The sequence below is a fragment of the Paenarthrobacter sp. GQ52 genome (assembly GCF_059759005.1).
In genome coordinates this window covers 1-57,671 of the sequence record NZ_JCAXEJ010000018.1, presented here as the reverse complement: position 1 = coordinate 57,671, position 57,671 = coordinate 1, and the positions used below count along the sequence as shown (strand labels likewise).

At 58.8% G+C, this 57,671-nt stretch carries 52 protein-coding genes and 1 pseudogene (1 of these 53 running past the window's edge); 40 read left to right on the top strand and 13 right to left on the bottom strand.

Annotated elements, in window-relative coordinates:
• From AC6CH8_RS18655 to AC6CH8_RS18620, 8 genes are all read left to right on the top strand, one after another.
• A protein-coding gene (locus AC6CH8_RS18655; RefSeq protein ID WP_498191838.1) for an ABC transporter permease crosses the window boundary here: on the top strand, nucleotides 1-619 show its 3' portion. 71 nt of this gene lie to the left of the window's left edge; only the last 619 of its 690 coding nucleotides appear in the window; the start codon falls outside the window, past its left edge; it ends in the stop codon at nucleotides 617-619.
• A gap of 59 nt (nucleotides 620-678) precedes the next feature.
• On the top strand, nucleotides 679-1,587 hold the full coding sequence (locus tag AC6CH8_RS18650; RefSeq protein WP_498191836.1) for an ABC transporter substrate-binding protein: 909 nt from the start codon (nucleotides 679-681) through the stop codon (nucleotides 1,585-1,587).
• Between the two features lie 27 nt (nucleotides 1,588-1,614).
• Nucleotides 1,615-3,357 carry a urocanate hydratase gene (hutU, locus tag AC6CH8_RS18645; RefSeq protein WP_498191835.1) on the top strand — a complete coding sequence of 581 codons (1,743 nt, stop codon included), beginning with the start codon at nucleotides 1,615-1,617 and terminating at the stop codon, nucleotides 3,355-3,357.
• Entirely contained in the window at nucleotides 3,357-4,898 is a 1,542-nt protein-coding gene (locus tag AC6CH8_RS18640) for an HAL/PAL/TAL family ammonia-lyase (RefSeq protein WP_498191834.1), read from the top strand. The genes hutU and AC6CH8_RS18640 overlap by 1 nt, the downstream gene beginning before the upstream one ends.
• Nucleotides 4,899-4,912: 14 nt before the next feature.
• A complete protein-coding gene (locus AC6CH8_RS18635; protein WP_498191833.1) occupies nucleotides 4,913-6,118 on the top strand; it encodes a CaiB/BaiF CoA transferase family protein in 1,206 nt (401 codons plus the stop codon).
• 2 nt (nucleotides 6,119-6,120) lie between these two features.
• Entirely contained in the window at nucleotides 6,121-7,017 is an 897-nt protein-coding gene (locus tag AC6CH8_RS18630; protein ID WP_498191832.1) for a 3-hydroxyacyl-CoA dehydrogenase family protein, read from the top strand.
• Complete coding sequence (locus AC6CH8_RS18625) at nucleotides 7,014-7,787, top strand: enoyl-CoA hydratase-related protein (protein WP_498191831.1); 774 nt, start codon at nucleotides 7,014-7,016, stop codon at nucleotides 7,785-7,787. The genes AC6CH8_RS18630 and AC6CH8_RS18625 overlap by 4 nt, the downstream gene beginning before the upstream one ends.
• A 272-nt stretch (nucleotides 7,788-8,059) precedes the next feature.
• Nucleotides 8,060-9,688, top strand: coding sequence for a thiamine pyrophosphate-dependent enzyme (locus AC6CH8_RS18620; RefSeq protein WP_498191830.1), 1,629 nt, complete (start codon nucleotides 8,060-8,062; stop codon nucleotides 9,686-9,688).
• 1,479 nt (nucleotides 9,689-11,167) lie between these two features.
• Here the strand turns inward: AC6CH8_RS18620 and AC6CH8_RS18615 are convergent.
• Entirely contained in the window at nucleotides 11,168-11,404 is a 237-nt protein-coding gene (locus AC6CH8_RS18615) for a helix-turn-helix domain-containing protein (protein WP_498191829.1), read from the bottom strand.
• A gap of 278 nt (nucleotides 11,405-11,682) precedes the next feature.
• Here AC6CH8_RS18615 and AC6CH8_RS18610 point away from each other — a divergent pair, with 278 nt between their 5' ends.
• The 5 genes from AC6CH8_RS18610 (at nucleotide 11,683) to AC6CH8_RS18590 (ending at nucleotide 15,235) form a co-directional block, all read left to right on the top strand.
• Entirely contained in the window at nucleotides 11,683-12,855 is a 1,173-nt protein-coding gene (locus AC6CH8_RS18610) for a hypothetical protein (protein ID WP_498191828.1), read from the top strand.
• 141 nt (nucleotides 12,856-12,996) lie between these two features.
• A complete protein-coding gene (locus AC6CH8_RS18605; protein WP_498191827.1) occupies nucleotides 12,997-13,254 on the top strand; it encodes a hypothetical protein in 258 nt (85 codons plus the stop codon).
• Between the two features lie 414 nt (nucleotides 13,255-13,668).
• The gene (locus AC6CH8_RS18600; RefSeq protein ID WP_498191825.1) at nucleotides 13,669-14,136 is read left to right on the top strand and encodes a nuclear transport factor 2 family protein; all 468 of its coding nucleotides are present in this window, start codon (nucleotides 13,669-13,671) and stop codon (nucleotides 14,134-14,136) included.
• 7 nt (nucleotides 14,137-14,143) lie between these two features.
• Nucleotides 14,144-14,740, top strand: a complete 597-nt coding sequence (locus AC6CH8_RS18595; RefSeq protein ID WP_498191824.1) for a TetR/AcrR family transcriptional regulator — start codon at nucleotides 14,144-14,146, stop codon at nucleotides 14,738-14,740.
• A gap of 189 nt (nucleotides 14,741-14,929) precedes the next feature.
• A complete protein-coding gene (locus tag AC6CH8_RS18590; protein ID WP_498191823.1) occupies nucleotides 14,930-15,235 on the top strand; it encodes a hypothetical protein in 306 nt (101 codons plus the stop codon).
• 299 nt (nucleotides 15,236-15,534) lie between these two features.
• Here AC6CH8_RS18590 and AC6CH8_RS18585 read toward each other — a convergent pair whose 3' ends face one another.
• Nucleotides 15,535-16,521 (bottom strand): AraC-like ligand-binding domain-containing protein, encoded by a 987-nt coding sequence (locus AC6CH8_RS18585; RefSeq protein WP_498191822.1) that lies wholly within the window; start codon nucleotides 16,519-16,521, stop codon nucleotides 15,535-15,537.
• A gap of 183 nt (nucleotides 16,522-16,704) precedes the next feature.
• On the opposite strand from AC6CH8_RS18585, the gene AC6CH8_RS18580 reads away from it, so the two are divergent.
• Together AC6CH8_RS18580 and AC6CH8_RS18575 are read left to right on the top strand one after the other, a co-directional pair.
• The gene (locus AC6CH8_RS18580; protein WP_498191821.1) at nucleotides 16,705-17,739 is read left to right on the top strand and encodes a carbon-nitrogen hydrolase family protein; all 1,035 of its coding nucleotides are present in this window, start codon (nucleotides 16,705-16,707) and stop codon (nucleotides 17,737-17,739) included.
• Between the two features lie 33 nt (nucleotides 17,740-17,772).
• Nucleotides 17,773-18,828 carry a phenylacetaldoxime dehydratase family protein gene (locus AC6CH8_RS18575; protein WP_498191820.1) on the top strand — a complete coding sequence of 352 codons (1,056 nt, stop codon included), beginning with the start codon at nucleotides 17,773-17,775 and terminating at the stop codon, nucleotides 18,826-18,828.
• Between the two features lie 543 nt (nucleotides 18,829-19,371).
• Here the strand turns inward: AC6CH8_RS18575 and AC6CH8_RS18570 are convergent.
• The 3 genes from AC6CH8_RS18570 to AC6CH8_RS18560 form a co-directional block, all read right to left on the bottom strand.
• Nucleotides 19,372-20,094 (bottom strand): FadR/GntR family transcriptional regulator, encoded by a 723-nt coding sequence (locus AC6CH8_RS18570; RefSeq protein ID WP_498191819.1) that lies wholly within the window; start codon nucleotides 20,092-20,094, stop codon nucleotides 19,372-19,374.
• A 146-nt stretch (nucleotides 20,095-20,240) separates the two neighbouring features.
• Nucleotides 20,241-21,611 (bottom strand): FAD-binding oxidoreductase, encoded by a 1,371-nt coding sequence (locus AC6CH8_RS18565; RefSeq protein ID WP_498191818.1) that lies wholly within the window; start codon nucleotides 21,609-21,611, stop codon nucleotides 20,241-20,243.
• Nucleotides 21,612-21,747: 136 nt separating this feature from the next.
• Complete coding sequence (locus AC6CH8_RS18560) at nucleotides 21,748-23,481, bottom strand: L-lactate permease (RefSeq protein WP_498191817.1); 1,734 nt, start codon at nucleotides 23,479-23,481, stop codon at nucleotides 21,748-21,750.
• Nucleotides 23,482-23,793: 312 nt separating this feature from the next.
• On the opposite strand from AC6CH8_RS18560, the gene aceB reads away from it, so the two are divergent.
• Nucleotides 23,794-25,410, top strand: a complete 1,617-nt coding sequence (gene aceB / locus AC6CH8_RS18555) for a malate synthase A (protein ID WP_498191816.1) — start codon at nucleotides 23,794-23,796, stop codon at nucleotides 25,408-25,410.
• Between the two features lie 637 nt (nucleotides 25,411-26,047).
• On the opposite strand, the gene AC6CH8_RS18550 is transcribed toward aceB, so the two are convergent.
• Nucleotides 26,048-26,800 carry a FadR/GntR family transcriptional regulator gene (locus AC6CH8_RS18550; RefSeq protein ID WP_498191815.1) on the bottom strand — a complete coding sequence of 251 codons (753 nt, stop codon included), beginning with the start codon at nucleotides 26,798-26,800 and terminating at the stop codon, nucleotides 26,048-26,050.
• Between the two features lie 93 nt (nucleotides 26,801-26,893).
• Between AC6CH8_RS18550 and AC6CH8_RS18545 the strand changes: the two genes are divergently transcribed.
• The 4 genes from AC6CH8_RS18545 to AC6CH8_RS18530 all read left to right on the top strand — a co-directional run bounded on the left by AC6CH8_RS18545 (nucleotide 26,894) and on the right by AC6CH8_RS18530 (nucleotide 30,823).
• Nucleotides 26,894-27,772, top strand: a complete 879-nt coding sequence (locus AC6CH8_RS18545) for a carbon-nitrogen hydrolase family protein (protein WP_498191814.1) — start codon at nucleotides 26,894-26,896, stop codon at nucleotides 27,770-27,772.
• An 11-nt stretch (nucleotides 27,773-27,783) separates the two neighbouring features.
• On the top strand, nucleotides 27,784-29,139 hold the full coding sequence (locus AC6CH8_RS18540) for an APC family permease (protein WP_498191813.1): 1,356 nt from the start codon (nucleotides 27,784-27,786) through the stop codon (nucleotides 29,137-29,139).
• Nucleotides 29,140-29,167: 28 nt separating this feature from the next.
• Nucleotides 29,168-29,947, top strand: a complete 780-nt coding sequence (locus AC6CH8_RS18535) for a carbon-nitrogen hydrolase family protein (protein WP_498191812.1) — start codon at nucleotides 29,168-29,170, stop codon at nucleotides 29,945-29,947.
• A 381-nt stretch (nucleotides 29,948-30,328) separates the two neighbouring features.
• Nucleotides 30,329-30,823 carry a hypothetical protein gene (locus tag AC6CH8_RS18530; protein WP_498191811.1) on the top strand — a complete coding sequence of 165 codons (495 nt, stop codon included), beginning with the start codon at nucleotides 30,329-30,331 and terminating at the stop codon, nucleotides 30,821-30,823.
• Between the two features lie 14 nt (nucleotides 30,824-30,837).
• Here AC6CH8_RS18530 and AC6CH8_RS18525 read toward each other — a convergent pair whose 3' ends face one another.
• Together AC6CH8_RS18525 and AC6CH8_RS18520 are read right to left on the bottom strand one after the other, a co-directional pair.
• Nucleotides 30,838-31,404 carry a hypothetical protein gene (locus AC6CH8_RS18525; protein ID WP_498191810.1) on the bottom strand — a complete coding sequence of 189 codons (567 nt, stop codon included), beginning with the start codon at nucleotides 31,402-31,404 and terminating at the stop codon, nucleotides 30,838-30,840.
• A gap of 744 nt (nucleotides 31,405-32,148) precedes the next feature.
• Nucleotides 32,149-32,337 carry a hypothetical protein gene (locus AC6CH8_RS18520; RefSeq protein WP_498191809.1) on the bottom strand — a complete coding sequence of 63 codons (189 nt, stop codon included), beginning with the start codon at nucleotides 32,335-32,337 and terminating at the stop codon, nucleotides 32,149-32,151.
• A gap of 305 nt (nucleotides 32,338-32,642) precedes the next feature.
• Between AC6CH8_RS18520 and AC6CH8_RS18515 the strand changes: the two are divergent.
• The 4 genes and pseudogenes from AC6CH8_RS18515 to AC6CH8_RS18500 form a co-directional block, all read left to right on the top strand.
• Nucleotides 32,643-32,858, top strand: a pseudogene (locus AC6CH8_RS18515) (ABC transporter permease subunit); the annotation flags it as partial.
• 182 nt (nucleotides 32,859-33,040) lie between these two features.
• On the top strand, nucleotides 33,041-33,331 hold the full coding sequence (locus AC6CH8_RS18510; protein WP_498191808.1) for a hypothetical protein: 291 nt from the start codon (nucleotides 33,041-33,043) through the stop codon (nucleotides 33,329-33,331).
• A 51-nt stretch (nucleotides 33,332-33,382) separates the two neighbouring features.
• The gene (locus AC6CH8_RS18505; RefSeq protein WP_498191807.1) at nucleotides 33,383-33,589 is read left to right on the top strand and encodes a hypothetical protein; all 207 of its coding nucleotides are present in this window, start codon (nucleotides 33,383-33,385) and stop codon (nucleotides 33,587-33,589) included.
• An 18-nt stretch (nucleotides 33,590-33,607) separates the two neighbouring features.
• Nucleotides 33,608-34,114 (top strand): hypothetical protein, encoded by a 507-nt coding sequence (locus tag AC6CH8_RS18500; RefSeq protein ID WP_498191806.1) that lies wholly within the window; start codon nucleotides 33,608-33,610, stop codon nucleotides 34,112-34,114.
• A gap of 87 nt (nucleotides 34,115-34,201) precedes the next feature.
• On the opposite strand, the gene AC6CH8_RS18495 is transcribed toward AC6CH8_RS18500, so the two are convergent.
• The gene (locus AC6CH8_RS18495; protein ID WP_498191804.1) at nucleotides 34,202-35,080 is read right to left on the bottom strand and encodes a LysR substrate-binding domain-containing protein; all 879 of its coding nucleotides are present in this window, start codon (nucleotides 35,078-35,080) and stop codon (nucleotides 34,202-34,204) included.
• A 94-nt stretch (nucleotides 35,081-35,174) separates the two neighbouring features.
• On the opposite strand from AC6CH8_RS18495, the gene AC6CH8_RS18490 reads away from it, so the two are divergent.
• The 10 genes from AC6CH8_RS18490 to AC6CH8_RS18445 all read left to right on the top strand — a co-directional run bounded on the left by AC6CH8_RS18490 (nucleotide 35,175) and on the right by AC6CH8_RS18445 (nucleotide 45,397).
• Nucleotides 35,175-35,546, top strand: coding sequence for a cupin domain-containing protein (locus AC6CH8_RS18490; protein WP_498191802.1), 372 nt, complete (start codon nucleotides 35,175-35,177; stop codon nucleotides 35,544-35,546).
• On the top strand, nucleotides 35,543-36,721 hold the full coding sequence (locus AC6CH8_RS18485) for a four-carbon acid sugar kinase family protein (protein WP_498191801.1): 1,179 nt from the start codon (nucleotides 35,543-35,545) through the stop codon (nucleotides 36,719-36,721). The genes AC6CH8_RS18490 and AC6CH8_RS18485 overlap by 4 nt, the downstream gene beginning before the upstream one ends.
• Nucleotides 36,718-37,692: a 4-hydroxythreonine-4-phosphate dehydrogenase PdxA gene (gene pdxA / locus AC6CH8_RS18480; protein WP_498191800.1), complete on the top strand. Its 975-nt coding sequence runs from the start codon at nucleotides 36,718-36,720 to the stop codon at nucleotides 37,690-37,692. Before AC6CH8_RS18485 ends, pdxA begins: the two co-directional genes overlap by 4 nt.
• On the top strand, nucleotides 37,689-38,441 hold the full coding sequence (locus AC6CH8_RS18475; RefSeq protein ID WP_498191799.1) for a cyclase family protein: 753 nt from the start codon (nucleotides 37,689-37,691) through the stop codon (nucleotides 38,439-38,441). The genes pdxA and AC6CH8_RS18475 overlap by 4 nt, the downstream gene beginning before the upstream one ends.
• Nucleotides 38,442-38,446: 5 nt before the next feature.
• A complete protein-coding gene (locus AC6CH8_RS18470) occupies nucleotides 38,447-39,139 on the top strand; it encodes a hypothetical protein (protein WP_498191798.1) in 693 nt (230 codons plus the stop codon).
• 169 nt (nucleotides 39,140-39,308) lie between these two features.
• Nucleotides 39,309-40,565, top strand: coding sequence for an acetylornithine deacetylase (argE, locus tag AC6CH8_RS18465; RefSeq protein WP_498191797.1), 1,257 nt, complete (start codon nucleotides 39,309-39,311; stop codon nucleotides 40,563-40,565).
• A 172-nt stretch (nucleotides 40,566-40,737) separates the two neighbouring features.
• On the top strand, nucleotides 40,738-42,102 hold the full coding sequence (locus AC6CH8_RS18460; protein WP_498191796.1) for a DUF3100 domain-containing protein: 1,365 nt from the start codon (nucleotides 40,738-40,740) through the stop codon (nucleotides 42,100-42,102).
• A gap of 98 nt (nucleotides 42,103-42,200) precedes the next feature.
• Nucleotides 42,201-43,040 carry an HAD-IIB family hydrolase gene (locus AC6CH8_RS18455; RefSeq protein ID WP_498191795.1) on the top strand — a complete coding sequence of 280 codons (840 nt, stop codon included), beginning with the start codon at nucleotides 42,201-42,203 and terminating at the stop codon, nucleotides 43,038-43,040.
• Nucleotides 43,041-43,119: 79 nt separating this feature from the next.
• Nucleotides 43,120-44,583, top strand: coding sequence for an amino acid permease (locus AC6CH8_RS18450; RefSeq protein WP_498191794.1), 1,464 nt, complete (start codon nucleotides 43,120-43,122; stop codon nucleotides 44,581-44,583).
• A 130-nt stretch (nucleotides 44,584-44,713) separates the two neighbouring features.
• Entirely contained in the window at nucleotides 44,714-45,397 is a 684-nt protein-coding gene (locus AC6CH8_RS18445) for a hypothetical protein (protein ID WP_498191793.1), read from the top strand.
• A gap of 716 nt (nucleotides 45,398-46,113) precedes the next feature.
• On the opposite strand, the gene AC6CH8_RS18440 is transcribed toward AC6CH8_RS18445, so the two are convergent.
• On the bottom strand, nucleotides 46,114-46,914 hold the full coding sequence (locus AC6CH8_RS18440; protein WP_498191792.1) for a hypothetical protein: 801 nt from the start codon (nucleotides 46,912-46,914) through the stop codon (nucleotides 46,114-46,116).
• 206 nt (nucleotides 46,915-47,120) lie between these two features.
• Nucleotides 47,121-47,423, bottom strand: a complete 303-nt coding sequence (locus tag AC6CH8_RS18435) for a hypothetical protein (RefSeq protein WP_498191791.1) — start codon at nucleotides 47,421-47,423, stop codon at nucleotides 47,121-47,123.
• Here AC6CH8_RS18435 and AC6CH8_RS18430 point away from each other — a divergent pair.
• The 6 genes from AC6CH8_RS18430 (at nucleotide 47,422) to lepB (ending at nucleotide 54,980) form a co-directional block, all read left to right on the top strand.
• Nucleotides 47,422-47,973, top strand: a complete 552-nt coding sequence (locus tag AC6CH8_RS18430) for a hypothetical protein (protein WP_498191790.1) — start codon at nucleotides 47,422-47,424, stop codon at nucleotides 47,971-47,973. The two genes, AC6CH8_RS18435 and AC6CH8_RS18430, sit on opposite strands and share 2 nt — an antisense overlap.
• Nucleotides 47,974-48,330: 357 nt before the next feature.
• Nucleotides 48,331-49,404 carry an Lrp/AsnC ligand binding domain-containing protein gene (locus AC6CH8_RS18425; RefSeq protein ID WP_498191789.1) on the top strand — a complete coding sequence of 358 codons (1,074 nt, stop codon included), beginning with the start codon at nucleotides 48,331-48,333 and terminating at the stop codon, nucleotides 49,402-49,404.
• Nucleotides 49,405-50,065: 661 nt separating this feature from the next.
• On the top strand, nucleotides 50,066-51,634 hold the full coding sequence (locus AC6CH8_RS18420; RefSeq protein WP_498191788.1) for an AbgT family transporter: 1,569 nt from the start codon (nucleotides 50,066-50,068) through the stop codon (nucleotides 51,632-51,634).
• Nucleotides 51,635-51,656: 22 nt separating this feature from the next.
• Nucleotides 51,657-52,973, top strand: coding sequence for an amidohydrolase (locus tag AC6CH8_RS18415; RefSeq protein ID WP_498191787.1), 1,317 nt, complete (start codon nucleotides 51,657-51,659; stop codon nucleotides 52,971-52,973).
• Between the two features lie 109 nt (nucleotides 52,974-53,082).
• Nucleotides 53,083-54,498: an aspartate ammonia-lyase gene (locus tag AC6CH8_RS18410; protein ID WP_498191786.1), complete on the top strand. Its 1,416-nt coding sequence runs from the start codon at nucleotides 53,083-53,085 to the stop codon at nucleotides 54,496-54,498.
• Between the two features lie 2 nt (nucleotides 54,499-54,500).
• Nucleotides 54,501-54,980 (top strand): signal peptidase I, encoded by a 480-nt coding sequence (gene lepB / locus AC6CH8_RS18405; protein WP_498191785.1) that lies wholly within the window; start codon nucleotides 54,501-54,503, stop codon nucleotides 54,978-54,980.
• A gap of 739 nt (nucleotides 54,981-55,719) precedes the next feature.
• Here lepB and AC6CH8_RS18400 read toward each other — a convergent pair.
• Nucleotides 55,720-56,577: a hypothetical protein gene (locus tag AC6CH8_RS18400; RefSeq protein ID WP_498191784.1), complete on the bottom strand. Its 858-nt coding sequence runs from the start codon at nucleotides 56,575-56,577 to the stop codon at nucleotides 55,720-55,722.
• Nucleotides 56,577-56,855 carry a hypothetical protein gene (locus AC6CH8_RS18395; RefSeq protein ID WP_498191783.1) on the bottom strand — a complete coding sequence of 93 codons (279 nt, stop codon included), beginning with the start codon at nucleotides 56,853-56,855 and terminating at the stop codon, nucleotides 56,577-56,579. The genes AC6CH8_RS18400 and AC6CH8_RS18395 overlap by 1 nt, the downstream gene beginning before the upstream one ends.
• Nucleotides 56,856-57,671 lie beyond the last annotated feature (816 nt).

The following is a 57,671-nucleotide window of genomic DNA, read 5'->3' as shown; positions in this document are numbered from 1 at the left end:
CCTGTTGTACACCGCAATCGCTCTTCTGATAGCTGCGGCAATTGGCATTCCCATTGGCATGTATGTGGGTCATACGGGCAAAGGCACATTCCTCATCGCAGGAGTGGCAAATGCACTGCGGGCACTACCAACCCTCGGGCTGCTGATCATGCTCGTCATCGTAATTGCGCCGTTGTACGCGTCCGATTTGGCGTTCTTGGTACCTAGTCTCATTGTCCTTGTCCTTCTGGCCGTGCCGCCGATCATGACCAACACTTATGCAGGAATCCGGGCCGTTGATCCGGCAGCAGTCGACGCAGCTGTTGGAATGGGACTTCGCCCCTTATCGGTCCTTTTCTCGGTTCAAGTTCCCTGCGCGCTGCCCTTGATTCTCTCCGGATTGAGAGGAGCCACTCTCCAAGTCATCTCCACCGCCACGATCGCAGCCTATGTCTCGCTAGGAGGCTTGGGCCGACTGATCATCGATGGAAGAGCACAAAATGACTACGAGCAGATGCTCGTAGGTGCAGTGCTCGTAGCCTTGCTGGCCCTTGTCGTTGATGTCACAATCGGCGTCATCGCGCGGTTATCAGTCTCCCGCGGTATCACCCGTCGGGTTACGCGAGTCGTTACAGTCTAAAGCCGCCAGCTCCCACCCACCGCCACCCAGCGTTTAAATCCCTATCTCAAAGGACCAAAATGAAAAAGCCGCTTCTTGCTGCCCTGGCACTGATCGCCACCAGCACCCTATCCCTCACGGCCTGCGGCGGCGGGGATCCGCTTAAAGCGGATTCATCCGCCCAAGCGAGCGATAGCATCACTGTCGGTTCCGCTGACTTCCCCGAAAGCCAGTTACTGGCCACCATCTATGCGCAGGCCCTTAATTCCGCCGGAGTCAAGACCAACACAAAACTGAACATTGGAAGCCGCGAGGTCTACGTGCCCGCCCTCCGAGACGGATCCATCAGCCTCCTGCCCGAATACGCTGGCGCCACCCTCAGCTATCTAAAGAAAGACGCTCAAGCACACACACCTGAGGAAGTCGCCGCCGAACTGAAAAATGCGTTGCCTCAGGGCATCTCGATGCTGACGCCCTCCGACGCCCAAGATTCAGACACCCTGGCCGTGACACGTGCAACGGCGGACAAATACAACCTCAAGACGGTCGAGGACTTGGTTCCAGTCGCTGGCGACTTGGTTCTGGGCGGGCCCCCAGAGTGGAAGACCCGCCACGAAGGTGTCGCAGGGCTCAAAGAGGTCTATGGACTCGCCTTCAAGGAATTCAAAACTCTGGACGTGGCTGGTCCTCTCACCCTGACTGCCCTCCTCAACGGCCAGATTCAAGTAGCGGACCTCACTTCCACCGACCCTGCCATCGAAGGCAACGACCTGGTGGCGCTAGAGGACAACAAGAACTTGTTCCCCGCACAGAACATCGTTCCAATCATTGCCAGTGAGAAGGTCAACGAAAAGGTCACTGAAGTTCTTGATTCGATCTCGGCCGCACTGACCACAGAAGATCTGATTCACATGAACGGTCGGCTCGCCAAGCAAGAGAGCATCGACGTTGTCGCCACAGACTGGCTCAAGTCTAAGAACCTTGCGTAATCCGAAAGACCCTAAGGAAAGACAACTATGACTGCCGATTTCACTTCTGGTGCCCGTCCGGTTAAGGCCAAGCGGGGTACTGAGCTTACTGCCAAGTCGTGGCAGACCGAGGCGCCGTTGCGCATGTTGATGAATAACCTGGATCCTGAGGTTGCGGAGCGCCCGGACGACCTGGTGGTCTACGGCGGAACCGGCCGCGCAGCGCGTTCCTGGGCTGCGTTTGATGCGATTACCCGGACCCTGGAAACCATGGAGAAGGACGAAACCCTCCTGGTGCAGTCGGGCAAGCCGGTGGGCGTGTTCCGCACCCACGAGTGGGCTCCCCGCGTTCTCCTCGCGAACTCGAACCTCGTCGGGGATTGGGCGACGTGGCCTGAGTTCCGCCGCCTCGAGGCTGAGGGTTTGATGATGTACGGGCAGATGACTGCCGGGTCCTGGATTTACATCGGTACCCAGGGCATCCTGCAGGGCACTTACGAAACCTTCGCTGCGGTGGGGAACAAGCTGGCCGCGGAGGGCCGCCACCCGGCACCTGCCGTGGCGGGTTCCACCGAGGGGCCGCTGGCCGGGACCCTGACGTTGACGGGTGGTTGTGGTGGCATGGGCGGCGCCCAGCCACTGGCGGTGACCCTGAACGACGGTGCGTGCTTGATTGTTGATGTGGACGAGTCCCGCCTGCGTCGTCGTGCGGGGAAGCGGTACTTGGACGAGGTCGAAACCGATCTGGACACCGCGATCGCGAAGGTCCAGGCCGCGAAGGACGAGCGCCGCGGCTGGTCCGTCGGTTACGTGGGCAACGCCGCAGAGGTGTTCCCGGAACTGCTCCGCCGGCACCAGGCCGGGGAGATCACCTTTGATGTGGTCACGGACCAGACCTCCGCGCACGACCCGTTGTCGTATTTGCCGGAGGGCATCACGGTGGCCGAGTGGCACACCGAGGCCGAAGCCGATCCGGAAGGGTTCACGAAGAAGGCCCAGGCTTCCATGGCCCGCCACGTCCAGGCGATGGTGGAGTTCCAGGACGCCGGGGCTGAGGTGTTCGATTACGGCAACTCCATCCGTGATGAGGCACGCAAGGGCGGGTACACCCGGGCGTTTGAGTTCCCCGGTTTCGTCCCGGCCTATATCCGTCCGTTGTTCTGCGAGGGCCTGGGCCCGTTCCGCTGGGTCGCGCTCTCGGGTGATCCGGAGGACATTGCTGTGACGGACAAAGCGATCAAGGAGTTGTTCCCGGAGAACACGCACCTGCACAAGTGGCTTGATGCTGCTGCAGAGCGGGTGGAGTTCGAAGGCCTGCCGGCACGTATTTGCTGGCTCGGGTACGGCGAGCGCGCCAAGGCGGGCCTGTTGTTCAACCAGCTCGTCGCCGAGGGCAAGGTCAAAGCCCCGATCGTGATCGGTCGTGACCACCTGGATTCGGGTTCGGTGGCGTCTCCGTACCGGGAGACCGAGTCCATGGCTGACGGGTCTGATGCGATTGCTGACTGGCCGCTGCTCAACGCCCTGATCAATACCTCTTCGGGTGCTACCTGGGTGTCGATCCATCACGGCGGCGGTGTCGGTATCGGCCGGTCCCTGCATGCCGGGCAGGTTTCCGTCGCTGACGGTACCGACCTGGCCGCGGAAAAACTCGAACGGCTCCTGACCAACGACCCCGGCATGGGCGTCATCCGCCACGTCGACGCCGGCTATGACCGCGCCGTCGAAGTCGCCAACGAACGCGGCGTCCGCATCCCCATGGTGGCCTATAAAAACGTAGAAGTGGTCTGATGGTGACTGCCCAGACAATCACTCTTGGCTTGGAGACCACGACCATTGATGAAATCGTGGCAGTCGCCAAGGGCTCCAACGTGGAAGTGGAGGAAAACGCCCTTCAAACGATGCATCGCACCCATGAGCTCATCGCCGGGGCCCTCGCTTCGGGGCGCCCAATGTACGGGCTCACCACAGGTGTTGGTGACCTCTATTCAGTAGAGCTAGCTCCCGGCAGCGTGTCCGATGTGCAGCTGAATATGCTTAAAAGCCATGCCAGTGGCGTCGGCGCACCACATAGTGAGGAAGTCGTGCGTGCGATCATGGCGACCATGATCAAAGCCCTGGCACAGGGTGCAAGTGGGGTCAGTCCCCGTCTTGTCTTGACTCTCGCAGAGATGCTGAATCGCGGTGTAACACCGTGGGCACCGTCGCAAGGTTCGGTTGGCTACCTCATCGGGACCGCGCACATCGGGTTATCTCTGTTTGGGCTGGGGCGTTCATGGTTCGATGGTGAACTTCTCAGCGGAGCTGAGGCAATGCGCAGGGCTGGTATCGACGTCTATGCTCCTGGACCGCGAGAAGGCCACGCCCTACTGAGCGGAACGTATGAGATCACCGGACTTGGTGCCTTGGCTGTCTCCGAAGCCAAAACTCTCGTTGCCGTTGCCGATGCCGCAGGCGCTCTCAGCCTGGAAGCCCTTCGCGGCAACAGCCGGGGCTACGACGAGCGCCTTCAGTCAATGCGGCCGCACCCAGGACAGATCGAAACCGCCGCAAGGATGCGCGCGATATTAGCAGACAGTGAAATCCTCGCCGCAAACCGCGATCACAGACTCCAAGATGCTCTTAGCCTCCGCTGTATCCCGCAAGTGCACGGCTCTGCCCGGGACGCGATCAATTACTCCGCAAGGGTCATTGAGACGGAAATCAACTCCGTTACCGACAATCCAGTCTTTGTCGTCGAGGAAGGCGAACTCGTCGCGCTGCCCGGTGGAAACGGCCACGGCGCACCCACTGCAATCGCGCTCGATCTTCTATCCATCGCTGTTGCCGAAGTGAGCACTATGTCCCAGGCACGATCCGACCGGCTCACGAACCGACACCTAAGCGAACTACCACCATTCCTCATCGAGAGTGGGAGCAGCGGAAACTCCGGATTTATGATTCCTCCATATGTAGCTGCAGCGCTGGCTGCCGAGAATCGCGCACTGGCTGCCCCGGCTTTGGTTCATACCGTTTCTACCTGTGCAGGCCAAGAAGATCACGTAAGTATGGGCGTTTCAGCGGCCGTCCAAGCACGCACCGCGGTCAGCAACGCGGTTTCAATCGTCGCGATTGAACTTCTTTGCGCTGCCCAAGGCGTCGACTTTCAATATCCCTTACGGCCAGGCCATGGCACGGGAGCCGTCTACGACGCAATTCGATCTGTCGTGAGCACTCGTAAGAGTGACCGTGAGATGTACCCCGACATCGAAGCGATACGTGCACTCATCGATGCCGGAACCCTCGATTCACTCATCTCGGACTCCGTTGCCTGCGGCGAGTCCACGAAGTAAGGGAAAGAATGGACATGACTAACACTACTCAACGACCCGCCCCTCTCGCCGGTGTCAGAGTGCTCGACCTCGCTCGAGTGCTGGCCGGGCCATTGTGCTCAGCGATGCTGGGCGATCTCGGCGCGACGGTAACGAAAGTCGAACTTCCAGGTCGCGGTGACGACTCCCGTGACTTTACGCCTCACGTCAACGGTGAGAGCACGTACTTCATGCTGCTCAACCGCGGTAAGAAAAGTGTAACGATCGATCTCAAGTCCGAACGAGGACATGCTCTGCTCGTGAAGCTCATCGAGCAAACCGACGTTCTCGTAGAAAACTTCCGGCCCGGCGTGACTACTCGTCTGGGCATCGACTTCGAGACGTTGAGGAAAATCAACCCTCGGCTTGTGTATGTAAGCATCTCAGGTTTCGGTCAAACCGGGCCGCTCGCTCCTCGGGCCGCTTACGACCACATTGTTCAGGCCATGGGCGGGATTATGAGTGTGACCGGATGGCCGGACGGTCCGCCGACCCGAATCGGTGATGCAGTTGGTGACGTTGTGGCCGGAATTTACGGGTCGTGGGGGGCCCTGGCCGCGCTCCTGCAACGAGCCCAGACCGGCGAAGGACAGCACGTTGATGTCGCCATGCTCGACTCGATCTTTTCGCTGCAGCTCGTTTCGTTGTCCCAAATGCTGGGCGGCGCAGAACTTCCCGGCCGCATCGGCAACAGCCATCCAATAAGCGCACCGATGGATGCTTACAGCGCGGCCGATGGTCACGTAGTCATCGCTGTTGCTAACGATCCCCTCTTCGTCCGGCTCAGTCATGCTATCAAGAGGCCAGAACTCGTTCACGACGAGAGGTTTTCTTCAGATCCAGGCCGTCTGAACAACCAAGTCGTGCTGCGCAAAATCATCGAAGAATGGACCTCTGAGCATACGGTTGAGGAGATCGTTGACGCCTTGGAGCAAGCAGGAGTGCCTGCAGCTCCGATTTGGAATATCGAGGAGGTCGCTTCGAGCGCTCATGCCGCCCATCGTGGCCTGGTCCAGGAAGTAGAGCACCCTACAGCAGGTACAGTGCGGGTAGTTCCCCAACCTGTTCACTTCAGCACCGCAACGGCAGGGCCCGATCTGCTAGCACCACTCCTGGGACAACATACAGATGAGATACTCGAGCACGACTTGGGCCTTACCGCTGCTGAGATTGCAGAGCTTCACGCCGCTGGGGTGGTCTGATCATGACGTACAACGAACGGGTTGCAGTGATTGGAGCGGGCACTATGGGTGCCGGCGTCGCCGGCGTATTCGCCGCTCACGGATACGAAGTCACACTGTTCTCTCGGAGCGAGGACACTCTCGCCAAAGCCCTGCATGCTATCCGTGAGAGGGTAGGGGCCGCTGCGGGACGGATCAGCACCACAACAATACTCGAAGACGCCGTCAGGGGTGCCAGTCTCGTTAGTGAGAATGTCATTGAAGACGTGGCAATCAAACGAAGTATCTTCTCCGCCATCGAGACGGTAGTTCCCGGTGACTGTCTCCTGACCACAAACACTTCCAGCGTGCCGATCACAGATATAGCGAATGGTCTCAACGTCCCCGGTCGGGTAGTTGGGCTCCACTGGTTCAATCCGCCAGCTGTCATGCCTTTAGTCGAGATCGTCCGCGGTGAGCAGACAACGACAGAAACGGTCGAAAGGGTTAAGACCATATGCTCGCGAATTGGGAAGGACGTAATCGAGGTCAAGCTCGACATCGCCGGATTCGTCGTCAACAGACTGCAGTACGCACTGTTGCGTGAAGCGATCGCGCTAGTAGAGACTGGCGTCGCATCCATCGAGGACGTTGATCGTGCCGTGGTGACCACCCTCGCTCCCCGTTGGTCCGCTTCAGGACCCCTTGAGCTTATGGACCTCGCGGGTTTGGACACGGTGGAGAAGGTTTCGAAAGTTCTCCTGCCTGAACTCAGCCGCGGCACTGAGGTGCCAAAGCTGGTGACAGAGCGCGTAGCCGAGGGTGCCCTCGGAACAAAAAGCGGTGCCGGTTTCTACCTCTGGACCGCCGAAAGAATAGTTTCAGCAACCGCACACCGCGATGAGACAGTGAGCATGCTGACCGAAAGGCGAACCCGATGACCGACCGGCTAGTTCTTCTGGAGCGTTCGAACGACATTGCCATTGCCACCCTCCACCGCCCAGAAAAGCGAAATGCCCTGAGCCGTCAGCTGCTGACTGAACTCGTCGAAACCCTTCGCGAGCTGGAGTCAGACCGCACGACCAGGGCAGTCGTCATCCAGGGCGACAGTCGAGCTTTCGCCGCGGGAGCGGACGTAGGGAGCCTCGGCAGCGCAGGACCCATCGACCTGTACACAAGCGGTTTCAGCGAACTCTGGGACGCAGTGGCAGCGATCCAAATCCCGCTGGTGGCAGCCGTATCCGGCTACGCACTTGGCGGTGGACTTGAACTTGCTCTCACTTGCGACGTCATTGTTGCAGCCGAGAACGCACAATTTGGCTTCCCCGAAACTGGCATCGGTATCATCCCGGGCGCCGGCGGAACCCAACGAATTGTCAGGGCCGTTGGTAAGTCCATGGCAATGGACCTCCTCCTCACCGGACGGAGGCTCGACGGTCACGAAGCACTCGCCTGCGGGCTTGTCAGCAGGGTGGTCAGCATTGAGTCGCTAAAGACCGAAGCAACAAAGGTGGCCGCAGACATCGCAAGGTCAGCTCCCTTGGCAAGCGCAATGGCCAAGCATGCAGTGCTGACAGCCTACGACTCAACGCTCACCAACGGGATCGCCCACGAACGAGTTCTTTCAGCGCTGATTGCGGCAAGCTCCGACAGGGCCGAGGGTTTCAGGGCCCTCAGCGAGCGCGATACTCCGCACTTTAAAGGACGCTGAGCCAGCGCTGGCGGGAGCGGACTTCTCGCGTCTCGACTGATGCACGGTTCGCTGCCAAACGGCTCGCATATCAAGGTCCGCCATGGGCCACGACGACTCACGAAAAGAACAACAAATACATGACAATGACGTCAGGACAGACAACGCCTGCGCAACTTCCGCAGCTACCTCCCCTTTCAGAAGGCCCATCCCCAGACCTAACCCCAACGCCCATTTCATTCCTGGCTCTTGAACCCGCCCCCACCGCGGTCTACAATGCAGAGCCGCACTCGATGAAGTCCGCCGGCCACGTAATCGTAGACTCCTTAGTGGCGCACGGTGTCCACCGCACGTACGTCGTACCAGGCGAGAGTTTCCTGGAAGTCTTGGATGGACTGCATTCTTCAGCAATCGAAACAATCATCTGCCGTCACGAAGGCGGTGCTGCCTACATGGCAGAAGCAGACGGCAAGATGCAACAGACGCCCGGGGTAGCCATGGTCACTCGCGGCCCGGGAGCCGCCAATGCTCATGTCGGTGTGCATACAGCGTGGCAGGATGCCACGCCGATGGTTCTCTTCGTCGGACTAATTCCCTTCGCACACCGGGACAGAGAAGCCTTCCAAGAGTTCGACATCAAGTCCTGGTTTGATACGGGCGCCAAGCGAGTCATGGTCCTAGACCATCCAGAAAGGGCCTCCGAAATCGTCGCCGAGGCAATGTTCGCCGCGAAAAGCGGCCGCCCTGGACCCGTAGTCGTCGGGTTGCCCGAAGACGTCCTGCGCCAGCTGATTCCCGCTCGGCTTCATCCTAAAATTCCTGTAGCCACGGGCGGTATGACCACCGCCGACTCCGAGGCTATTGCCGACGCACTTGCTGCATCCAAAAAACCCCTATTCGTAACAGGCGGCAACGACTGGACCCACGACGGCGCAAATCAGCTCACACAATGGCTCGAAGAGCACCATATCCCGGCTGCGGCGGAATGGCGAACGGAGGGCACCGTCCCATTCGACTCCTCCTCCTACGTTGGCCCCATCGGATATGGTCGGCCTCGGCCCACATACGACCTACTAGAAGAGACGGATCTGCTGATATTTGTCGGCACAGTCCCTGGAGATGTCATCACGGACGGGTTCGTCTGCCGCCAAGACTGGCACAAGAAAAACTTCCTGGTCACCATTGATTCATCGCTACGAGGCCGTTCAGGGCCAGTCTCCTACCAAATCGTTGCCAAACCCGACGTCTTTGTCCGGGACCTTACGAAGATTCGCCTGCCAGTGAAAGAAGAATGGAAGACTTGGACTGCACGCATGAGGGGCGAGCAGGAAACGTTCTCGGCCCTACCTCCGGCAGCACCGAGTAGCGGTCCAGCACGTATGGACACTCTTATGGCCAACCTGGTGCCTTCTTTACCACGCAATGCCATGGTGACCTTCGGAGCCGGTGAACACACAAACTGGGCACACCGCTACTTCCCAACCCGAGAATACGCATCCATGATCAGTGCAAGGAACGGATCAATGGGCTACTCGGTGCCGTCCGGTATCGCAGCATCTCTCAATCATCCTGGGCGGCGCATCGTAGTCATCGCAGGTGACGGCGAGTTCCTCATGAACGGTCAGGAACTCGCAACTGCGGCCCAATACGGGGCCACGCCGTTAGTAATCGTCATGGATAACCAGGAATACGGCACTATCCGAAGCCACCAGGAGCGGCACTACCCCAAGCGCGTATCCGGAACTCAGCTGAGGAATCCAGACTTCGCCTTAATGGCCCAAGCCTTCGGCGGATTTGGCATCAAGGTCGAACGCGATAATGATATCCCTGAAGCCATCAGCAGCGCGCTAAAAGCCATCGAGGACGAAAAGGTATTTGCACTCATACATCTCGTCGTTGAACAACGCGTTAAAGCCTACTAGTAGTCAAGTGCCGGGGGTAAGTCGAAGGCCTATCGGGATCCTGCATTGTAAAAACACTCGTGCAGAGGACATAAACCCCATTCTGCTCGTAAGCGGGAAAGACACAACTACCGTAACGTTCGACAGATCTAACGCAGGGTAACTGCCTTCCAGTCTTCGCCGCCTGGTTAAAGTGCGAAGCTCTGAAGTTCATCCCAATGAACGCCAAGAGCGCCATCTTTTCCCGGGACGGCGAAGTCGGGCGGGAAAGCGCCGCCACCGGTTTTCGTGCTGAATACTGAAAGTCGAGATCCTGCTTCCACACAGATGGTTAGATGACGATGACCCATGTATCCGAGATCAGCCGACAGTGTTCCTTAGACCATGAACCTCCAGGGATTGCCTGCGTAACCATGGTTGCCTAAGAAGGAACAGCGTGCATGCACTCATAGCCCACAGTGTCGAACGAAACATTTATGGTTCCCGGTGACAGCTTCCTGGATGCCCTCGATGGTCTCCAGGCTCAGCCATCCAGACCATCGTCAGTCGTCATGTAGGCGACGGCCAACATGGCCGAAGCAGACGGCAAAATGAACTAAGTGCCCGGCGTGGGCCATGGTGACCCTCGGACCCGGCGCCGCCAACGCTCACCTAGGGACTGCACACCGCGTGCAGGGCTCGACCCGAATGGCTCCGTTCGCGGGCCTGATCCCCTTCGATCAAGTAACAGCGCCCGGCTAAGTGGGCAAATAAGAGGACCGAGAGGCAGTACGTGTCCGCCAGCGATTCGTCCCAATACAAGCCGGTCAAAGGAACGGGAACTCTGTAGCCCTCCCTGGCCGCCTACATCAGGAGAAGAAACTACATGAGGATCGCATACCCTGCAGCCGAGCTCGACGCCAGTGACCTGGAAAAATCCCTCTTCGCTCCCCCAAGCGCAACACTCCTTTGCGGTGACGCCACCGTTCGCAGCCGCAGGGAGTTCGAATCCGAGGAAGGTCGTATGGCCTCCTGCACTCGGGGACTGACACCGGTAAGTCCAGGTGAGAGTTCAACACCAAAAGCGAAATTGTCCACGTTCTCTCAGGCAAATAGCCGTTCAGCGCGACGGCGAAGATGAAGCGCCTCTGTCTTCGGGTGACACCGCATACGTCGGGTGGACCGGGACGTGGACCGTTCACGAGCGTCTCAGGATGGTCTTTGTCGTCTACAGTGCGTGATTCCCACCGTCGGTTTCCCTAGAAATCCGATGGTTGGTTACCGCATCTAGAATGCGGTGTCAGCCAATTTAAACCACCAAGGCCTCCCTAGCGCCCAACCGGGAGGCCTTAGGACCATTGAGGGACGTCCGTCTTCAACAAACGTCCTTATTCAACTCCTCCCTCTCACCCTCTCTTTTGGGAAATTCGGCTACCAGAGGCACTGGAAGCAGAATTATGACGGTTGGGTAAGGAGGCAGCAACGCAATGGCCGTAGATGAGCTGGGATAGCCCCAAAGCCTTAGCCGGGGCCGAGTAATCGAACAACACTCACCAGATCGGTGCCAAGCGCCTCGGCGATGCGAGCTGTTTCAATGACATCCAGGCGCCGCTCGCCGCTCTCATACTTGCTAATAAACGACTGCGGCACGCCTAACTTTTCCGCCAACTCGACTTGGCGGACGCCAGCCTGCACACGAAGATGCCGCAGGAGTTCACGGAACTCCCGGTACTCCTCGCTGTAGATCGATGTGGCCACCGCATAAGTCGACCCCGCCTTCCGGAATATCCCAAGATCGGATATTCTTCCAGGAAGGACCAATCCACGTGGATTGACGTCCTTGCATTGGCGAAATGGCTAACTCGGGAGGTGAAACGAATGAGCGGCGGCGACGGTTTATGCGGGGGGTTTGTGACCCCCTGACCTGAAAGGGAGGCGGTTCTTGGGAACCAGGAACCGCCTTTCATTATTGCCAGCAATATGGATCATTCGCTCTTCACAAAACGTGCGCGTTCCTTCATAATAAGGCACAGCCTATGCGCCACGACGATCTTCAACGCATCTATCGCCTTAAAGTCACCATCGTGGCCCTTACTGCGCTTGGCTTCGGAATCGGGCTCCAGGTCTTGGCCGCACACATTCACGAGATCCCAGCCTTCAGCTGGGCGGGATTCATGCCACTCTCGGAGATCGGTGGAACGTTGTTCGCAGCCGGTCTGTTTGGCGCTGCGTGGGATTACTTCGACGGTAAGGACAAAGAATCCCGCGAAGACGAACGTATCCGACGGCTACTTGAGGAATCTGCGCCCAGTTTTCGCGATGCTGTGGTCCGCGGTTTCGCCGTCGAAAATGAAGACCTCAAGCGTGTAGCCACTCCTGAACTGCTCGACAGCATCGCCTGCAACGTACTCGCCATGAGGCTCGGCGACCAGGCCTTCGCCGAAGAAGTCTATGCCGACATTCGCGACCAGGCGATCCGCGCCCCGGAACGCTGGCAGGACGTCGACGTGGACATCCGACTATCCACCGTAGACGAGAAGACCGACGGCGCTTCCCGATTCGTCGTCACCGTGAAATGGGAGTACACCGTCATCCCAAGCCATGAAATACAACGATTCGCCTGCGTCTCCGACCGAGACGAATTCCGAGAACTCATCAGCGAGATACCCTCAACGGCCACCTGGTACATGGTCCCCCGCCCAGGATTCGACGCAACCAAGAAGGACGCCTTCGAACTCGTCCAGTACGCCATAGACGGCGCCAAACGACCAATACGCCGAACAGAACGCAAAACGGGCCAGACCTACAGCGTCAATCTCGGCCACGAATGGATCACAGCAGCAGAGCCGGTGCGGATCTCCTACACCTACAAGACCATCACGCCCAAAGCCGGCCATCTCCTCCACTTTGATATCGACCAGCCAACCAAAGGCATGAGCGTCACCCTCGACTACAGCGACACTGACATCAGCAGAGTCAGCGTTCTCGACCTCATCGCCAGCACCAAACACGCCCGCATCGAGAGAACACCAGTAGCCGTACCCGGCAAATCCGTGACGCTAAGCTTCGACGGCTGGGTCTTCCCGCGCACCGGCATCGCCTTCGTATGGACACTAGTGACCGAGGGGAGGTTAACCGGACCAAACGCTTCGGGCTCATCTCCATCGTCACGCATCGATCCGCCCGAGGGGCTCCGGGCCCCAGAATGAACGAGTTTTCACCCCATATCTGAGGACTAATACACGAGAAGGTCACCATTGTGTGTAACTGGGCTCATAACGGAGCACTTCTAATTCTCCTCTAGCCGCCGCGCGGCCTTTTCTAGCGGCCAGGCGCTACGTCACGGAGCGATGCGGAGTTACGTCTGGGCCAAGATGGCGTACGGCCGAATGATTGCCGCCAGGACGTCATTGTTTCTTGGGTCACGCACTCGTCTCTATGACTGTCGCAGTGTCCATCGCCGCATCGGAGACCTGCTCCGAGAATGTGCAGCACATTCAGCAGGCATCGGCCCGATGTTCCGGGACGCCGTCGTCTACGGGGCTGCCGTTAAGAGTGAAGACCTCAAACCCGTCACCACCCCTGAACTCCTGTACACAATCGCTTAGATAGCACGATCCAGAGGCCCATGGTGCTGGCGCCATGCGCTCCATGGTTGTGCAGGCCTTGAGTCTCGCCGGCAAAAAGGGCAACCACGTCAACGGGACCAGGTAGCTCACCATCCCTCCTCCTGTCCGGGCGCCAAGCCTCAAGTGCCCAGCTGAGAACTTTCGCAGTACATTCAGGACGTTCGTTCGCGCCGCATCACCTCGACATGAGACGACCGGTACCCATAGGTCAGCGGGGTAAAGGACGTCTGTCCCGGGCTGCTGCACGTTTCGGATGCCTTCGTAGCAGCGTGCCAGCTTAGGTCGCAGCCGGGTGGGTGGTGGCTTCCGCTGCACACGGGTCGCACCACTTGCAGATTTGTACCAATTGGTACAGAGTAATATCAGCCCGGTGCCGACCAAGGAGTTCAGCTCATGACCCGTCCCCCCCTCCCGCCATTTACTCTCGAATCCGCGATGCAAAAGGTGCGCGCCGCAGAAGACGCCTGGAACACGCGTGATCCCGAGAAGGTGTCCCTCGCTTATACCAAGGACTCCCGGTGGCGCAACCGGTCCTCTTTCTTGAGCGGCCGAAAGGAGATTGTTGATTTTCTGGAGACAAAGTGGCGGATGGAAAAGGAATACCGCCTGATCAAAGAGCTATGGACATTTGGCACTGATCGGATTGCCGTACGGTTCGCTTACGAATGGCGGGCGCCTTCTGGCCAGTGGTATCGATCTTACGGGAATGAGAACTGGCAATTCGCCGATGATGGCCTCATGGCCCAGCGTCACGCAAGCATAAACGACGTCGCCATCCAAGAGTCCGAGCGGATGTTTTTCTGGCCGCAAACTTCAGCCCGCCCTCTGGATCACGCGGGCCTAACTGAGCTGGGTCTTTAGGCCGCTTATGGTCAAGCAACGCAGCGATATCGTCACCGCTCTTGCGTCCACGTTTCGGACATACGGTTTCAACGGCGCCAGCATGGCTGTGATCTCCCAAAGCACCGGACTCGGTAAGGGCAGTCTGTACAACTTCTTCCCGGACGGCAAGGAGGAAATGGCCCTGGCAGTACTAGACGAAGTATCAAATTGGTTCAGGCTCAATGTTAACGAACCGCTCTCGGGCGAAACCGCAGCCAGCACCCGCATCGACGCAATGTTTGATGCGTGCGATTCTTACTTCCGATCAAATCAACTCGTGTGCCTCTACGCGGCCTTCGCTCTCGGGCAGGAAAGACATATCTTCGCCGAGCGGATTCGGTGCTACTTCAACGATTGGGCTGCCGCGTTGACACGCGCGCTCGAGGACGCAGGCTGGCCCGCTGCGGATGCGCCCTTCCAAGCCCAGGAGATCATCGCCGGCGTCCAAGGCGCTCTCGTCATCGCCCGAGCGTCCAACAACACCGTGACTTTTTCTCACCTCATAAAAAGGCTCCAATCCCGGTCCGCAGAGTTAACAACGCAGAGCTCACGCGTTCGAGAACGCACGGTCGAACGCGGCTAGGTATCGCCTTGTCAGTTGTTAAGACCTTCACACAAGGCTTTGGTGGGAGGTTACGCCGAACGTCCGAGAGCCGATAAACAAAGGTATTCATTGCCCCCAAATGGGCTAGTGACAGTCAGTTAGGTCCACGTTGACGCAGCGCGGAAGATCTTAGTCAACCACGTGGTCACGTTTTTACGAGCCAGGTCCGTGAGTATCGTCTTTGCACCGTTGAATCCGGCAATCGAACGACTGCTGTTGGTGAAACACAACGAGCCTGGAACAGTGCATCGCCTCCGTCGAAGCGAAACGCTCGCCGGAGGCAAAGGTGTGAACGTCGCCCATGTAATCGCTCAACTGGAGTCACCTGGTCTCCGACCCTTCATAGAGCCGGACCATGTCAAGAGTGGCAGCGTGGAAGCGCTGCTCGTCGGACCGCTCGGCAGTCCGACGAGCAGCCTGCAAGCCAGCTACAACGCATCACTTCATGAAACCCGCGCGGCCCTAAAGGAATAGCGATTCCAGTCTCGTGAACTGTTAGAACCGTACCTCCCGCAAACGCCGCCGTCGGGCTCTTAATGGCCCTCTTTCCGTACATACAGGAGTAGACGCAGTCCTCAACGACGTCCCGAGAGGGTCCGCTCGCGTCATGCTGCCAGGCCAAGGTCGAATGGGCCGCCTTGGCCAGAGCGTAGCCCATCATCAAGGTCTCAGCACTGCCTGTCGGCAACCCAAAGGGAAGGCATCCAGCGTCGCTGTCGCCTTCACCCCCGCAGATGCTGCAACGATCGGGCTCTCGGAGGTTCAGTCATAGCTCAAGGGGACGGATCGTTCTTGGGTGAAGAGCGAGCGAAAGGCACTTCGGCTATCGGCCGAAGCAATTCCGAGGGCACATGGCCGTACCGCTGGCGGAAGGCCCGGCTGAAGTGCGCAGGGTCTGAGAATCCCCAAGTCAGGAACAAGTCTGTCAGGGTGCCTGCATATTTTCCGGTCAACAAGGTCTCCCGGATCCGGGCCAGACGTTGCTGCCAGACCCAGCCCATCACCGTCTCGCCGTCGGCTGCGAACGCACGATGGACGCTACTCGGAGACAAGTGAAGCTCTCTTGCGATGGATTTGATACTGAGGGACTCGTCACCCAAGTTTCCAAGGATATGGGTTTGCACAACTTTACGCCGAGAGAGGCGGTTCGCGTCCGCGGCACCCCTGGCGACGCCGCCTAGGCCAGCAACAATCAGATGCTCCACCCCCTGGGAGACGGATAAGGCGACGTCTGCGGACAGGGCGTCAATTTCGTTCGCAAGGAACTGTACCGTACTGACCAGCAGACGCGCAGCTGCCGGGTCCGCGTTCACCGGCAGTGCGGTAAGTGTGGAAGCTTCGGGCAGGTGGCGATCCAAAGCGGTTCTCGGAATACGGATCACGAGTTGCTCGAAGTGGTCGGTCAGCAGGAGTGAATACGGTCGGGTGGTGTCATAGATTGCAAACGCGCCATCGTGGATGGCGGCCGAGCGCCCGTCCTGGGTTACCAAACATGAGCCTTCGGTTTGCACGCCCACCAAATAATAGTCGGCGGTAGACGCATCGATGGCAGCAGGTGTGCGGTGGACGGACTGAGCGGAGGCACGCACCCGGGCCAAATCAAGCGACGCCAAAGACTGGACAACTATTTCACCCTCTATGGACTCCCGGCCGTCACCTGCCCTGCAATCGAGGTCAACGAAAGTATCAGAAACGGTCTCGGTCCAGAATGAAACACTATTCCGGGGAGACACCGCCGCCGTGCTCAAAACTTTGGCCATGCCTAATCCTAGCGCCAGGCCGCCTACTCATGGGCGGGCTACGCAAGGCAGATGGGCGCGTGCAACGTGACACGCAGAGTCAACGCTTATGCGATTCACGATCAAGACGCCCTCGAAAGTGACACGTAGCGTGGAACGCAGGCCAACCAATGTGACTAACATCACGTGCTTAAGGAGATCACAATGAATCACCCCCAGTTCAAAGCCGCCGTCGTCCAGGCAGCACCAGTATTCATGGATTTGAACAAGACCATCGATAAAACGGTGACCCTGATCGAGGACGCTGCCCGTAGTGGCGCGGAGTTGATTGCATTCCCGGAGACCTGGCTTCCGGGCTACCCTTGGTACGCTTGGCTCGATGCCCCGGCCCTGTGGCTGCCGCAGTACACCCAGCGCTACTTCAATAATTCCCTCGAGTACGGCACGCCCCAGGCTGATCGGATCTCGAAGGCAGCCAATGACAATGGCATCATGGTCGGTATGGGCCTTAGCGAACGCCATGGCGGCAGCCTTTACATCGCTCAATGGTTCATCGATAAAGAAGGCCAGACTATCTCCCAACGTCGTAAGCTCAAGCCGACCCATGTTGAGCGCACCATCTTCGGCGAGGGCGACGGAAGCGACCTCGCCGTGTGGGACACCAAGCTGGGTCGTGTCGGCGGACTCTGTTGTTGGGAGCACCTGCAGCCTCTGTCCAAGTACGCCATGTACGCCCAGAATGAGCAGGTCCACGTCGGGGCGTGGCCGAGCTTTTCCATCTATGAAGGCGGTGCCTATGCCCTCGGGCCCGAGGTCAACACCTCCGCATCACGGATCTACGCTGTGGAAGGCCAGTGTTTCGTTCTGGCTCCGTGCGCCACAGTATCCCAAGAAATGGTGGACGAAATGTGCACCACCGAACTGCACAAGGCCCTCCTGAAAACTGGCGGCGGACATGCCCGCATCTTCGGACCTGACGGCCAGCAACTTCACGAATCCCTTCCTGCGGACCAAGAAGGCCTCATCTACGCTGAGATCGACCTGGGCCTTATCTCAGTGTCGAAGGCTGCTGCCGACCCCGCGGGCCATTACTCCCGCCCCGATGTCACACAGCTTGTCCTTAACAAGTCTCCTCGGCGGGCCGTCGTTGGCACCGCCCTGCCAACGGATTCCATCTCCAGAACTGAAAAGTCTCCCGAGGTAGAAGAGCCAGTCCTTCCTGCATTCGCGGAACTTTAGATGACCCCCGGACACACCAGTCAGGAACCGGCCATGGAATCCTCAATTCCGACACACCTCACCGTCAAACGAACGCGCACAAAACGCGTGGGCAATAGCTACACACCGCCTTACCCGTCCTACTCCGTGCGATTCGCGGATGGCGTCACCAATCTTGTTTGCGCCTTCTTCGGCGTCCAGAGTAGGCAGCCGCTCTCCAGCGAGGCGAAAGTAGCTTCGGCTGGCATGTGGGAACTGTGTGCACTAGAGGACGGACCTATATCGCGTGAACATGCCATCCACACGGACGAACAGGGCTTCGATAACCAGGTCATCATTGCTTACTGGAACGACATCGAGGCTTATGGGCGCTGGTTCAAGAAACACCGCGACGCACTGATCGGGGCTGGTTTGAAACCCGCAGGGCACGGTCGCTGGATTGAAGCAGTCACGCCTGAAGCACGCGCGTTTGAAACCCTGTACTCATCCAACACCTTCCCAGAAGGGGCCGCGCGGATGGCCGCAGGAGGATACAGCGGGGAAATCCAAGAACACGGGTACTGGGGCAGCATGCGCGACCGCCTGCCGATTACGCAAACCGAGGCCCTCGAGCCTTTCGGCGACCCAGTCGTCCCCGAGAAGTCTGGGATCATCCGGGTAGAACCGCACGACAACCTAGCGATCATACGCTCTGGGCAAGATTGGAGTCTTTGCGACGACGCAGAACGTGCGTCCTATTTTGGTGCCGTAGAACCCCAACTCGAGGCAGGCATGGACTTCCTGATGGCGGATGGCGCATCAGTCGGCTGCTACGCGAACAGGTACATGACGAGCATCGACGAGAATGGCACTGTCCTTGAGCAGAGCTTCGGCCTGAGCTTCTGGCATAGCTTGGAGGACATGGAGAGGTGGGCGGAATCGCATCCGACCCACGTCGCCATCTTCATGGCCGCCATGAAGTTCCTGCAGGCAAACGCGGACGCCAGGCTTCGTCTCAGCCATGAAGTCGCAGTAGTCTCACGCGACCAGCAATACTACGAGTACAACAATTGTCACGCCACAACAGGAATGCTCGGCGCCAGCAGGCCGCTGGGGGTCGACCACGCCTGACACGCCGACATGATCATTAACACGGATCGGTGGGTCAAACTGTGTGCCCGATCAGCGCCTAGACCCCAGCGGTGATCTACCTCCGCAATGCCGTTGATCGAGTGGGCCACAAGGCAAGGGACCGCTTGGTCGAACCGACCAGAGCTCCAGGCTGCATACGGTTCAGACACAGCATCACTCCTTGCTAAGAGTTCCCGCGGTCAAGCAGGAGCACTAAATGTCTGTCGTCGGTTTGTAACACGGGCGGGCCCGTCCTCTAACATCACAAAGATCAAAAACCCCTACATTCCACGGTATGGAGATGACTTGAAGATAATGGAATTCGCTGAGCACATGCAGGCAGTCGTACTCAGCACTCAGCAGTTATTTGCCGTACCTGGAAATTTCGAACTCATGCAAGACCGTGTCGCGCTGTGCGAACACGCGGCTGGGTCGGGATTCTACATGACGGCCCGTACCCCTCGACATCTTAGCATTTGCGTTCGGTTTTCTTGCCCCCGCCCAACTTCGGAAAGCCCGTCCTTGAGTTTGGCCGGTGAACGCCTAACGAGTGGTCCGGGTTTGCTCATAGAGCCACCCGATGTGGTCACGCAACAGCTCGGCGGCTAGCTCCCCGTTCCCATCTTCTACTGCGTCAAAAATCGCGTGATGATGACTTCTTAGCTTCTCCAGCACAACGGGCCAATCGTCGAGAGTCACCAACGCGTCCTTGATGTAGTTCCTGATGGAACCGCTAAGTGACTCCATGATGGTCTCAACGACAGTGTTTCCAGCACGAGCGCTCATGGCAAGGTGGAACTGCGCATCAAGCGCGTGGAACTCCTCCCGATCAATGTCTTTGTTATCCATGGCGATGAGGAGTTGCCTCGCATGTTCCAGGTTCGCGGGCTCTTCCTTACTCGCGGCGGTTCGCGCCGCCCACGTTTCCAGGAGGATTCGTGCTTCCACAACCTCCGATACGGGAAAGCGGCTGCTTGCGACGTGTAGCCTCAAAGCTGAAGATAGGCCGGCAGATGGTTCTGAAATGATGATTGCACCTGATTTTGGTCCCGATCCCGTTGTGCTCCTTAGGATCCCCATGGCGTCCAGGATGCGCATGGCCTCGCGTACTGATGCACGGGAGATCCCGTACTTTTCTGCGAGAATGCGCTCTCCAGGCAGTTGATCTCCGATTTTTATCCGACCGGACCGAAGGCCTGTCTCAATATCCTCGAGTAGCGCGTCGTAAGTCCGCTTTTGAAAGGATGAAACGTCAGAACTAGTCATTGTTCTATCCTGCCCCAACAGTCGGGAACCTTGGATTCTTTGCCCATGGGCGAACACGACTCTAGACAACAGAGGAGGACGCCGCTTTACAACAGAGGAGGACGCCGCTTTGTGGCCACGCCCTCCTCCTCGTTGCGCAGAGAATCCTAGATCGCTTTACCGGGGTTCAGTATGCCTTTGGGATCGAAGACGTTGCGGATGGAGTGTTGAAGGTCGAGCGAGACATCGCCAAGTTCGTCCTTGAGCCAGTCGCGCTTAAGCAGTCCGACTCCGTGCTCCCCTGTGAGTGTTCCTCCTAGTCGCTTGGCCAAGTGGAACATTTCGCCCAGAGCGTTCTTAGCGGGGCCTTCAGTTATGGACTCGTCGGGTTCGACGACGATCATGGGGTGGAGGTTGCCGTCCGCAGCGTGCGCGACGTTAAAGATTCGAACGCCGGTGTTCCGGGAGATGTCTTCCAGACCGGCGAAGACGTCGGCGAGCCTGTTCCGCGGCACACCGATATCGCAGATTGAAACACGTCCCAGACGCTCCAGCGAGGGGATCGCTTCGCGGCGAGTGGCGATCAGGGCGTCTGCTGTTTCGGTGTCCGCAGCTTTCTCAATGTGGCTGGCAAACGGTGCGATAGCCTGAATTAGGACATCTTGTTCAAGGAAAGCGCCGTATCCGTCGGTCTGTGCCAGAAGGAATGCTGCGCCTTTTGCCCTGTGGTTAGTTCCTTGTGCTGCGTCAACGGCTTCCATCGTAGGACCGTCCATGAGTTCCAGAACTGAGGGCTGGAGACGGGCGGCGATGATAGCTGAGGCAGCCAGTGCAGCGGCGTCAACATCGGGGAAATAGGCTGCCACAGTGGCCGTTTGAATGGGTGCCGGGCGCAGTCGCAAGGTAGCTTCTACGACCACCCCGAGAGTCCCCTCCGAACCGATCATCAATGCGTTGAGGTCGTAGCCTGTGACGCCCTTTATGGTTTCCCGTCCGGTCCTCAAAATTCGGCCGTCAGGAAGGACCACGCTAAGTGCAAGGACCGATTCCCGGGTCACGCCGTATTTCGCGCACCACATTCCACCGGCGTTAGTTGCGATGTTTCCGCCGATAGAGCAGATGGCTGTACTGGCCGGATCTGGGGCATAAAACAATCCATGGCCTGTAGCTGCGGCGTTGACCTCAGCGTTGAGAACACCGGGTTCAACGACAGCCAACTGCTCTACTGGGTCGATGTGGAGAATCCGGTTCATCCTGGACAGATCGAGCACGACTTCGCCAGCTTGGGCTGCGGCTCCGGCGGCCAATCCAGTCCCGGCGCCCCTAGGAACGACTGGAACGCTATGGGCGGAAGCCAGCTTCAAGGTGTTAACGACTTCCTCGACACTGGTCGCATACACTACCCCATCGGGAAGGCTCGGGGGCACGTAACCCGAGCGGTCCGTGCTCACCCGGACACGTTCGTCCATGTCTGTGGAAGCTTGGGTGCTTGCGTTAAGAAGGGCTGCAGACGCAGAGACACCTGTTGTCGTATTCATGGGAAACCTCTTTGTTTTCTTGTTGCGATGACGTGATTAGGCGGACGGTGGTCCGCGATCGTGTATTCACTGAATGCGGTGGGGTCAGATACCTGTTTCTTTCTGACCTGAGCGGCTAACTATTCCTCTTGCCTCCTTATGGGACCATCCAGCCAAGCACCGGAGTTGATTGGAGCAGGACAAGAAGGGTCATCACGGCCAGGAGCCCTAGGCTCCAACCCAGCAGCCTTCTGAAGAGCGTGCTCTCGGCGCCCTCCAAGCCGACGGCAGCGGACGCCACAGCAAGATTTTGAAGCGAGAGCATTTTGCCCATTACCCCTGCTGAGGAATTCGCAGCGGCCATTAGTACGGGCGGCAGGCCAGTCTGTTCAGCTGCGGCCACTTGAAGTTGGCCAAATAGCGAATTTGATGAGGTGTCTGAGCCCGTCAGAGCAACACCAAGCCAGCCAATGACTGGTGAAAGTACGGCGAAGAAGCCTCCAGCTGAGGCCAGGGCCAGACCCAATGAGGTGGTTTGACCGGAAAGATTCATGACGAACGAGAGTGCGAGTACAGCCGTCACGGTGATGATTGTCCAGCGCAGTTGCTTCACTGTTTCCCAGTAGATGCGCAGTCCTTGGGCCAAAGGGATGCGATAGAGGACCATCGTGATGACTCCGGAGATCAGAAGTAGTGTGCCTGTTGCCTTGAGGTGGTCGAACTTGAACTTCTGAGCGGCTACGTGGTTGCCATCCCCGTCGACAACATCGAGGCCGGGCCAGGAAAAACTGACGCTGCCCACCGCTGTGAGCCAGTCCTTGACGGCGGGAATCTGGGCGATTGAGAAGATGGTCATGATAATCAGATAGGGAGCAACTGCCATCCAAATGTGCCTCGGTTCGGGCCGCTGTGTTCCTCGGGGAGCATGCATGACATTCGTGGTTGCAGCCGCGGAGACCGCTTCCGTTACAGATGCAGATGCAGGTACACGGCCCGAGTGCTGGCGACTTGATTCCTCCGGGGTCATAGCCTTTTCGGGGGTTGACTCATCGGCGGACATGTCAATGATTTCCTTGGGTTGCCACACTCGGAGCATCAGAAGTACGGCCACTACGGTAGCCACCGCTGCCACGACGTCAGTAAGTTCGACTGCGAAGTAGTTCGAAGTGATGAACTGCGTCATTCCGAATACAACGCCGGCGACCAGCGCGACCGGCCACGTCTGCTTGAAGCCACGACGGCCGTCCACAATAAAGACCAGGAGAAGCGGCACGAGCACAGCAATGAACGGCGTCTGTCGCCCTGCCATCGCGGAAAGGTCATGAAGCGGAAGTCCGGTCACGCCGTGCAACGCAATGATGGGTGCGGCCATGGCACCAAACGCCACAGGCGCGGTATTGGCCAGCAAGGATACGATCGCTGACTTGAGCGGTTTCATACCAGCTGCCATGAGCATGGCCGCAGTGATGGCTACGGGAGCGCCAAAGCCAGCCAGAGACTCCAGCAATGCACCAAAACAAAAGGCAATCAGGATCGAAAGAATGCGCAGATCGTTTGAAATGGAGCGGATTGTCCTACCGAGGGCATCAAACCACGGCGTTGCCACGGTGAGCTTGTAGACCCACAGAGCGTTCACCAGGATCCAGAGGATCGGAAAGAGCCCATAAAAGGCTCCAGCGGCAGCTGCACTCAAGGTCTGGTCAAGGGGCATCTGCCAGACACCGACCGCGAGGGCGATGGATAGAAGAAGGCTGGCCAGGGCCGCTTTGGCTGCCTTCACCCGGAAGACTCCGAGCAAAACGAAGAGCAGCAGCAGCGGCAGCGCAGCACATACGGCCGATAAGGCCAAGGAACCCCACAGGGGGTCGACGACTTGCTGATGGGTGCTCACAAAAGACTCCTTTGTATTTGGAGCAATGAATGCTGGTGAAGTGGGTTTAGGCCGAACGACCTCGCGAGTTTCCGCAGTGCGGAAGAAAAATCTTGGGATGTGGAGCAACTCTACGTATCGGTCTGACCACAGTCAAGAGTGATTTGAAAGCAATTTTTGCCTCTTGTTTTTTTCGCATGGCAGAACTTAGTATTCGTATCGTGAAAACCGCTCAGCCGATCCGGTGCTGAGCTGGACTCAAAAAACCCCATGTTCCAACGCACCAGAGCTGGTGCCGTCCTGTTCATGGACCCGTCCCGAGAGGATTCAACTATGGCTTTGACCAACATCGCGAGCCCCCCGTTTGAGCGCGCCCCTGAGATTCTTTCTCCAGATGCTCTGGCATTCCTCGCCGAACTGCACCAGCGCTTCGCACCGACGCGCGACAAACGCATCGCAGCACGCGAGTTTCGGCGTTCAGAAGCAAGCCAGACCGGAAGACTGGACTTCCTCCCCGAAACGGAAGCGATCCGCAGCGCAGACTGGCGCGTCGCCCCGGCACCGGCCGCGCTGCAGGACCGCCGAGTTGAAATTACAGGGCCCGCGTCTCCTGCCAAGATGGCCATTAACGCCATGAATTCAGGGGCAAAAGTTTGGCTAGCCGACCTTGAGGACGCAAGCTGCCCCACCTGGTTTAACGTCGTTAACGGTCAGCTCTCGCTTTACGATGCTGCCCGCGGGACTCTGGCGTACACCTCTCCCGAAGGCAAGACATACGAGCTCCGTAAAGACAGTCCTACTGCGATCCCGGTTGTGCGGCCACGAGGTTGGCATATGGATGAGCGGAACATTGAGTTCGATGGCAAACCTGCAGTCGGAGCCTTGGTCGACTTCGGCCTGCACTTCTTCCACAACGCCAAACAGTTGGTGGAAAGCGGCGAAGGCCCCTACTACTACCTGCCCAAAATGGAAAGCCACCTTGAAGCCCGGCTCTGGAACGACATCTTCGTCTTTGGGCAGGACGCGTTAGGCATCCCACAGGGAACCATCAGGGCCACAGTCCTAGTGGAAACGATCCCCGCGGCCTTTGAGATGGATGAGATTCTTTACGAACTGCGTAATCATGCCTCGGGTCTTAACGCCGGACGATGGGACTACCTTTTCAGCATCATCAAGTACTTCCGCGACTCCGGTTCCAAGTTTACGCTTCCGGATCGCGCCGCGGTATCGATGACTGTTCCCTTCATGCGCGCCTATACCGAGTTGCTCGTCAAGACCTGCCATGACCGCGGGGCATTTGCTATGGGAGGCATGGCAGCGGTGATTCCGAACCGGCGACAGCCCGAAGTGACTGAAGAGGCTTTTGCAAAAGTGAGGGCGGATAAGACCCGCGAAGCTAACGACGGTTTCGATGGTTCGTGGGTAGCACACCCGGATCTGGTCCCTGTCTGCATGGAGGTCTTCGATGAAGCGCTTGGGGCAAACCCCAATCAGGTAGACCGCAAGCGCGACGACGTTCACGTCACCTCTGAGCAGCTGCTCGACATCGCATCGGCCCCTGCCCAGGCCACCGAGGCAGCTCTCCGCGGAAACCTCTACGTATCCGTTGCCTACACGGCTGTCTGGCTTTCGGGTAATGGCGCTGTAGCGATCCACAACCTGATGGAAGACGCCGCCACGGCTGAGATATCACGTTCACAGGTGTGGCAGCAGATCCGCAACAGTGTGGTGCTCTCCGACACCGGAAAGACCGTGTCAAGAGAACTCGTAAGCCGTCTGCTAGAAGAAGAAACGGCTAGGCTCCATTCTGAGGTTGGCGAGGAACTCTTCAACCTCTACTACGAGCCGGCATCACGGATCATTTCCGAAATCTGCCTATCAAAGGACTATACCGACTTCCTCACCACCCCCGCCTACGAGGCTCTCGAGACTGGAGTTGCGGCTCGGTAGAGGGTCTCTTGGCATTCGCGAATGACGGACGGTAAGTAGATAGCAAGCGGGGCCGGAACCTAGCTTGAGCAGAAGCAAACGAAGCATCAGGAACACACGGGGCCGCTATGGCAACTTTCCGTCCCTCTCTCATAACCGAGCATCGACGGAGGGTGGCACCATATGGATGTGGCAGCACCTTCCAGCAACGGGTTGCCCATGCCTTCGTCGACGCAATCGGTGAAGACTCCTGCAGCGGCTCGTCCCCGCCAGGAAAAAGGCGCCCGGCCACATGGGATCGCGGTCGGGCGCCCCCCATTTTTACGAAACGGGCTCTTAGTCCCCGGCACCCCAGCGAGGCAAAATGATCACTGACCGGTCGCACCGATCGTCGCCTCCTCAGCTCCCCGACTCAACCTCAACCAGACCCAATTTTGGCGGCCCGCAACCGTGGCGCGAAGTGTCAGCGCTGAAGCGTCAGTTGGTCTGAACTTTTATCGCCGACTGAACGATCATCCCGTCGTTTCCAGCGTATAGGGCGAAAAGCCGAAGCTGGCTACGAGACCTACCTGGTTTTTCTCCTGCATGCGCTTTGGCCTCGAAAGAGAATCAGACCAAAGGGGCCACTACTCCTTTCACGAAGAGGAATGCCTCCCACCTAGTGGCTTCGTCTGTCAGTCAGCCCCATGAACATCGTGCGGTGCAGCACGTCCACGTGCTTCCGTGAGACTTCCACGGCCTGCTGTGTGTCGCCGCCTCGGAGCGCGACAACAAGGGCAATATGGTCGCGGTTAGATTCGTGCAGTCGTTCGATCGGGTATGGGATGAAGTAGCCGTAGAGCTCGGCGAGCGTTTCATGGTAGGCCTCGACGGCGGTGCCCAGACATGACGCGGTGCCGACAAGTTGATGGAATTTTTCGTCCGCTTGGTGATAGGCGGACCAATTGGAGGACTGGGCCATCTCATGGGTCAGTTGCTCCAGTTCATCCAACTGTTCCGCGGTGGCGTTGGCAGCTGCGTAGTGCGTCACGGCGCATTCAAACAGCAGCCGCTGATCCACCAAGCGGTTTACTGCCTGGGACTCTTCCGGCGAAGCGGAAAGCTCGGCCAATACGCTCTGCGGCGGTTCATCGGCCACAAACGTTCCGCCGGTCCGCCCGCGGCGTCGAACCACCACCCCTTGCTCGGCCAAGCTGGCAAGGGCTCGGCGGGCAGTGATTGGGCTGACGGAGAGGCCCAATGCCACATCCCCTTGGTCAGGCAGGCGCTCTCCTGGCTTTAAGAGTCCAAGAGAAATGGCCATGCCGATCCGCAGGCGAACAGCATCGATGGCACTCCGGCGCTCCGTGCCTGAGATCCTTCCGGCTCCGATCGTCGAGCGTTCGGAAGCGTCCTCCAACTGTCGGGTCATATCCGCTACTTTACGGTCCAAGCCACCCCTTCCCATAATCTGATCATTCTGATCTAATATAGTGCAGATCACATCCCCAAAGCAGAGGCAACCATGCAACGCATCCTTTCCCTCGTCGCGGCCCAAGCCAAGCCACGTCTCATCGGCGATCCAGTCACGGCTTTCGCGGAAGAAGTCGAAAACGCTCTCGCCGCCCAGCCAGGCAGTTCACTGGTGGTCTTCCCTGAGCTCCATCTCTTCGGCGATTCCGAGCCCGACCTCCATCGGACGGAAGTGCTCCAGGCTTCGGCCGAACCATTGAACGGAACCCGGGTGGGGGAGCTGCGTGAGCTGGCGGCGGACCTGGGTATCTGGCTCGTTCCGGGCAGCGTGTGTGAGCGCGGTCCTGATGGACAGCTGTTCAACACCCAGCTGGTCCTGTCCCCAGCAGGCGAACTCGCCGGTTACTACCGGAAGGTCTTTCCGTGGCGCCCGTTTGAGCCTTACGACCCCGGTGACCGCTTCACTACGGTGGACTTGCCCGACGTCGGCAGGGTGGGACTGAACATTTGCTACGACGCATGGTTCCCGGAGGTCTCCCGGCAGCTGGCCTGGATGGGCGCCGAAGTCATCATCAACATCGTCAAGACGACGACGCCGGACCGGCGGCAGGAACTGATCCTGGCAAAGGCGAACGCAATCGTCAACCAGGTCTTTGTCGTAAGCGTCAATTGTGCCGGACCGGCCGGCAAGGGAATGAGCATCATCGTCGACCCGGAGGGCAACACCCTTGCCGAGGCGCCCAATGACGCGCCGGTGCTGTTGACCGCGGAACTGGACCTTGCCGCCGTCGACCATGTCCGAACTCACGGCACCGAGAACCTCAACCGGCCTTGGTCCCAGTTCCGTGAAGGCGAACAAGCCGTGGAACTGCCCATCTACCAAGGTCGCATCAGCCCCGCCACGTGGGCTCCCCAGTCCTTCGCTAACTAAGGAACCACCCCGTGACAACAACCCCAACGCTTACCCGCACGTTGAAACTGCCATCCCTGGTCCTGTTCGGCCTGGCATACCTGACCCCACTGATCGTGCTGGGAATCTTCGGCATCATTGCCGAAACCACTGGCGGCGCATCCTCCTCCGCGTACCTTGTGGCTCTCGTGGCCATGTTGTTCACAGCGCACAGCTACGGCCGGATGGCCATTGCCTACCCAGTTGCCGGGTCCGCCTACACCTACGTCCGCAGGTCCATAGATTCCCGGATCGGGTTCCTGGTCGGCTGGGCCGTCCTGCTGGACTACCTGTTTCTGCCCATGGTCATCTGGCTTATCGGCGGGTCCTATCTGAGCGCGCAGTTCCCGGAGATCCCCATCAGCGTCTGGGTGGTGGGATTCGTGCTGATCACGACACTGTTGAACATCCTCGGCATCAAAGTCGCTGATAAGGCCAACTACATCCTGATGGCGTTCCAGTTGCTGGTTATCGTGTTCTTTGTGGCCCTGGCCATTGGCAACGTTGTGTCCACCTCGGGCGCTGGTGGTCTCGCCAGAACCGAGCCCTTCTTCAGCGACACCTCCAGCTTGGCCACCATCTCGGCGGGTGCAGCCATTGCCGCCTACTCGTTCCTCGGGTTCGATGCCGTAACCACCCTTACCGAGGAAACCGTGGAACCGCGCAAAAACATGCCGCGTGCCATCATGCTCATTGCCCTGATCGGTGGCGGGATCTTCGTGACAGTGTCCTATGTGACCCAGCTCGTTCACCCTGGCGGCGTGTTCGAGGACTCTGCCTCCGCAGCGAGCTCCATAGCTCTGCAGATCGGCGGTCAGCTCTTTGGAGCGGTCTTCCTCGCGGGTCTGGTGGTGGCTCAGTTCGCGTCCGGCCTGGCGGCACAAGCTAGTGCTTCACGGCTGCTGTACGCAATGGGCCGTGACTCCGTCCTGCCCAAGGCGGTCTTCGGTCGACTCAACGCCAGGTTCCGCACGCCCGTGGTGAACCTGATCGTCACGGGCATCATCGGCCTCATCGCGATCTTCCTGGACGTGGCCACCTCGACGTCGTTCATCAACTTCGGTGCGTTCACCGCCTTTACGCTGGTCAACGCTTCAGTGGTCTTCTACTACGTGCGCCGCCGCCGGGCCGGGCAACAGCTGAATCCCATCTCCTATGTGGTGGTCCCTGTGGTGGGTGCCGTTATCTGCGCGTACCTCCTAACCCGGCTGGACAGCAACGCAATTACGCTGGGGGTGGTCTGGCTGGTGCTGGGAGTCATTGTCCTAGCCCTGGTTACCCGTGGGTTCAGGGCGGCGCCGCCTGAAATGACGGCCACGGAGAAGGCCACCGTTGAAGCGGCCGCCTGACGGGACTGTTCCACAGGAAGGAACGACCATGCGGATGGCGCTGGGGCAACTGGACTCGGGCACCGACGTCCGGGCCAACCTAGAGGCGATCGACCGGTTCAGCGCCACCGCTGCCGGGGAAGGGGCCTCGCTGGTCGCTTTCCCGGAATATGCCACCTACGAGAAGAAGAAGGTTGATGCAACCTTCCCGGAAATCGCTGAGCCGTTGGATGGCCCCATCTGTAAGGAACTGTCCGCGATCGCACGTCGCCACCGGGTCATCTTGGTGGCGGGCATGGTGGAAGAGACAGATGAGCCGGGAAAGGCATACAACACGCTGGTGGTATTTGGGGCCGACGGCTGGTTGCGGGCCTACTACCGGAAGATCCACCTGTTCGACGCGCAGGGCTTTGGGGAATCCGCCTTCATTGCACCAGGGCCGTCAATCAGCCCCGTGGTGTTCGCCGCCGACGGAGTACGATTCGGCCTGATGACCTGCTACGACCTTCGGTTCCCGGAACTTGCCCGCTCACTTGCGGACGCAGGGGCCGACGTTCTTCTAGTCTGCTCGTCGTGGGTTCCTGGGGTCCACAAAACCGAACAGTGGCTGGCACTGAATACTGCACGCGCCATCGAAAACAGCGTCTACGTTGCAGGAGTGTGCCAAGCGCCACCTATCTCGGTGGGCCGGAGCATCCTGGTCAATCCCATGGGAGCTCTGGAAGCTGATGCGGGTCTAGAACCAGGCGTGACCACGGCTGACATTACAGTTGGGGCTGTCGGTGCCACGCGGAAGTCTTTCCCCATGTTCCGACAACGGCGTCTTTGAGAGGCCTTTGAAACGCCGCTGAGTCCACAGGCCGGACAAGATAGACTGCGCTGCTCCACACATGTGCACTACGCGGCGACGTTTTATGCAGGGGGTTGAGACCTCCTATGACCTGATACGGGGCGACTGGGCAGACACACGGTCGACAGGTTAATATGTCGCTTGGATAAATGAGGGCGCGCTTCGATTGCGCCGAATTACGCATAGCAGTTAACGTAGTAAATAAGATCACATACTCGATGGTCTACTCGACACGGCAGAGGAGGCGGAGCGTCGGTGAACGATTCCACAGCTCACCCAGACCTGCACCGGGTGAGCGTCGGAGCCATCTGACCCCGACGTAATGGCGACTTCTAAGCCTTCAGTGCAAAGGAGCACGCCATGGCAAAGTTTCGAAAGCTTGGCCACGAAGTTTCGCTCAAGAGCGACCATCCTCCGCACAAAGACTGGTTGCAGAACTGGCTCGCCGGCGGGCTACTAGTCATTGTCTTGGCAGTTTGGTTGGAGGCACTGGTTACACGGGAACTGTGGATGTTCGGAGTGGCACTCCTGACCTCCACCATCCATATACCGGTAGTCTTCCAAGCTCGATACCCTGAGCACTCAAAGACCGTCACGGCCAAGATCTGGTTCTTCGGAGTCCGGGCTTGGAGCAAGCATAAGCTTCGCAAGCGGCGCGAGATCGAGGCACGTCTCCCTCGAATGTCGGGTGAGAAGACCTCTAAGGCGTCGCCTTCGCGGGGTACAGACGCCCTCCTTGAGCATAACGAACGAGCAGTGTCTGACAACAAGAAGACCCTTGCCAAGACAAAACCGCGCAAAACCAGCAAGAGCGCCATCAAGAAGGGCCAGGTCCTAAAACGGGGCAAGAAGTAAGAACCGGCGGCTGCCTAGATTTCCTCGAGTCTCGATTCGTCGATCGCTTCGAGAAGCTGATCTAGGCAGCCTTCCACATGGTTAGTTATAGACAGAATCTTCTCAATCCGGAATTGGTTGAACTTGAGGCCTTCGAATATCGCCATGTGGGTAGTTTCTAAGGCCTCCGACGTATTTCGGACACCCGCGCCCCACCACTCGAAGATCTCTGCGGCGTCCTCCGGGTCGAGGGTGCCGCCGAACCGGGCGATGACCATCGGGTGCTCAGTTGCTGTTCGGGGATTCTGCGCAACGTCATACCATGCCGAAAACTCATTTCTGGCACGTTCGAATTGTTCCACCGTGAATCGCTCGACGGTGTAATTGATCGTCTCGGGTTGCAGATGCGGCCTCGATCGCCGGATGGCGCCCCGTTCGAACCGCTGACGTCTAGCCACAGCGCTCAGCTTTCCAAGCACGAACCGCGCCAAACGGTCCCGGGCTGATGGTCTTGAAAACTCTGGCGATCTCTCGCGTGAAGTGAAGCCCAGCTCCTGCGGGTGCTCCGGTTCGTGGAAAGTGGAATTGTCGCCTTGCTCCATCTGTGGGCCCAATTATGGGCCTACAACTGACGCCTGTCAATGTCTCGCCTCCATTTACGAGTCAAGCTGACTATGCCCGTTCCGAGCCCTGATTTACAGAGCTGCAAGTATGCTGGCTCTACCTAAACCGAAGGATAATCAGCCTACGGGAAGCCACGCCGAAGGTCGAGAGGATTTGGTCAGGCCTGCGCGCGTGCTGGCGCCGTTCTTTCGTTAAAGTTTCCAGGTTAGCGTCGGAAGAAGAACCATGACTAACTTTCTGGTATGGCCACAACACGTTGCTCGCAATTGTCCGGTGGGTCGCGAACCCGATGACCACGTCGTCCGGCAACCGGCACTTATCCTCGAACCTGACGATCCGAATCGGACGGTCCCGCGACTCTTCGGAAATGCTACGCATCTTCGTCTCCAGGCGTCGCCCTTCAGGTACGACAGGCAATTCTATCTGAAGACGGTGACGACTCAGGGAATACTCGTTGTTGCTGGCCGACGCGTTCCCTTGGTGGCTCAAGTCGAGGTTCGCCTCCCGCACAACCAGATCGTCTGCAGCCCTGTAGGTCCATAAACGGACGTTCGGCGCTCGGACCGTGAGGCTCCTGCTGGTTGTTTGGTCAACGGTCAAGAGGATCTGCGAGTCGCTGCTCTTTCTCCCTCAATGCTCAGCAGTTCTGTACCCAGGCGACCCCGGAGGCTCGCCATCTGCACCAAGTCCCGGGCTATCATCTTCAGTAAATCGCCAACGGTTTAGTCGGTGCGACCCGAGTTCAAGCCGCGGGCTACGTGGCTGCTGCCGGTCTGCAGCTGAGTGCCATGTTGAGCCGGGAAGCGCAGTTCCAGTCCGAGGGCGACCCCCGAGCGGCTGAGCGTCTGAATTCCATTGCAGGCTCGTTCGCTGAGTACGCGGCGCTCGAAGTGCGCCGCTTCCAACGCCAAAGGCAAGGACCTCGAGCGCCGTGAAACATTCCGTTACCGATCCCCATGCCCCGCTCCTCCAGTCCAACATGTCTCCTCTGACGACGAGGCCGCAGCCCGTTTCTTCATCAGTCGGTTGACGGCCGTGGTGGATGCCCTGGATGAGATGGCTACGACAATGGCAGCGGATGCGCCGGCCACTGCCTGCCATCTTCGACTGGTTACTCAACAGATGGCGAGCTTTGCCCTAACGACCGTGGAAACATGGCCCCAGGCAGGGGGCTACCCGTGATCGAAGCACTCATTGCTGTTCTGCTGCCTTCCTCCTCTTCGCCGACCTCCTCGCTGGAAGCCTGTTGGTGGAGAAGGTGTTCGGCTGGCCCGGCATCGGTTCCATGACCGCCGAAGCCATCATTCAGAAGGACTTCGCTGTGATTCAGGCGGTGCTCCTACTGGCGGCCGTCCTCTACGTGGTGGTCAGTCTCCTGGCTGACTTCCTCATGACCGCAGCCGATCCCCGCACCCGAGTAGGAGCACGCTGATGCAAAGCAATACACTCTCCCTTCCCGTACAACGACTGGCGGGCGACGGCGGCGCCGATCCTGATAATTGGGGCGTTAGCTGCCCCGCGCCGGCCGCGGGGACCGGTCCGTCCCGTTCCCGCGGCAGGCTCCACAAGACTTCCCCAACCACATAAAGGACAAGAAAATGCGTATTGGTGTCGATGGCAGCAAGATCCCCGGAGGCCGAGGACTCCGCAGTCCGGATCCTCGAACGCGTCCAAACGATGGGCATGGAGGGTATCTATTTCCGCACCGTGATGGACGTCTCGCCCACCCTGGACCGTGCCCTGCTGGCCGAGGTGCGCGCCTGCGCCGATGACCTGGGCCTCTACTTGCAATGGGCCTGGCCAAGGTCAATCCCTATGCGGCCGCAGAGGCGCCCCAAGGTCCGCCGGCTTGGCGACGGCGACTACACCCGGGGCATGGTCAGGACAATCGGGGCTGCCCACTAAACCGCCTGCGTCACCGAGCTGTGGGTCGCGTCCGCCAACTACCAGCGCGATATGCCCGGCTACTACGTCTGCGACCGCTTCCGTACAGACGCTCTCGGGCCGGACCAACTGGTGCCCATCGAGAAGTTCCCGCGCCTGCTCGCCCCCGCGGCCCACGCGCAAGGTGTGCACCTGAACATCGAAACCCACGAGGAGATCACCATTTACGAGGTGGTGCGTCTCATAGAGTCCGTGGGCCAGGACGTCCTGGGCGTTTAGGTTCGTACCGCCAACGTCGTGGCGCGCGGTGAGGACCCAGTCGCCGCCGCCCGCCGGGTGGCGCCCCACACCCGGGCCACGCACTTGAGGGACTTCGTGCTGGGGGAACAGGACGGGGTGTTCGGGCGGGCCTTCGCCCCCATCGGCCAAGGCGCAATGGACTGGGACACCGTTCTCGGGATCCTGCACGAAGCCAACCCGAACCTGCCGCTCTCCATCGAGAACGCAGCCCCCACCCTGCACCTACCGATCGGCCTGGACGACCCTGAATGGGCGGCCGTGCACCCGGACCTGGATCAGGCGGAGGTAGCCAGCATTCGCGAGATGGCCGCCGAATACCAGGCCAAGGTCGAACATGGCGAAGCCCTTTCATTGACTGAATCGCGCGCTGCTCCGTACGACGGCGAACGCTTCATTCACCAGCCAACCGAGGCGCTTCGTGCCTCGCTCACCCGGCTCGGCATCGTAGAGGGCGCCGCCATGCGCTTGAACTACGAGCGCAAACTAGCAGCAGGTGCCCAATGAATTCGCAAGGAGAGGGCATCTGCTGCTCAGATTCCTCCCGCGTCGAGACTACATGCTGCGAGTGTGCCCAATCCGAAGCGGGTAGATCTAGGTCCTAGCCATCTCACCTGCAAACCATTTGCCGATACGGCGTACACGCATATCAACCGGCTCGCGTGACAGGAACACATATTCACTGCCGTCCTCCACAAAACCGAATGGGGCAACGAGGCGTCCCTCGCTAAGGTCATCCGATACCAGGGCGTAGGGACCGATCGCCACTCCAACTCCGGCGACGGCAGCTTGAAGCGAGAGGTAGAAATGCTCGAAGGTTGTTTCGCTGCCCACCTTGAAGCGTGGGACTGAGGCATGTGTGTTCCAGTCTTCCCAGGCCCCGGGGCGTGTGGCCGAATGGAGTATCGGCAGTGATCCCAGATCGGGAAGGGTCGAGATCTTCTCCGCCATCTCCGGGGTACATACTGGACCGATTCGTTCCGTCGCCAGGAACATGCTGGCCATGTGCTGCGGCATCAAGAAGTCGTTGCGGCGAACTGCAATGTCAACGCCCTGGCGGGCGAGGTTGATGCTGCCACCCGCTCCGGAGAGGTGGAGGTCTACACCCGGTACGGCTTCGTAGAGCGCAGGCAACCGAGGTAGTAGCCATCGCATCAGAAGTGTGGGTTCGCATGAGAGAACCAAATGCTCGCTTTGGCTGGAGCGCTTGACTCGGCGTGTCGCAGAAGACAACACGTTTAGAGCATCGGCTATTTGCGATGCATAGTCGGTGGCGTCCTGCGTTGGAATGATCGCTCGGTTCCGTCGTTCAAAGAGATTCAGGCCCAGGGAGCGTTCGAGTACTTGAAGCTGTCTACTAATCGCGCCGTGCGTGACAAGGAGTTCCTCGGCCGCAGCGGTCACGCTTCCCAGCCGAACGGCGCTTTCAAATGCAACCAACGTCCCAAGCGGCGGTAGGTCGGGCCAGTTCATGTGAGTAATCATCACACATGGGTGCAAAAATATCCATTTTTATCTGGGAACAGGCATGCAACAGTTGAGTGAACCTAACGTGAAGGAAGGAAAAATGCTACAGAAAGTAGTCCTCGCAGAGGCATTTGCAAAGTTCTCGGATACCTGGAGCCCGAAAGTGGCTGGCGATGTCAACGAGATGCAGATCAAGCTGGCGAAGTTCTCCGGGGATTTTGTCTGGCATGACCACGCCGACGAGGACGAGCTGTTCCTGGTCGTCAGCGGCACTCTGACGATGAAGCTTCGCGACGGTCAGGTGGAGCTGACTCCGGGAGAATTCATCATTGTTCCACGCGGAGTGGAGCACTGTCCGTCAGCGACTGATGGCACTGAGGTCATTCTTCTCGAGCCGAAGTCAACCGTAAATACTGGTGCGGTCGAGAGCGACCTCACCGTACGCGACCTGGACCACCTCGATCAGCTGTGAAGCCGTTCAAGATCGGTGTTGTCGCCGATGACCTGACGTCCGCAGGCGATGGTGCCGGCCCTTTCCGGGCTCTGGGGATCCCCGCTAGCATCTTCCTCGGAGCGATCGAGGGCGAGCTGCCGGATGGTGTCTCCGCTGTCGATACCAACACCCGTTCCCAGAACGTGGGTGAGGCCGTTTCGGAAACTGTCCGTTGCCTGCGGCAGGTCAGGGATGTTGACGTCCTTTTCAAAACAGTTGACTCAACAATAAGGGGCCATGTGGTCGCTGAGGTCGAGGCGGCCCTAGTTGAGAGCGGCCGATCGACCGCAGTCATCGCGCCGGCTTTTCCCGCGGAGGGACGAACCACACTTAACGGCATTCAGCTCGTTGATGGTGTTCCGGTGGCGGATACCCATTTCGGCCTCGATGCTGCGAATCCGGCCCGAGAAAGTGATATCAAAAGGCTCTTTCCCCAGGGGGGCTTGATCACCACAGGCTCCCCATGGAGCCACCGTGTGGGCGAGGAACGGATCCTGATAGCGGACGCTGATTCGGATGCTGACCTGGACCGTTTAGTCAACCATCCGGATTCTCTTTCGGACGTGCTCTGGGTTGGGTCGCCCGGCCTGGCAGCTGCCGTTGCCAGGAAGTGCGCCACTTCCTGGCCAGTCCGCCCGGCGCCTGAAGCTGCAGCATCCACCCGGGTGCTGATGGTTGTGGGAAGCCTGCATCCCTCAAGCAGGGAACAGCTTGACGTGGTCTTGAGGGATTCAACCGGGGGAATTCACGACGCACCCGCTGATGCGACGGAGAGTCAGGCCGACCTTGTTGAAAGAGTCGCAAAGCAGCTCTCCGGCAACGGCTACGCGGCCGTGCATGACCCCATCGCTTCCCACTCGACCGGGGAGGCCGACGATTGGCTGGCATCGACTGTGCACAAGCTGTTCGCCGCGGATGCTTTTGACGCGCTCATCCTCACCGGTGGCCAGACTGCGCGGAGCGTGCTGGACAGGCTCGGCACCCGGCGGATTGGAGTGCTCTCCGAGCCGGAGCCCGGTATCGCTCTCGGAATCCTTGACCATCCCGCCCCCCTGCCTGTGCTGATCAAGGCCGGTGGTTTCGGTGACTCACAAACACTAGTCCGGCTAAAAGACCTTTTGCTCGAACAAAAAGACATTGAGGAAGAATCATGAAACCAATTGCTCTGACCATGGGCGACCCTTCGGGTATCGGCCCGGAGATCGTCATGAAACTGATGGCCGAGCGCGGACTCAACATCCCTACACTCGTGATCGGTGACGTCGGTGTCCTGAACAGGGCAGCGCAGTGGAGCAACATTGCGTTGGAAGCCCGGCCGGTCACGTTAGCTGAGTTCCGCCCGGATGCTTCGTTCGTGCAAGTGCTCGCCGTGACGGAGTTGCCGGAGGATCTGCCCCTGGGAAAGGTTCAGGCGCAGTCAGGCCAGGCAGCGTTCGACTATGTCAAGACAGGCATCGAAGCAGCCCTCGCGGGTGAGGTCTCCGCCTTGGTGACGGCCCCCATTAACAAGGAAGCCATGCGGTTGGCCGGCCTTCCCTATCCTGGTCACACCGAGATTCTGGCCGAACTTAGCCACTGCGCTGACTACACAATGATGATGTCCAGCGACGATCTTCGCGTGGTGCTCGTGACCATCCACGAATCGCTGAAAAATGCCATCGAGCAGGTGACGACCGAGAGCATTCTACGGGCGATCCGGCTTGCCCACACTGCCATGCTGCGGGCCGGCATCACTGAACCACGGATCGGTGTCGCCGGCCTGAACCCCCACGCCGGCGAGAACGGGCTCATGGGTACCGAAGAATTGGAGATCATACAGCCGGCGATCGAGAAGGCAATCGCTGAAGGGATTTCGGCTTCGGGTCCGTGGCCGCCGGACACTGTCTTCCTCCGCGCCCGGCAAGGCCATTTCGACGTCGTAGTCTCGCAGTATCACGATCAGGGCCTCATTCCGTTCAAGTACCTTGGTCTTGAACGTGGCGTCAACGTCACCATCGGTCTCCCCTTCGTACGGACCAGCGTTGATCACGGAACAGCCTTCGACATTGTTGGCCAAGGCAGCGCCGACCACCGCAGCCTTCTCGTAGCGCTCAGGCATGCCGTCCTGATGACTGGTGGACAGTGACTCCCGCAGACCCGGTCAATGCCTTGGAGGTGTTGCGGCGCGGCACGTGGATCGACCTGACCCACTCCTTCCACCCCCGTATACCGCACAGCCAGTTTTTCAAGCCGGAGCAACGGGAAACCCTGTACGACTTCGGGAACGACGGATTCCTTGCCGAAGAATACCGCCTGCCCGGGCAGTGGGGAACGCACGTGGACCCGCCAGCGCATTTCGTTCCCGGGCTGCGGTTCCAGGATGAAATTCCCGTTCAGGAAATGATTCTTCCCCTTGTTGTCCTGGACATTCACGAGCGTGTGCAGGATAACGCGGACTACGCCGTCAGTCTTGAAGACATCCGCTCCTGGGAGACGCGCAACGGAACCATTCCTGCCGGAGCCTTTGTTGCGCTTCGCACCGACTGGTCACGACGATGGCCCGACCAGGACCTCTTGCTGAACCCCGATGACCAAGGCAGCTTCCATTATCCCGGCTGGAGCCAGGAAGTACTGGAGTTCCTGATCCACGAACGACAGATGACCGCTTGCGGACACGAAACCCTGGACACCGACCCCGGATTGGCCGTCTCCTCGGGGGACTCATCCCTCGAACGCTACCTACTCGGTCAAAACCGCTACCAAATTGAACTGCTGCGCGATCTGGATCGACTGCCCGAAACCGGGGCGATCATCATCGCAACCTGGCCCAAGGCCCTCAAAGGGTCGGGATTCCCGGCCCGTGTATTCGCTATTTGTCCCCCGAAAGGAAACTGACTCCCATGGAGTTCATCTTCATGCTCACCCGCGACGATCAAACCGTGGAAGACTGCCTCAGCGTTCTGTCCGAAATCGAGGACGTCCCTTTGAAGCACATCGGCTTCAAAGACATCGGCGTCACCCCCGAGGTTCTGCGCGAACTTCACACCCGCATCAAAAACCGCGGGGCAACAAGCCATCTCGAAGTGGTCAGCACCAGCCGTGAGGCCGCCCTTCAATCAGCCAAAATGGCCGTTGATCTTGGTGTGGACTACCTCCTCGGCGGCACGTTCGTCAATGAAACGCTGGAAATACTCTCCGGTTCGGACGTGAAGTACCTCCCGTTCCCGGGTCACCCGACAGGGCACCCCACGAAACTTGGCGGAACGGCAGAGGAAGTGGCGGCCCAGTGTTCAGCCTTTGAACAAGCCGGAGCCGCCGGAGTGGATCTGCTTGCCTTCCGTGCCACCGACGCCGAACCGCTGGAGTTGGTCAAGGCTGCCCGAGCAGCCACCCAAGGCACCCTCGTGGTTGCCGGCAGCATTTCGTCCATCCCCCAGATCGAAGCGCTAGCCGCAGCGGGAGCGGATGCATTCACGATCGGCCAAGCCGCCTTCACGGGCAGCATCGTTCCGCGTCGTGGTTCCTTGCGGAGCCAACTTCAAGAAGCGCTCCAAGCCGCAGAATCTACGGTGAAAACCTCCGCGCCTAACTGAGTACCGGATCCAGGGATCCGCATCCTGAAAGCCGTCCGCGCTGGCCACTGAAATGGGGAAGTGGCCAGCGCGGACTCAAGGCCAAACCGATGACATGTCCATCCACGGGTGTTCGTCAAGGCCGAGCCCATATCGACCGCACCCAATAAGTCACTGCCGAGGAGACCAGATGCAAGTACCCCTCACAGACTCACCCACTCCGCGCCAAGATGAACAGACATCAGGGGAATACCCCAAGAGTCTGGACTCGATCCTTGAATTGCTGCGGTTCGAGACCACAAGCTCTCTGCCGAATCATGGCATCGTCCGTTACCTCTGCCAACGCTTGGAGGACCTGGGCCTCTCCCCTGACCTGGTCTCGTCGCCGGACAAGGCAAAGAGCAGCGTCTTCGTCACCCTCCCGGACTATCAGGGGGAACATGAAGGCGGAGTACTTCTTTCCGGTCATATCGACACCGTGGGAGTCCAGGGACAGCACTGGCTCGCGAACCCCTTCGAACCACACATCACCGACGGCCGGCTCTACGGGCGGGGAACTGCAGACATGAAGGCATTCTGCGGTTCCGTGCTTGCCTCCCTGGAAAAATTCATGGCCCGGCCACTCAACCAGCCGCTTCACCTCGCTTTTACCTATGACGAGGAGACCGGCTGTGGGGGCGCCAAGCAACTCGCAGAAGTACTCAAGGAACGAGGGATTTCCCCCGCCAAGGCGATTATCGGCGAACCAACCTCAATGAAGCCGGTCGCAGGACATAAGGGCTGCGCACGTTACGACCTGCTCTTTGAAGGTCGTTCCAGCCACTCATCCTTGACGCCAACAGCAGTAAACGCCGTTGAGTATGCCGCCATGGCGGTCGCCTACATCCGCGCAATCGCTGACCGGCTGACCACGGAGGGACCCTTCGATCAGTCGTTCAATGTTCCCTTCACCACCATCAGCACAGGCCGCTTCGAGGGAGGCTCCGAACCCAACATCATCCCGGACCGTTGCACAGTCCAACTCGAAATACGGGCGATCCCCGGCCATCCTGTCCAAGCACTGGAAACCGAAATCGGAGACCATCTCGGCAGCCTTCAGGCCGCCATGCAGGCCACACACCTGGAATCGGCCATCACCGTCACTAAAGTCGTCGACGTCCCTGCCTTGGACCCCAGCAAGGAGAATTCGTTCCTTGATCAGGTCGCTCGACTGACCGGCAACAACCCCGACCGTGAGTGCGTCTCCTACGGAACCGAGGCCGGCATCTACCAGAACTTAGGTATGGATGCCGTACTTTGCGGACCAGGAGACATCGCCCAAGCCCATGTCGCCAACGAGTTCATTTCGCTGGAACAGATCAGCCTCTGCGACGAATTCCTTGAACTCCTGGCCCAAGAAATGCAGAACCCCGACAACAGCATGACCGCGCACCACCACAGCGCCTGAATTCTCCGCTAAACCGCCCAACACTCAACCGCGGTACTCCTTCCCCAATCCCTGCTGCCCGACGCGCCAATTTCAGGTGAACCACGTTCAACGGCGAACCCGCTCTGACGGCGCAACAGGGACCCCGACCGATTCGGCAAAGATGCCGAACCACTCCCCAGGAAACCATCCCATGAGTACAACCGTAGAAACCCTGCCGGCAAAGGCCGGAACCCGCTTGACCCTGCCAATTGCAGCCATCGGCCTCGCAATCGCAGTCACCGTACAAATCGTCGGACAGTTCAAGATCGATCTCGGTGTTGGCTCCATCATCATCTTCCCCATGGTTTGGGGCCTGATCCTCGGACTCCTCGTCTCTGTCCAAAAATTCAAACCACTCGGCCTGGACCTGCAAAGAATAGCCGCCGCGCTGGTGGGCGTTGCCGTGCTCCTGCTGGTCGCCCGGCTTTCATTCAATATTGGTCCCAGCCTCCCCAGCCTTATCAAGGCGGGCCCAGCCTTGCTTCTGCAGGAAGTGGGCCACCTCCTGGGAACGGTTGCGCTGGCACTGCCCCTTGCCGTCCTGTTGCGGATGGGAAAAGCCACTGTCGGTGCCACGTTCTCCCTCGACCGGGAACCATCGTTCGCGATGGTCTCAGAAAAATATGGTGCTGATTCAGACCAGTACCGAGGCGTCCTAGCAATGTATGTTTTCGGCACCCTCTTTGGCGCCGTCTACATCAGCCTCCTGACCTCGTTCGTGGCGAACTGGGGAATCTTCTCCCCCCTGGCTCTGGCAATGGGCGCCGGCGTTGGCTCCGGGTCAATGATGGCAGCCTCCGCCGCCAGCATCATCGGCGCCTACCCGACAGACGAGGCGGCCATCCTTGGCATGGCTGCCATCTCCAACCTGATCACCACAATCCTCGGCGTGTACGTAGGCATCTACCTGGCACTGCCCCTGGCCGACCGATTCTACAAAGTCCTGACCCGCCGGCAGACCCGCATGGCCACAGCACCAGAGAAAACCCGAACTCACCCCGAGACAACGGCCCCGGATACCCGCGGGCAGGACTCCAACCACATTTTCCGTGAGCAGGTCATCGCATCCTCAAGCGAAATTCATCTACCGCTTTGGCTTTCCCTTTCGGCGCTGACACTCCTCGGAGTCACGACCGCGTCCATCGCAGCCAAGGGAATCAGCTGGGCCATCGTCGGCGGGTACGGCATCTTGCTGGCCCTGGTGCTTCTCGGGATCTTTCTGGCCTACCTGACCAAAAAGAAGATCTCAGCGATCGTTTTCATCACAACTGTCGGTGCCTACGTTTCCAGCCCGTGGTTCCCCGGCGCCGACGGCCTGGGCGGCGCGGTTAAAGCCATCGACTTCCTCTCCATCGCCACGGTCATGCTGACCCTTGCTGGCCTCTCCCTGGGCAAAGACGTCCCTCTTCTAAGAAACATCGGCTGGAAGATCATCCCCGTTGGGCTCGTCGCCATCACCGCCTCCTTCCTACTCTCTGCGGTCATCGCAGAATTCGCTCTCGGGCTCTGGCACTAACCCTGCGGAACATCCGCACCGAGGAACTCACCTGGACTGGTCGTACCCGACCGTCGGATGGATGCCTCGTCAGATCCCATTCACTCAAAGGAAGACCAATGCAGCGACCCCTACTCGTTAGCGATCTCGACGGGACCCTACTCAACTCAAGCAAAGAGGTCAGCGCGGTGTCGGCAAGAATCCTCAACAGGTTCATTTCCGGCGGCGGACTCTTCACAGTGGCGACCGCCCGCATGGTCTACGGCTGTCAGGACCGGCTCTCCAATCTTGGCATTCAACTGCCCTGGATCGTCATGAACGGCGCTGCCCTCTACTCGCCCGCGACGCAAACCTACGAACACTACTTCTCCGTGGACCCAGAGGACGTTGACCACCTCGCGACAATCATCAACCGAGCTCAGGCGGGGGCCTTTATCTACGCCATCAACGACGGTCGACTCAGCATTGGCTACACCCGGGAGTCGGACCTCGAATGGACGCAGTACAACAGCCGGGCGGCACGCGAAGCAGACATCCCCTTCAGCAAACTCGGTTCCACCAACTGGTCTGCTTTCGGTAACGTGATCTATTTCGCAGTCGTAGGAACAACTGAACGGTTGGCCGCGGTGGCAGCCGCCTCCGGCCAGCAACTCCGCGGGTTACGCGCTTTCCCGTATAAGAACGTCTACAGCGACACTGACTGCCTGGAATTCGCCAGTAACAAGGCCGGGAAAGACAACGCCATCAGCCTCCTCTCGGAGGGGATCGGCGCCCAAGAGCTCATCGTGTTTGGGGACAACTACAACGACCTGGACATGATGCGCATCGCCGACATCGCCATGGCACCTCAAGGGGCAGTGCCCGAAGCATTGGCGCGTGCCCACAAGGTCATCGAATCCAATGATGACGATGGAGTGGCACGCGAGATCGAACGTCGCTTTCTATGCGTGAGTCCCTGACGGTTTCCGCCACGCGTGCCGACTGTTCACGCCCTCTCCATTCCAACCATTTCGCTACCCCGACGCAGTAAGGATCACCATGACCCAATCCAACGTCCTAGCCACGGCCGACACTGCCGACGAGCACGGCTACCGGCGCCATCTAAAGCCCCGCCAAATCGCCATGATCGGAATGGGCGGCGCTATCGGCACGGGCCTTTTCATGGGCTCAGGGGGCCGACTACACCAGGCGGGCCCCGCCTTGGTGGTCTCCTACGTCACCTGCGGCATCTTCGCCTTTCTTGTATTGCGCGCTCTGGGTGAACTGATCTCGCACCGTCCTTCATCCGGGTCCTTTGTGTCCTACACCCGAGAGTTCTTCGGCGAGAAATGGGCCTTCGCCGTGGGATGGACCTACTGGCTGAACTGGGTCGTTGTCACCATCATCGACTCCACAGCCATAGCCCTTTACCTAACCTTCTTCGGTCATTATGTCCCCTGGATGGCCGATGTACCGCAGTGGATCTACGCCCTGGCCACCGTGGTGATCGTTGTCCTGCTCAATCTTGTCTCGGTCCGGGTATTCGGCGAGCTTGAGTTTTGGTTCTCGATGATCAAGATCGGGGCTCTTGCCTTGTTCCTGATCATCGGTATTGTTGTCGTCGCAACTGGCACACCTGTTGATGGCCACACCCCAGGCTTCTCGCTCCTGGCGGACAACGGAGGCGTGTTTCCCGTGGGCATAGTGCCCGCCCTTGTTCTCATTCAGGGTGTGGTCTTCGCTTACGGATCAATCGAGCTGATCGGAACAGCCTCGGGCGAAGCCCAAAACCCCGAAAAGACGATGCCCAAAGCAGTCAACGCAGTGGTGTTCCGCATTGCTGTGTTTTACGTCGGCTCGGTCATCATGCTCTCGCTGCTCATGCCCTACCAAGCCTATGCGGCAGGTACATCACCGTTCGTGACCTTCTTCGGAGCACTGGGAATCAACGGAGCGGACGTTGTCATGAACATGGTGGTTCTGACGGCGGCCCTGTCTTCGTTGAATGCCGGGCTATACTCCACCGGCCGCATCATGCGCTCCCTGGCAGCCCGCGGCTCGGCCCCACAATTCACCATCAAGATGACCAAGTCCGGTGTTCCTTGGGGTGGTCTTCTCATGACCGCCGGCGCAGGTACTGCCGGGGCCTTCCTCAACTACGTCGTCCCGAGCGAAGCCTTCGAAGTTGCGCTCAACGTCGATGCAATCATCCTGCTCCTGACCTGGAGTGCGATCATCGCGTGCCAGATCCGTCTGCGTTCGCTGACGAACCGCGGACTTGTCGCACGTCCTGCATTCCGGATGCCTGGAGCGCCGGTAACGTCTTGGGCGACCCTCGGCTTTTTCGTCGTCGTTATCGCCCTGATGTTCTTCGACACTTCAGGCATCGGACGGACCACTGTCCTCTGGTCACTTCTGCTCGTCCCCTTGTTGGTCGGCGGCTGGTTCATCGCCCGGCCCCATGTTCAACGAAACAAAGCTGAACGAGAAATGCAAGGCACCGACACAATCACAATTCCCTAACCGGAAACACGCACCCCGGACCTGAGGAGGCCCCTACCGTGGGCCTCCTCAGGTCGGCCACGCGGACCCCTGTGTTCGCCAGCGGAGCGCATCGAAATGAACACCTGGAATCAATAGACCTTGGAGAGCCGTGCAGCTAAGTTCCTATCTCAAAGACACCTACCTTGAATGGTCCCTGACCCAAATCATTGCCATAGGCGAGACAGCCGAAGGCCCGTGGGTCGCTGTGGAGGAGTGTCTGTTTCACCCGCAAGGCGGGGGCCAGCCAGCTGACCGGGGGTGGATTGATGACATCGAAGTCTCCCCTCTACGGGACGCCGAGACAGGCCTGATCGTGGCGAGAGCCGTAGCCGCCAAGGACCTGAGTCACTTGAACGAGGGACAGTACGTGAAAGTCCAAATCGACGCAGAACTGCGAAAACTTCACGCGGCCTTGCACACCGCGGGGCACCTGATCGAAGCCGCGGGCAACGCCCAAGGCTGGACACTGGCAGGGAATATCCACTTCCCTGGCCAGGCCCGTATCGAGTTCACCAACGACGGGACAGACACTCGTCTAGTTGCCCCGGAAGGCCTCGTAGCAGCAGCAGCCGCGCTCAACGCGTTTGTGACGGAAGCCATCACCGCCGACCTTCAGGTGACAGCCCAAGTCGACGATACCGGACGCCGCACAATCAGCATCGGCAAGGCACATTCAGTTGCCTGCGGGGGGACCCATGTGCGAAGTCTCGGAGACCTGGCAAATGTCGAGCTCGCACCCCTCAAAACGAAGAAGGGCCGGATCAAGGTCTCATACAGTGCGAATCACGCCTGACAGCAATTTGAGGGGCCCGAACGGCGACGAGCGGGTAGCACGCGAAGGCTCCAGGAAGCCTGCAACCGGTCTTCCTCCTCGGACATACGACGCAGAAGTCCCGCCGATAGCCGAGACTTGCCGCAGACCATTTCATCGCTAACTTCTCCAAAGTCGCCAGCCTCCGCCAAGTGGGCCAATCTGTACGCGGCATGCTTCCCCCTGAGCAGTTCATTCGGATGGTCCCTTCCTGCATCCAGCGACGGCCGCCTGCAAAGATAATTGAACTAACCTCCGGGGGAAGGATTAACGAATCGCCCGCGAGTCCGAGCGGGACGAGTTCCTCCGGCTTCATGGGCATAGGTTTCAAGAACGGGAATAAGCACGTGGGCCAGAGCATTCGAAGCAATCCGCTGCTGCTTGGGTGAGTATTCGTTGCTGACTAGCGCAGCCGCTGCGTCCACCAGAGCCTCCATGGCAGCTGGTGAGGAGCCATCGCGCGCGGTCGACGAAATCAATCGTGCCAATTCAGGAAATCCGACCGTGTCCAACCGTCCGCTGGTGCCGTCAAGCGGCATTAGAGACAAATTGAAGTGCTTTGCTTAGGTTATTGTGATCTTGGCTCCTACCAAATAGGGCCATCCAGGAATCCCTAAGGGCATTCACGACGCTGCTGTGGAGTCTCCGGCCAGATGCCCGCTGGATGTATTTTCCCGTCGCGGATAGCAACCATGTTTTCAATGAATTCGATCAACGTGGCAGCCCGCTCTGATCCGCGAGCCGTGTAGGGGCATGAGACGTAAAAGAACGGCATGCGCTTGGGGATGCGTTACTCGCTCGAGGAGTGGTTCGAGATCTTTCCATTGCAGGTCAATCACCTGTCTTATTTGGAGCTCTCGTAGCAGTTCTGCTCCGGCGGACTGGTTCCCTCCGTGTCCTTCAAGGAGTTGCTGCCCTAGACGCATGAGGTGATCCGCATGGCGGCTCAGTTCGGCCGCTATGGCGTGCTGAGTCCTTGTATCGTCTTGTGCGGTGAGGGCTCGACGGACTGCCCCTGCGGTATGTTCCCGGAGCACCACAGCGAAGAATGCGTCGACCAGTTCAGGATTCTCCGCGAGGTAGTCAGGCGCCTTTTCCAGGAAGGTAGTCGCCGACTGGGAGTCAAGCAGGTTCGGCCTATGCACTATTTCACCGACGGTTTCTCGCGCTCTTTGGAGGCCGCCAGAACTTGCTGCCGGAAGCGCAACGACCAGCCAATCAGCCTTTGTCCCCGTGCGTGTCTCGCCCGTAGAAGGAAGCTCACTCAATATGACTGTCAGGTTTGCCGCACTGACACGAGCGTCCGCAATTGTTGCTCTCGCAATCGAGGCCCAAAGTTCCTCCTGAGTCGAAAGCTCATTGGGCACCACCGGGAGGTATCCCAACCATTCAACGATTCGGGGAACTAGCATCACTGCCGCCGAGGACTGCATGGACAAGACAATTGCAAGGAAGTTGGTCGGCAATTGGCGCAACGGCTGCTTCCCGTTGATGGCCATGACTCGGTCAAGAATCCCAGTAAGGATTGGCGACTCGTCTGTCAGAGCATTCGCAAGAGAGCCAAGGTGGCCGGCCGCGAACCAGGAAGCGTTGCGGTCGGGTCGGCTTCCAGTTCCCTGCAGTACCGTCTCTGCCCGATCTATCCAGGACTGGTATTGGTCCTGCATTCCAAGTTGCTCATCCTGCGCGATCAAGTCGGTCATGCTCAGGAGCGATGAGTACTCCTGAAGCGCATGAGCGAAAGGCCCACTGATCTCTCAAGAGCCAGCGGCGAATCGATGACACCGTGTTCCGCATCCAACTCTGACAGCCGCTGCTGCAGTTCGGGCGGGAGAGACGGTGCCCCGATCGCAGCAAGAAGCCGATGCTGCCATCTCTCCCGTTGCTTTCGGGTCTGCTGGCTGATGGGGTTGCGGCCGGGCTGGCCGCCCTCAACGTATTTGTTGACGATTGCGTCGACCGGGCGCTTTCGGGATTTCCTCGTCTCCCCTATCAGGCGGACGAACATGATCCTCGGATACTTGACCGCGAGCTTCGTTATCTCCGTCATCATGACGGCGGTGGTAATCCTTTTGGGTCAGCTATACATCCTCTTCCGCGGGGAACCGTTGATGACCTGGGCCCAGCTCGGACAATGCGCCGCCGTGGTCCTGGTCTCATCTGCTGCGTTCGCTGCGCTGTCCAGCTTCGTGGTCACCTTCATCAAGTCCAGCACCGCCTTCTCAGCTCTGAGCACCATCGTGGGAACCATCATCGGCTTCCTTGCCGGCGCTTACATCCCGGCCGGAACCCTGCCTTCCGGCGTGGTCAAAGTTCTGAACTCACTCCCCTTCGCGCAATCAGCCATGTTGATCCGCCAGCCGTACACATCGCAGGCACTTGAAGCGCTGACAGATAACCAAGACCAGGCCGTTGACGCAGTCCAGACTTTCTACGGCATCACAGCTTCAGTCGGCGATCTCGCCGTGACAAACACGCTGGCGATCTCTGTTCTGCTTGGAATGGTTGCCGTCTTCATCGCACTGGGCTCCTGGCGAATCGGTCGGCGCATACGATGACCGGCAACGAGGACCTGTGGGGAGGCCTCTCGTCCACCGTCACCGTGTTCGTGGAACTTCCCGCGCCATATCCGCTGATCACCTAGTGCGAATCATGTAAGTCGGGCTGTGATGCCTGTCAGTCGGCGTGGATGGTTTCGTTGGGGACCGTATATGCGCTACTTCACAGGGCGAAAGGCTGACTACTAAAGAACGGTTGGGTAGTCGGATCCGCCTGCCAGTGCTTAGGCTGACCAGAACTCAGTGTTAGCGTGCTCGATCTTCGTCGCCAGGCCTGAGCGCAAGGCCGCAATTGACACCGAGATGTGCCAAGCGTTGGCTTGCGGAAATCTGGGCTTCGCGTCATATGCTTGGAAAGTGGCAGAGGACGAACTTGCGGACTGGGATACGGTCACTCTGGACGAACTGGACATTCTCTTAGTCAGCGCCCTGCAAGAGGCGCCACGAGCAAAGTGGGCTGATCTCGCGCCGATCCTTGGAATGGCTGAGCAAACCTTGGCCAGCCGGTGGAATAGGCTCGAAAGCTTAGGGTTGGCGTGGATTACGCTCTCCGACCGTTTTGAACTGGATGCACACTACACTGCCTTTGTCGCTATTAGGACGAAGCCGGGTGCCACGGTTCAAACCATGTACGACTTACGCCCGGTGCCGATAGTCCTGACCTTGCATCACACCACGGGCGACTTCGACGTTCTTGCGCTCATTGATGCCCGTAGCGTGCAGGACGTGGAGAATTTCATGAACAGCACTCTAGGCAGCATGCCATCGGTGACGGGTTATCGACTGACCCCAGTGGTCCGCGTCTTGAGCTCCGGTGCACGCTGGCGTTTGACACAGTTGGGAAGCGAACAGCGCCGACAGCTGGCCGCTCTCACTGTTGCCCCCAAGGAAGCTGAAGGGCCGGAGTGGCTGGCTCGTGATCCTCTTGCCAGGGCCATTATGGAGGAGTTGCGCGGAAACGGGCGGTTGACACCGCCGGAGCTGGTGGAACTGCTGCTTATCAATCACGGCATGAACGCCAGCATGAGCACGGTACGTCGACGGTTGAACCGCTTGCTGAAGCTGCGAGACGTACGTATTCGATGTGACGTGAGTACCTACGATGTCGGATGGAATAGCACGGTGATCCTTTGGTGTTCCATAGCTCCCGAGCAAGCTGCCAGGCTCTCAAGTATGGGAAATGGCGTAGCTAGTCACCTCTCGAATTATTTCCCTGAAGTACGCTCCTTCATCCTCACGGCCGGTAGCTCAAATCTCCACATCACCCTCTGGCTGCACTCGCTCAGCTCCTTGACTGAGTTCGAGCACCGTATGCAAACGTGGCTTCGCACCATGGACGTACGCGAACGCTCCGTCAGCATGACCACTCCAAAGCGTATGGGCATATGCCTGAGCAACGGACGCCGGCAATCTCTGGCTAGACGCAACTAGCAGACCACGACCGCCACAGACTTGACGGGGCTTTGCTCCTTGTTACTTTTGAAGGCTTTGTTTACGGGGTCGGTCGGATGACGGTCTGTTGCTTGGCCGTTTTTCGGCCCTGTGGATGCCCTGATCAAGCGAGCCCACGGATCGTGCGTCACGGGGGGGGCGGCTTATGGCCCAAGTCCTGCCTGTCTGCCACCCGAGTTGTACGAGCAACCCACTACTCGCGCCGCTATGCGTACGGGCCTGGAGACCGTCGACTCACTTTCTTCTCTGAGGGCTGGACCGAGGCAGAGCCTCCCCTAGGGGAACAATCGCATCCAAACGACAACCGCTGTCTCCGACTTCGTCCCCATGACGACGGACGCTGTGCCGTCGCTATCTGGGTTGGACCGGTCAGGCAGCTCAATGCAGACCCACCTTGCTATTTGAGCCGGCTCTGTCGGCTGGGACCCAGTCGAGAATTCAGCCGCACCCTGCCCGCTGCCGCATCCTTGAAGGGTGCTGACCAGAAACACGATGAGCAGGAGGTCCCTGACCGGATCTTCCAGCTAAGGGCCGCAATCTGCCATTTGTCAGGGATATGCAGCTTCAAACCGGATCGCCAGGTCTACAGTTTCCAGATGAAGCCACCACATGCCATCGGCATATACAACGGAGTATAAAAATGGAAATTGCAAGGAAGGTCGCATCCAGCAAAACGGCCTGGGCGATTAGAGGCATTGAACGCGCCGGGAACAAACTGCCCCACCCGATGTATCTCTTCGTCTATCTTTTTGTCATAATCGCTGGCCTGTCTGCTCTTTTTGCTGCACTGGGCACGAGCGTGACGATCCCTGGATCGGAGAAAGTTGTCCAGATTCAAAGCTTCTTCAGCCCCGACGGGGCTCTATGGCTACTCGGCAATTTCGTAAAGAACTTCATCGACTTTCCACCATTGGGGACGGTCATCATGATGATCATGGCGGTTGGTATTGCCGAAAGGACGGGCCTTCTTAACGCTGCAATTGTTGCCGTTTTCTCTCGTGTTCCCCGGCGAATGGTCCCCTACATCGTAGCCATGCTCGCGTGCCAGGCTCATGTTATGAGTGACGTGGCCATGATTGTGGTGCCAGCACTCGCAGCACTCGTGTTCCTTAAGGCTGGTCGTAACCCAATCGCCGGCCTAATCGGGTCCGTGGCCTGTGTTGCTGCAGGCTACTCAGGAGGCATTTTCCTCGGAGCACTAGATGCACTGATGCTCGGCATCACCGAGCAGGCGACGAATATTCTTCCTGGTTATGAGGTTCACACTTCGTTGCTGATGAACTACTTTTTCACCGCTTCGTCGGGAGTCATACTCGGCTTGCTTGGTGGCTTTCTCATCGATCGCGTTCTGGAACCCCTCTGCCCGGCTCCCTCTGCAGCAAGCATCGCAAACGTGTCTATCCCGGAGCAGCTTCAGGACCAGCATGGCTCCGTCAATGACCTTCGCTTACAGCCAGCACAGCGCAAAGGACTCGTGGTCACCGTTCTCGTTTTGGCGGGGTTCCTCGGAACCGCCGCCGCGGCTTGGTTGTGGCCAGGAAGCCCACTGCAGGGAAAGGGCGGGACGCTCGTCCCTTCCCCACTCCTCAGTGGCATCATTCCACTGCTTTTTGCCTCTTTCGTTATAGCCGCACTGGCTTATGGTCTGGCATCGAAATCCCTAGCCAATAAGAACTCGATCCCCAAAATGTTGGAAGCAGCAGTTAAAGAAGCAGTTCCTTACATCGTTCTGGTGTTTGCCATCTCCCAAGCACTGGCACTCTTCACGTGGACAAACATCGGCACTCTCCTGGCCGTGAACGTAGCCACATTGTTCGAGGATCTGCATATCACCGGGTTCGGAGCACTTCTCATCTTCGTTCTGGTGACCTGCATACTGAACCTTCTCATCACCAGCGGATCTGCGCTATGGTCACTGCTGGCGCCAGTCTTTGTTCCCGCATACACGTTGCTCGGCCTTTCACCCGCGTTGACACAAGCAGCATTCAGAATCGGAGACTCGGTTACCCAGCCGCTTAGCCCGATGAATGCCATGTTGCTTGTCGTGCTGACGATGCTGCAGAAATATGAACCCGAGGCGAAACTTGGCACCGTTATCGCGAGGAACGCTATCTTTGCCTTCCCTTTCCTGCTCGTATGGCTTGCCATTCTGGCTATCTTCTACTTCTGCGGGTTGCCTTTAGGGCCCGGAGCCTCCATTCATCTGTAGTATCAACAGGAAGAACAGGTACTTGAAGACCACCGACATCATTGCCCTTCGTCGCCAGCTGCACGCCCACGCAGAGCCTGGCCTGCTGGAGTACAGAACCGCATCCCTTGTCATCAATACACTGCAGCAACTGGGCGTGCCCGTGAAGCTTGGGGCAGCGGCCATGGACCTGTCTGTTATCGCTGTTCCGCCTACGGAAGAGGAACGCCAGGAGTGGGGCGAACTCGCAATAAACGCCGGAGCCGACGCGGAAACCGTTGAATTTCTGCAAACCCACGGCACAGCAGTCGTCGCCGACATAGAAGGCAATAGACCCGGACCAGCTTGGGGGCTACGCATTGACATGGACGCCCTACCAATACCCGAAGCCAACGACGGGGCGCACATCCCCGCGCGGCTGGGCTTCCGCTCCGAGACGTCCTGGATGCATGCATGTGCCCATGACGGACATACGGCCATAGGTCTAGCGCTAGCGAGCCGACTCGCGGACGGAAACTTCCCGGGATCGGTGCGGCTCCTATTTCAACCCGCGGAGGAAGGCGTCCGCGGAGCACTTCCGATGGTAAAGGCCGGGGCGGTGGATGGTATCGATCACATGGTCGCCATCCATTTGGGAGGTTCACTTCCCACGGGAACCGTGTATGGAGGGGTAACCGGTGCAATGGCGACCACGAAGTGGATCGTGGAATTCCGGGGAGAAGCTGCACATGCTGCTGCCGCTCCAGAATTGGGACGCAACGCGCTGGCTTCGGCGGCCCATGCGGTGCTTGGAATCCTGGGGATTCCTCGTTTCGCCGGGGCCAACACACGTGTCAATGTGGGGACGCTGCATGTGGAAGGAAGCCAAAACATTGTGCCCTCGCACGCGGTTATGACCTACGAGACACGCGCTGAATCCAACGAAGTCCTTGAGTGCCTCGATGCGAAATCGGGCAGCATTATCGCGGGGGCGGCTGCGATGTACGGTGTCGACGCATCAAGAAAGAAATCCGGCAGCGGAGCAAGTTCAGATCCCGACCCTGAAATCATCCGGTTGATATCAGAAGCGGCCGGACAAATGCCCGCCGTAAACAGTTTCGTTCCCACGGGCTCTTTTGGCGGAACCAGCGACGACGCCCACCTCATGATCCATGAAGTTCAGACAGCAGGGGGCATCGGGTCATACATAATGGTTGGGGCCTCCAACCAGGCACCCCACCACCACCCGATGTTCGACATCGATGAAAAAGCCCTGACGATAGCAACTGATCTGCTCGAGAATCTCTTCAGAGCTGCGCACCGAACCCCGGACGAAGAAACGAATCCAGGCCAGACCGCGGAGCTTACCGCTGCAATCTAGCTCCCTGCAGAGTGCCACCAGCCGTCGCCGGTGACACCCTGCAGGGCGTGCCGCAAACTACCAGCTTTCTATTGGTCCTGTCCCGTTTATAAGCCCTTTGAGGATCCTCATGACTATCGCCCGTACCCTTCAGGACACCAGGTCCGAGCATGACCTTCTCGGCGAGAGGGACGTCCCGGCCGACGCCTACTGGGGTGTGCACACCCTCCGGGCCGTGGAGAATTTCCCGATTACCGGCCAGCCGCTCTCCTCGAACATGTACTTGGTTCGTGGGCTTGCCGCGGTGAAACTCGCCGCAGCCCGCACCAATCACGAGCTCGGTCTGCTCGACGCCGAACGCGCCCGGGCCATTGAGCAGGCCTGCACCGATATCCTGAACGGCCAACTCAGTGAGCAGTTCGTCGTGGACGTCATCCAAGGAGGCGCCGGCACGTCCTCGAACATGAACGCCAACGAGGTCATCGCCAACCGTGCCCTCGAAATCCTTGGCCACAACAAAGGCGACTATGACCGGCTCCACCCCAACGACCACGTCAACCTCAGCCAGTCCACCAACGACGTCTACCCGACCGCCGTGAAACTAGGCACCATCTTCGCTGCCCGGGATCTTGTGTATGCGCTGGCCGAACTTGAGGAAGCGTGCGGTGCCAAGGCAATGGAATTTCGCACTGTGGTGAAGATGGGCCGGACCCAGCTGCAGGACGCCGTCCCCATGACCCTGGGCCAGGAGTTCGGCACCTACGCCGTCACCCTTGGTGAGGACCGGGTCCGGCTGGCCGACGCAGGGCGGCTGATCCACGAGATCAACCTCGGCGCCACCGCCATCGGCACAGGACTGAACGCACCGGCCGGTTACGCCGAGGCAGCCTGCCGGCACTTGGCCGAAGTCACTGGCCTGCCGCTGGTCACCGCCTTCGACCTCATCGAAGCAACTCAGGATGTGGGCGCGTTCGTGCACCTCTCCGGGGTACTCAAGCGCGTTGCTGTGAAGCTCTCCAAGATCTGTAACGATCTGCGCCTGCTCTCATCCGGCCCCCGCGCCGGGTTCGGCGAAATCAACCTTCCGGCCGTCCAGTCCGGGTCCTCCATCATGCCCGGCAAGATCAACCCCGTCATCCCGGAAGTAGTCTCCCAGGTGGCCTACGAAGTCATCGGCAACGACATCACCATCACCATGGCCGCCGAAGCAGGACAACTCCAACTCAACGCCTTCGAACCCATCATCGTCCACAGCCTCCACAAGAGCATCACTCACCTTGAAGCAGCCTGCCGCACCCTCACCGCACGCTGCATCCGGGGAGTCACCGCGAACACCGAGCATCTGCGGCTCACAGTAGAGCAGTCGATCGGCTTGGTCACCGCACTTAACCCGCACCTCGGATACGCCACGGCCACAGCTATCGCCCAAGAAGCCCTCGCCACCGGGAAAGGTGTCGCTGAACTCGTCCTCGAACACGGCCTGCTCACGGCTGAACAGCTCGTAGGGCTCCTGAGCCCTCAACGACTCGCCAACCTCAGCAAATAGACGTGGACCAACAAAAAGAGTCCAAGGACCCAGGTTCTGATAAGAAGCCGGTCCTTTCCTGGCTCCGCGAGATCGTTACGGTGATCGTCCTTGCCGTTGTCCTGTCCTTGCTTATCAAGACATTCCTGGCTCGAGCCTTCTTCATCACGTCCACTTCAATGGTGACCACCCTGGAAGTCAACGACAGGATCTTCGTAAACCTCCTGGTACCAGAGCCGTTGGACCTAGCTCGGGGAGATGTGGTGGTCTTTCGTGACACCAAGGGATGGCTGCCGGAAGTAACCAAAGACCAGGGACCGGGCCAAGCTATCCAGAACGCCTTGACGTTCGTGGGGCTCCTTCCGGACACCACGGAACAACACTTGGTCAAACGCGTCATTGGTCTCCCCGGAGACCGTGTGATGTGTTGCGGCACGCAAGGCAAGCTGACAATCAATGGAACCGACGTGGACGCGATGTCGGCGACGGCCTTGATCAAGTGAGCCAATTCAAGCCAACATGTCTCCTCGCGTGACAGAGGGTCAGAGATAAGGCCCTTAACTGCAGAGATGATGGCCACGGTGTCTCCACGCTCCGCGTGTAAAAGCAGGAGAGCTTCAGCGGTGGCAAACAGAACAATACGACGAAGTAGCAGAATGGGTGTTCGAGAATGAATTGAGATGGACTTATCGGGAGCCCTTCGGATGCTTGCTGTCGCCAGATCATGAACACTATCAATAAGGGCATGCTCAACGCTCGGTAGCGAGTGATCCCTACTGCCAATGACGGCACGTCTCAGGGAACTCACGTCAAAATCTTCAGTAACGCTTTCATTCAACCATAGGCAATCTTCAAGTCACGGCGTAATCGTGCGGAGACCGATTTCACCCAGCGACCTTAGGCAGTTCCTCAGCGTACCAATATTCCTCGAACGCAACCTGAACTTTACCCTGCTGGCCATAGGCCGGGGGCGAAAGAGTAGGTTCGCAAGTTTTAGTCCTGCTTTGGTTTCCCCGTTGTCAAGCAGGTTCATGGTCAAAGCGCCTTCTGAACGTGGATCAGTCCTCCAACTGAGCCCATCCACGCCCCACTCCAATATCATCGGCACCAGACGCGCAGCATCGTCTGCAGGGATCCTCGCCCCGATATCGAACACCGCTCGACGCACGCACGAATTGCCAGTGCTCCTAAGACCAAAGAAAACGCCAACCACTTGGTCGGGTACGAGGCCGGCCATTCGAGTCAGGAATTCAATTTCGGGCCAATACGGCTCACGAGTGTAGCCGTCTCCCCCGGGGTAGGTTCGGGCGGAGAGCTGAAGACACCGGCGGCAGCCAATGGTTGTAGCCAAAATGGGCTGTTGTTCCCCTCGAAGAACACCCGACGAAGTTGGAGAGTTGGGATCTGCCGCAAGGCATACTGAACTTGCTCGGAAGTCGGAGGCTTGTCCGCGCGATTAATCTCAGCCAGCAACTCGTCGAGTAGCCGACGAGTGCCGAAGAAGCCTGCGGTCCTAACGGCAACCAGGTCTTCCACAACACGGATATTCCCCAGAATCTCAATGTCGGTTGGCACGTCACCGTTATCCTTGGGCGGGCGCTCCAGATGGGTCCACCGAACGAAGAACTCTCGAGTCTCAATCCATTGCCCGACCGCTGGATGATCGCTGCTGCTACCCACAGCGAGCAGAGAGGCGGCATCGTCGCGGACCTTCTTGGTCTCCAGAACCACCGTTTGAACTATCTGATCAATTGCAATCGCTACTTGCCTAGGCACGGGGATGTAGTCTAGGTCCTGCCGAAGGTCGAGGTCAGACGACAGCGCCAGAGCATATGAGAGCTCGCGGGCGAGGGCTGACGCGGACTTACCCTGCAGGCGGCCTGTGGTCTCACCGACGACTGAAGGCAGGGCGTTCATGACTTCTCGCATCGCATTTCCGATAAGCGGCACACGAGCACGTTCCTCGCCCGCCACTGCCGGGGTCCTGAGCATTCGGATCGCCGCCCTATACGTCCCAGCGAGAGCCGGACTTCGCTCATCCAAGGCGTCATAGAGTTGCTGCTGCCGGTCATCGAGGTAGGCTCTGTCGTGCTCAACCATCAGCTCTCCATCAGGTCCAAAGGAAATAGGGAGCAATCGCAAGGACTCTTCCCATAGTTAGAGCATGCTCCGAAATACTCGGACAACCAGGCGCCACGAAGTTTCTGTTGGCCAATCTGCTTGACCAATGTCATGGATGGCGGCGCTTTCATCGTCGTATTGGCACGGTAGGTGGTTTCAAATTGAAGCCAATCGTCCCAGTGGCTACGCATTGGGACCACAAGGTCCCCAAGGTCGGTTTCGGCCAGAAGACTCCCCTCGCCTTGCATGAACTTCATTTGCGATCTCCTCTGAGGCAATTTCGCATAGTTTTCGCACTCGCGCTTCGGCTAGACCTATTGAGAAGCAAGACCGCTTGATGCCCATGCTCGGGAACCTCTATGAGTCTCAGGCCCTAGCCGACCCGATTGCGAGTGCCCTAATGCCGCCTGATGTTCCCCTATTATTGGCTGACCGGCGACGCCCAATTCTGCGCTCTAAGAGTCCATCTCAAAATAGAGCTGGATATCGAACTGAAGTGACGCCAGAGGTCACCTCTCTCTTGTCGACAATGCATCCGGCTCAGTTGAATCAGCTCGACCGGCGCTTGCCGAGGGCGTCTCAAGAAGCCGAACGCGCAGCTCTCCTGGACCTACGAGCCACAACGACTGTCTGTCTGGTGACCACGCAAACGGTATTCTCCCCTGGTGAGTCGCTCGGGCTTCAACCTCACTCAAGCTGGCAACAAGGATCGTCAGGAACACCCCTGATTGCGTGTCGGGTTCACGGCTAGGTCCGGGCGCGCACAACCATATACTGTCGCTAATCCCGACCCTGCGTGATGCGTGCTTGATCGGAACACCAACTATGTCCGAGAAGAACGACGCGGCTTCGGGGAGATCCGGAACAGTTAGTTCTGTTCGGAGCACCACCGCCGGCGCGTCCGGAGAGCGCCCATTCCTGGCTTCAGAATTGTTCGTTGGCTGGCTAGGACCCTCAACCCTGGGCCGTCGCCCTCGGTCAAGGGAACTTCCGTCAAGGGGCTGTTTTTCAATGCGGTCTACAAAAAGCGTTTGTTCGTCCGCTGTAGTCACGGTTGCCCTGGACACGAAATT

Coding starts and splice junctions, on each gene's coding strand:
- AC6CH8_RS18650 (WP_498191836.1), top strand. CDS start 679: ATGAAAAAGCCGCTTCTTGCTGCCCTGGCACTGATCGCCACCAGCACC.
- hutU (WP_498191835.1), top strand. CDS start 1,615: ATGACTGCCGATTTCACTTCTGGTGCCCGTCCGGTTAAGGCCAAGCGG.
- AC6CH8_RS18640 (WP_498191834.1), top strand. CDS start 3,357: ATGGTGACTGCCCAGACAATCACTCTTGGCTTGGAGACCACGACCATT.
- AC6CH8_RS18635 (WP_498191833.1), top strand. CDS start 4,913: ATGACTAACACTACTCAACGACCCGCCCCTCTCGCCGGTGTCAGAGTG.
- AC6CH8_RS18630 (WP_498191832.1), top strand. CDS start 6,121: ATGACGTACAACGAACGGGTTGCAGTGATTGGAGCGGGCACTATGGGT.
- AC6CH8_RS18625 (WP_498191831.1), top strand. CDS start 7,014: ATGACCGACCGGCTAGTTCTTCTGGAGCGTTCGAACGACATTGCCATT.
- AC6CH8_RS18620 (WP_498191830.1), top strand. CDS start 8,060: ATGAAGTCCGCCGGCCACGTAATCGTAGACTCCTTAGTGGCGCACGGT.
- AC6CH8_RS18610 (WP_498191828.1), top strand. CDS start 11,683: ATGCGCCACGACGATCTTCAACGCATCTATCGCCTTAAAGTCACCATC.
- AC6CH8_RS18605 (WP_498191827.1), top strand. CDS start 12,997: ATGCGGAGTTACGTCTGGGCCAAGATGGCGTACGGCCGAATGATTGCC.
- AC6CH8_RS18600 (WP_498191825.1), top strand. CDS start 13,669: ATGACCCGTCCCCCCCTCCCGCCATTTACTCTCGAATCCGCGATGCAA.
- AC6CH8_RS18595 (WP_498191824.1), top strand. CDS start 14,144: ATGGTCAAGCAACGCAGCGATATCGTCACCGCTCTTGCGTCCACGTTT.
- AC6CH8_RS18585 (WP_498191822.1), bottom strand. CDS start 16,521: ATGGCCAAAGTTTTGAGCACGGCGGCGGTGTCTCCCCGGAATAGTGTT.
- AC6CH8_RS18580 (WP_498191821.1), top strand. CDS start 16,705: ATGAATCACCCCCAGTTCAAAGCCGCCGTCGTCCAGGCAGCACCAGTA.
- AC6CH8_RS18575 (WP_498191820.1), top strand. CDS start 17,773: ATGGAATCCTCAATTCCGACACACCTCACCGTCAAACGAACGCGCACA.
- AC6CH8_RS18570 (WP_498191819.1), bottom strand. CDS start 20,094: ATGACTAGTTCTGACGTTTCATCCTTTCAAAAGCGGACTTACGACGCG.
- AC6CH8_RS18565 (WP_498191818.1), bottom strand. CDS start 21,611: ATGAATACGACAACAGGTGTCTCTGCGTCTGCAGCCCTTCTTAACGCA.
- aceB (WP_498191816.1), top strand. CDS start 23,794: ATGGCTTTGACCAACATCGCGAGCCCCCCGTTTGAGCGCGCCCCTGAG.
- AC6CH8_RS18550 (WP_498191815.1), bottom strand. CDS start 26,800: ATGACCCGACAGTTGGAGGACGCTTCCGAACGCTCGACGATCGGAGCC.
- AC6CH8_RS18545 (WP_498191814.1), top strand. CDS start 26,894: ATGCAACGCATCCTTTCCCTCGTCGCGGCCCAAGCCAAGCCACGTCTC.
- AC6CH8_RS18535 (WP_498191812.1), top strand. CDS start 29,168: ATGCGGATGGCGCTGGGGCAACTGGACTCGGGCACCGACGTCCGGGCC.
- AC6CH8_RS18530 (WP_498191811.1), top strand. CDS start 30,329: ATGGCAAAGTTTCGAAAGCTTGGCCACGAAGTTTCGCTCAAGAGCGAC.
- AC6CH8_RS18525 (WP_498191810.1), bottom strand. CDS start 31,404: ATGGAGCAAGGCGACAATTCCACTTTCCACGAACCGGAGCACCCGCAG.
- AC6CH8_RS18510 (WP_498191808.1), top strand. CDS start 33,041: ATGGCAGCAAGATCCCCGGAGGCCGAGGACTCCGCAGTCCGGATCCTC.
- AC6CH8_RS18505 (WP_498191807.1), top strand. CDS start 33,383: ATGCCCGGCTACTACGTCTGCGACCGCTTCCGTACAGACGCTCTCGGG.
- AC6CH8_RS18495 (WP_498191804.1), bottom strand. CDS start 35,080: ATGAACTGGCCCGACCTACCGCCGCTTGGGACGTTGGTTGCATTTGAA.
- AC6CH8_RS18490 (WP_498191802.1), top strand. CDS start 35,175: ATGCTACAGAAAGTAGTCCTCGCAGAGGCATTTGCAAAGTTCTCGGAT.
- pdxA (WP_498191800.1), top strand. CDS start 36,718: ATGAAACCAATTGCTCTGACCATGGGCGACCCTTCGGGTATCGGCCCG.
- AC6CH8_RS18470 (WP_498191798.1), top strand. CDS start 38,447: ATGGAGTTCATCTTCATGCTCACCCGCGACGATCAAACCGTGGAAGAC.
- argE (WP_498191797.1), top strand. CDS start 39,309: ATGCAAGTACCCCTCACAGACTCACCCACTCCGCGCCAAGATGAACAG.
- AC6CH8_RS18460 (WP_498191796.1), top strand. CDS start 40,738: ATGAGTACAACCGTAGAAACCCTGCCGGCAAAGGCCGGAACCCGCTTG.
- AC6CH8_RS18455 (WP_498191795.1), top strand. CDS start 42,201: ATGCAGCGACCCCTACTCGTTAGCGATCTCGACGGGACCCTACTCAAC.
- AC6CH8_RS18450 (WP_498191794.1), top strand. CDS start 43,120: ATGACCCAATCCAACGTCCTAGCCACGGCCGACACTGCCGACGAGCAC.
- AC6CH8_RS18440 (WP_498191792.1), bottom strand. CDS start 46,914: ATGGCCATCAACGGGAAGCAGCCGTTGCGCCAATTGCCGACCAACTTC.
- AC6CH8_RS18430 (WP_498191790.1), top strand. CDS start 47,422: ATGATCCTCGGATACTTGACCGCGAGCTTCGTTATCTCCGTCATCATG.
- AC6CH8_RS18435 (WP_498191791.1), bottom strand. CDS start 47,423: ATGTTCGTCCGCCTGATAGGGGAGACGAGGAAATCCCGAAAGCGCCCG.
- AC6CH8_RS18420 (WP_498191788.1), top strand. CDS start 50,066: ATGGAAATTGCAAGGAAGGTCGCATCCAGCAAAACGGCCTGGGCGATT.
- AC6CH8_RS18410 (WP_498191786.1), top strand. CDS start 53,083: ATGACTATCGCCCGTACCCTTCAGGACACCAGGTCCGAGCATGACCTT.
- AC6CH8_RS18400 (WP_498191784.1), bottom strand. CDS start 56,577: ATGGTTGAGCACGACAGAGCCTACCTCGATGACCGGCAGCAGCAACTC.
- AC6CH8_RS18395 (WP_498191783.1), bottom strand. CDS start 56,855: ATGAAGTTCATGCAAGGCGAGGGGAGTCTTCTGGCCGAAACCGACCTT.